General features: G+C 51.2%; 56 protein-coding genes, 2 tRNA genes and 1 other RNA gene (1 of these 59 only partly in view). 28 read left to right on the forward strand and 31 right to left on the reverse strand.

Going from position 1 to position 56064, the window contains the following annotated elements; genetic code table 11:
* The first annotated feature begins 150 nt into the window (after positions 1 to 150).
* Positions 151 to 227 (forward strand) — tRNA-Asp (locus tag CYR32_RS11270).
* Between the two features lie 164 nt (positions 228 to 391).
* Here the strand turns inward: CYR32_RS11270 and CYR32_RS11275 are convergent.
* The gene (locus tag CYR32_RS11275) at positions 392 to 1561 is read right to left on the reverse strand and encodes an oligogalacturonate lyase family protein (protein ID WP_101824498.1); all 1170 of its coding nucleotides are present in this window, start codon (positions 1559 to 1561) and stop codon (positions 392 to 394) included.
* A gap of 478 nt (positions 1562 to 2039) precedes the next feature.
* Here CYR32_RS11275 and CYR32_RS11280 point away from each other — a divergent pair, with 478 nt between their 5' ends.
* Entirely contained in the window at positions 2040 to 2825 is a 786-nt protein-coding gene (locus CYR32_RS11280) for an endonuclease/exonuclease/phosphatase family protein (RefSeq protein WP_101824611.1), read from the forward strand.
* A 106-nt stretch (positions 2826 to 2931) separates the two neighbouring features.
* Here CYR32_RS11280 and mltD read toward each other — a convergent pair whose 3' ends face one another.
* Positions 2932 to 4311 carry a murein transglycosylase D gene (gene mltD, locus CYR32_RS11285; protein WP_101824499.1) on the reverse strand — a complete coding sequence of 460 codons (1380 nt, stop codon included), beginning with the start codon at positions 4309 to 4311 and terminating at the stop codon, positions 2932 to 2934.
* A 70-nt stretch (positions 4312 to 4381) separates the two neighbouring features.
* Positions 4382 to 5137, reverse strand: coding sequence for a hydroxyacylglutathione hydrolase (gloB, locus tag CYR32_RS11290; protein WP_101824500.1), 756 nt, complete (start codon positions 5135 to 5137; stop codon positions 4382 to 4384).
* A 41-nt stretch (positions 5138 to 5178) separates the two neighbouring features.
* Here gloB and CYR32_RS11295 point away from each other — a divergent pair, with 41 nt between their 5' ends.
* Positions 5179 to 5898, forward strand: coding sequence for a methyltransferase domain-containing protein (locus CYR32_RS11295; RefSeq protein ID WP_101824501.1), 720 nt, complete (start codon positions 5179 to 5181; stop codon positions 5896 to 5898).
* Here CYR32_RS11295 and rnhA read toward each other — a convergent pair.
* Positions 5895 to 6359 carry a ribonuclease HI gene (gene rnhA, locus CYR32_RS11300; protein ID WP_101824502.1) on the reverse strand — a complete coding sequence of 155 codons (465 nt, stop codon included), beginning with the start codon at positions 6357 to 6359 and terminating at the stop codon, positions 5895 to 5897. The genes CYR32_RS11295 and rnhA overlap by 4 nt on opposite strands.
* 56 nt (positions 6360 to 6415) lie before the next feature.
* Here rnhA and dnaQ point away from each other — a divergent pair, with 56 nt between their 5' ends.
* Positions 6416 to 7147 carry a DNA polymerase III subunit epsilon gene (gene dnaQ, locus CYR32_RS11305; RefSeq protein WP_101824503.1) on the forward strand — a complete coding sequence of 244 codons (732 nt, stop codon included), beginning with the start codon at positions 6416 to 6418 and terminating at the stop codon, positions 7145 to 7147.
* Positions 7148 to 7282: 135 nt separating this feature from the next.
* Positions 7283 to 7359: transfer RNA gene (locus CYR32_RS11310), tRNA-Asp, on the forward strand.
* 62 nt (positions 7360 to 7421) lie between these two features.
* On the opposite strand, the gene CYR32_RS11315 is transcribed toward CYR32_RS11310, so the two are convergent.
* A complete protein-coding gene (locus CYR32_RS11315) occupies positions 7422 to 8936 on the reverse strand; it encodes an NCS1 family nucleobase:cation symporter-1 (protein WP_175578819.1) in 1515 nt (504 codons plus the stop codon).
* A gap of 200 nt (positions 8937 to 9136) precedes the next feature.
* Between CYR32_RS11315 and CYR32_RS11320 the strand changes: the two genes are divergently transcribed.
* The 3 genes from CYR32_RS11320 to puuE are packed head-to-tail and all read left to right on the forward strand — an operon-like array spanning position 9137 to position 11632.
* Positions 9137 to 9868: a GntR family transcriptional regulator gene (locus CYR32_RS11320; protein ID WP_101824505.1), complete on the forward strand. Its 732-nt coding sequence runs from the start codon at positions 9137 to 9139 to the stop codon at positions 9866 to 9868.
* A 4-nt stretch (positions 9869 to 9872) separates the two neighbouring features.
* Positions 9873 to 10619, forward strand: a complete 747-nt coding sequence (locus CYR32_RS11325; protein ID WP_101824506.1) for an aspartate/glutamate racemase family protein — start codon at positions 9873 to 9875, stop codon at positions 10617 to 10619.
* Positions 10620 to 10654: 35 nt separating this feature from the next.
* A complete protein-coding gene (gene puuE, locus CYR32_RS11330; protein ID WP_101824507.1) occupies positions 10655 to 11632 on the forward strand; it encodes an allantoinase PuuE in 978 nt (325 codons plus the stop codon).
* Positions 11633 to 11677: 45 nt separating this feature from the next.
* Here puuE and nrdF read toward each other — a convergent pair whose 3' ends face one another.
* From nrdF to CYR32_RS11355, 5 genes are all read right to left on the reverse strand, one after another.
* Complete coding sequence (gene nrdF, locus CYR32_RS11335; protein ID WP_101824508.1) at positions 11678 to 12658, reverse strand: class 1b ribonucleoside-diphosphate reductase subunit beta; 981 nt, start codon at positions 12656 to 12658, stop codon at positions 11678 to 11680.
* Between the two features lie 17 nt (positions 12659 to 12675).
* Positions 12676 to 14826: a class 1b ribonucleoside-diphosphate reductase subunit alpha gene (nrdE, locus tag CYR32_RS11340; RefSeq protein ID WP_101824509.1), complete on the reverse strand. Its 2151-nt coding sequence runs from the start codon at positions 14824 to 14826 to the stop codon at positions 12676 to 12678.
* Positions 14802 to 15206, reverse strand: coding sequence for a class Ib ribonucleoside-diphosphate reductase assembly flavoprotein NrdI (gene nrdI / locus CYR32_RS11345; protein WP_101824510.1), 405 nt, complete (start codon positions 15204 to 15206; stop codon positions 14802 to 14804). Before nrdI ends, nrdE begins: the two co-directional genes overlap by 25 nt.
* 10 nt (positions 15207 to 15216) lie before the next feature.
* Positions 15217 to 15447: a glutaredoxin-like protein NrdH gene (nrdH, locus tag CYR32_RS11350; RefSeq protein WP_101824511.1), complete on the reverse strand. Its 231-nt coding sequence runs from the start codon at positions 15445 to 15447 to the stop codon at positions 15217 to 15219.
* A gap of 405 nt (positions 15448 to 15852) precedes the next feature.
* Positions 15853 to 16149 (reverse strand): ElaB/YgaM/YqjD family protein, encoded by a 297-nt coding sequence (locus CYR32_RS11355; protein WP_101824512.1) that lies wholly within the window; start codon positions 16147 to 16149, stop codon positions 15853 to 15855.
* Between the two features lie 379 nt (positions 16150 to 16528).
* Between CYR32_RS11355 and asr the strand changes: the two genes are divergently transcribed.
* The 3 genes from asr to CYR32_RS11370 all read left to right on the forward strand — a co-directional run bounded on the left by asr (position 16529) and on the right by CYR32_RS11370 (position 18977).
* On the forward strand, positions 16529 to 16957 hold the full coding sequence (gene asr / locus CYR32_RS11360; protein ID WP_101824513.1) for an acid resistance repetitive basic protein Asr: 429 nt from the start codon (positions 16529 to 16531) through the stop codon (positions 16955 to 16957).
* A gap of 330 nt (positions 16958 to 17287) precedes the next feature.
* On the forward strand, positions 17288 to 18490 hold the full coding sequence (locus tag CYR32_RS11365) for an MFS transporter (RefSeq protein WP_101824514.1): 1203 nt from the start codon (positions 17288 to 17290) through the stop codon (positions 18488 to 18490).
* Between the two features lie 151 nt (positions 18491 to 18641).
* Positions 18642 to 18977 carry a DUF2002 family protein gene (locus tag CYR32_RS11370; protein ID WP_101824515.1) on the forward strand — a complete coding sequence of 112 codons (336 nt, stop codon included), beginning with the start codon at positions 18642 to 18644 and terminating at the stop codon, positions 18975 to 18977.
* Here the strand turns inward: CYR32_RS11370 and CYR32_RS11375 are convergent, their stop codons facing one another.
* Positions 18978 to 19418, reverse strand: coding sequence for a DUF1198 family protein (locus tag CYR32_RS11375; protein ID WP_101816192.1), 441 nt, complete (start codon positions 19416 to 19418; stop codon positions 18978 to 18980). It abuts the gene before it with no gap.
* Positions 19419 to 19708: 290 nt separating this feature from the next.
* Between CYR32_RS11375 and CYR32_RS11380 the strand changes: the two genes are divergently transcribed.
* Positions 19709 to 20518 carry a helix-turn-helix domain-containing protein gene (locus CYR32_RS11380; protein ID WP_165698230.1) on the forward strand — a complete coding sequence of 270 codons (810 nt, stop codon included), beginning with the start codon at positions 19709 to 19711 and terminating at the stop codon, positions 20516 to 20518.
* Here the strand turns inward: CYR32_RS11380 and CYR32_RS21700 are convergent.
* Positions 20515 to 20655, reverse strand: coding sequence for a hypothetical protein (locus CYR32_RS21700; RefSeq protein ID WP_165698231.1), 141 nt, complete (start codon positions 20653 to 20655; stop codon positions 20515 to 20517). The genes CYR32_RS11380 and CYR32_RS21700 overlap by 4 nt on opposite strands.
* A 385-nt stretch (positions 20656 to 21040) precedes the next feature.
* Between CYR32_RS21700 and amyA the strand changes: the two genes are divergently transcribed.
* Positions 21041 to 22534, forward strand: a complete 1494-nt coding sequence (gene amyA, locus CYR32_RS11385; RefSeq protein ID WP_101824517.1) for an alpha-amylase — start codon at positions 21041 to 21043, stop codon at positions 22532 to 22534.
* Between the two features lie 43 nt (positions 22535 to 22577).
* Here the strand turns inward: amyA and CYR32_RS11390 are convergent, their stop codons facing one another.
* Positions 22578 to 23219 carry a glutathione S-transferase family protein gene (locus CYR32_RS11390; RefSeq protein WP_101824518.1) on the reverse strand — a complete coding sequence of 214 codons (642 nt, stop codon included), beginning with the start codon at positions 23217 to 23219 and terminating at the stop codon, positions 22578 to 22580.
* 96 nt (positions 23220 to 23315) lie between these two features.
* The gene (locus CYR32_RS11395; RefSeq protein WP_101824519.1) at positions 23316 to 23609 is read right to left on the reverse strand and encodes a hypothetical protein; all 294 of its coding nucleotides are present in this window, start codon (positions 23607 to 23609) and stop codon (positions 23316 to 23318) included.
* Positions 23610 to 24003: 394 nt separating this feature from the next.
* Between CYR32_RS11395 and CYR32_RS11400 the strand changes: the two genes are divergently transcribed.
* Positions 24004 to 26430: a DUF3772 domain-containing protein gene (locus CYR32_RS11400; RefSeq protein WP_101824520.1), complete on the forward strand. Its 2427-nt coding sequence runs from the start codon at positions 24004 to 24006 to the stop codon at positions 26428 to 26430.
* Between the two features lie 386 nt (positions 26431 to 26816).
* Here the strand turns inward: CYR32_RS11400 and CYR32_RS11405 are convergent, their stop codons facing one another.
* The 4 genes from CYR32_RS11405 to CYR32_RS11420 all read right to left on the reverse strand — a co-directional run bounded on the left by CYR32_RS11405 (position 26817) and on the right by CYR32_RS11420 (position 28878).
* The gene (locus tag CYR32_RS11405; protein WP_101824521.1) at positions 26817 to 27146 is read right to left on the reverse strand and encodes a TA system toxin CbtA family protein; all 330 of its coding nucleotides are present in this window, start codon (positions 27144 to 27146) and stop codon (positions 26817 to 26819) included.
* 36 nt (positions 27147 to 27182) lie between these two features.
* Positions 27183 to 27506 (reverse strand): type IV toxin-antitoxin system YeeU family antitoxin, encoded by a 324-nt coding sequence (locus CYR32_RS11410; RefSeq protein ID WP_101824522.1) that lies wholly within the window; start codon positions 27504 to 27506, stop codon positions 27183 to 27185.
* A gap of 12 nt (positions 27507 to 27518) precedes the next feature.
* Positions 27519 to 27989: a RadC family protein gene (gene radC, locus CYR32_RS11415; RefSeq protein WP_101824523.1), complete on the reverse strand. Its 471-nt coding sequence runs from the start codon at positions 27987 to 27989 to the stop codon at positions 27519 to 27521.
* Positions 27990 to 28059: 70 nt separating this feature from the next.
* Complete coding sequence (locus tag CYR32_RS11420) at positions 28060 to 28878, reverse strand: DUF932 domain-containing protein (protein WP_101824524.1); 819 nt, start codon at positions 28876 to 28878, stop codon at positions 28060 to 28062.
* 404 nt (positions 28879 to 29282) lie between these two features.
* On the opposite strand from CYR32_RS11420, the gene CYR32_RS11425 reads away from it, so the two are divergent.
* The 4 genes from CYR32_RS11425 (at position 29283) to CYR32_RS11440 (ending at position 32229) form a co-directional block, all read left to right on the forward strand.
* Positions 29283 to 29954: an inovirus Gp2 family protein gene (locus CYR32_RS11425; RefSeq protein ID WP_101824525.1), complete on the forward strand. Its 672-nt coding sequence runs from the start codon at positions 29283 to 29285 to the stop codon at positions 29952 to 29954.
* Positions 29955 to 30274: 320 nt separating this feature from the next.
* Positions 30275 to 30934 carry a DUF3987 domain-containing protein gene (locus tag CYR32_RS21995; protein ID WP_101824526.1) on the forward strand — a complete coding sequence of 220 codons (660 nt, stop codon included), beginning with the start codon at positions 30275 to 30277 and terminating at the stop codon, positions 30932 to 30934.
* A complete protein-coding gene (locus tag CYR32_RS22000) occupies positions 30910 to 31686 on the forward strand; it encodes a DUF3987 domain-containing protein (protein ID WP_146000693.1) in 777 nt (258 codons plus the stop codon). The genes CYR32_RS21995 and CYR32_RS22000 overlap by 25 nt, the downstream gene beginning before the upstream one ends.
* A 264-nt stretch (positions 31687 to 31950) precedes the next feature.
* Complete coding sequence (locus CYR32_RS11440) at positions 31951 to 32229, forward strand: helix-turn-helix domain-containing protein (protein ID WP_101824528.1); 279 nt, start codon at positions 31951 to 31953, stop codon at positions 32227 to 32229.
* Positions 32230 to 32325: 96 nt separating this feature from the next.
* Here CYR32_RS11440 and CYR32_RS21430 read toward each other — a convergent pair whose 3' ends face one another.
* The 5 genes from CYR32_RS21430 to CYR32_RS11465 all read right to left on the reverse strand — a co-directional run bounded on the left by CYR32_RS21430 (position 32326) and on the right by CYR32_RS11465 (position 35896).
* Positions 32326 to 33045 carry a hypothetical protein gene (locus tag CYR32_RS21430; protein WP_146000694.1) on the reverse strand — a complete coding sequence of 240 codons (720 nt, stop codon included), beginning with the start codon at positions 33043 to 33045 and terminating at the stop codon, positions 32326 to 32328.
* 77 nt (positions 33046 to 33122) lie between these two features.
* Positions 33123 to 33593, reverse strand: a complete 471-nt coding sequence (locus CYR32_RS11450; RefSeq protein ID WP_101824530.1) for a hypothetical protein — start codon at positions 33591 to 33593, stop codon at positions 33123 to 33125.
* A 59-nt stretch (positions 33594 to 33652) separates the two neighbouring features.
* Positions 33653 to 34369, reverse strand: a complete 717-nt coding sequence (locus CYR32_RS11455) for a helix-turn-helix transcriptional regulator (RefSeq protein ID WP_101824531.1) — start codon at positions 34367 to 34369, stop codon at positions 33653 to 33655.
* Positions 34370 to 34606: 237 nt separating this feature from the next.
* Positions 34607 to 35491 carry a GTPase family protein gene (locus CYR32_RS11460; protein ID WP_101824532.1) on the reverse strand — a complete coding sequence of 295 codons (885 nt, stop codon included), beginning with the start codon at positions 35489 to 35491 and terminating at the stop codon, positions 34607 to 34609.
* Between the two features lie 165 nt (positions 35492 to 35656).
* On the reverse strand, positions 35657 to 35896 hold the full coding sequence (locus CYR32_RS11465) for a helix-turn-helix transcriptional regulator (protein ID WP_101824612.1): 240 nt from the start codon (positions 35894 to 35896) through the stop codon (positions 35657 to 35659).
* Between the two features lie 128 nt (positions 35897 to 36024).
* Here CYR32_RS11465 and CYR32_RS11470 point away from each other — a divergent pair, with 128 nt between their 5' ends.
* From CYR32_RS11470 to CYR32_RS11495, 6 genes are all read left to right on the forward strand, one after another.
* Positions 36025 to 36885, forward strand: a complete 861-nt coding sequence (locus CYR32_RS11470; RefSeq protein ID WP_241523810.1) for a hypothetical protein — start codon at positions 36025 to 36027, stop codon at positions 36883 to 36885.
* A gap of 540 nt (positions 36886 to 37425) precedes the next feature.
* Positions 37426 to 38559 carry a ComEC/Rec2 family competence protein gene (locus CYR32_RS11475; protein WP_101824534.1) on the forward strand — a complete coding sequence of 378 codons (1134 nt, stop codon included), beginning with the start codon at positions 37426 to 37428 and terminating at the stop codon, positions 38557 to 38559.
* Positions 38556 to 40004, forward strand: a complete 1449-nt coding sequence (locus CYR32_RS11480) for a Hachiman antiphage defense system protein HamA (protein WP_042844869.1) — start codon at positions 38556 to 38558, stop codon at positions 40002 to 40004. The genes CYR32_RS11475 and CYR32_RS11480 overlap by 4 nt, the downstream gene beginning before the upstream one ends.
* Positions 40001 to 42160, forward strand: coding sequence for a DEAD/DEAH box helicase (locus CYR32_RS11485; protein WP_101824535.1), 2160 nt, complete (start codon positions 40001 to 40003; stop codon positions 42158 to 42160). The genes CYR32_RS11480 and CYR32_RS11485 overlap by 4 nt, the downstream gene beginning before the upstream one ends.
* A gap of 492 nt (positions 42161 to 42652) precedes the next feature.
* Positions 42653 to 45490, forward strand: coding sequence for a tetratricopeptide repeat protein (locus CYR32_RS11490; protein ID WP_101824536.1), 2838 nt, complete (start codon positions 42653 to 42655; stop codon positions 45488 to 45490).
* Positions 45491 to 45729: 239 nt separating this feature from the next.
* A complete protein-coding gene (locus tag CYR32_RS11495; RefSeq protein WP_042844865.1) occupies positions 45730 to 46662 on the forward strand; it encodes a DUF4365 domain-containing protein in 933 nt (310 codons plus the stop codon).
* A 301-nt stretch (positions 46663 to 46963) separates the two neighbouring features.
* Here the strand turns inward: CYR32_RS11495 and CYR32_RS11500 are convergent, their stop codons facing one another.
* The 3 genes from CYR32_RS11500 to smpB form a co-directional block, all read right to left on the reverse strand.
* On the reverse strand, positions 46964 to 48205 hold the full coding sequence (locus CYR32_RS11500) for an integrase (protein WP_101824537.1): 1242 nt from the start codon (positions 48203 to 48205) through the stop codon (positions 46964 to 46966).
* Between the two features lie 203 nt (positions 48206 to 48408).
* Positions 48409 to 48772: a transfer-messenger RNA gene (gene ssrA, locus CYR32_RS11505) on the reverse strand.
* 49 nt (positions 48773 to 48821) lie between these two features.
* Entirely contained in the window at positions 48822 to 49304 is a 483-nt protein-coding gene (gene smpB, locus CYR32_RS11510) for an SsrA-binding protein SmpB (protein WP_101824538.1), read from the reverse strand.
* 160 nt (positions 49305 to 49464) lie between these two features.
* Here smpB and CYR32_RS11515 point away from each other — a divergent pair, with 160 nt between their 5' ends.
* Positions 49465 to 49899, forward strand: a complete 435-nt coding sequence (locus tag CYR32_RS11515) for a type II toxin-antitoxin system RatA family toxin (RefSeq protein WP_101824539.1) — start codon at positions 49465 to 49467, stop codon at positions 49897 to 49899.
* Positions 49892 to 50176, forward strand: a complete 285-nt coding sequence (locus tag CYR32_RS11520) for an RnfH family protein (protein ID WP_101824540.1) — start codon at positions 49892 to 49894, stop codon at positions 50174 to 50176. Before CYR32_RS11515 ends, CYR32_RS11520 begins: the two co-directional genes overlap by 8 nt.
* Before the next feature lie 66 nt (positions 50177 to 50242).
* Here the strand turns inward: CYR32_RS11520 and bamE are convergent, their stop codons facing one another.
* The 3 genes from bamE to nadK all read right to left on the reverse strand — a co-directional run bounded on the left by bamE (position 50243) and on the right by nadK (position 53329).
* Positions 50243 to 50590 carry an outer membrane protein assembly factor BamE gene (bamE, locus tag CYR32_RS11525; RefSeq protein WP_101824541.1) on the reverse strand — a complete coding sequence of 116 codons (348 nt, stop codon included), beginning with the start codon at positions 50588 to 50590 and terminating at the stop codon, positions 50243 to 50245.
* Positions 50591 to 50702: 112 nt separating this feature from the next.
* A complete protein-coding gene (gene recN, locus CYR32_RS11530; protein ID WP_165698232.1) occupies positions 50703 to 52364 on the reverse strand; it encodes a DNA repair protein RecN in 1662 nt (553 codons plus the stop codon).
* 86 nt (positions 52365 to 52450) lie between these two features.
* On the reverse strand, positions 52451 to 53329 hold the full coding sequence (gene nadK, locus CYR32_RS11535) for an NAD(+) kinase (RefSeq protein ID WP_101824543.1): 879 nt from the start codon (positions 53327 to 53329) through the stop codon (positions 52451 to 52453).
* A 123-nt stretch (positions 53330 to 53452) separates the two neighbouring features.
* On the opposite strand from nadK, the gene grpE reads away from it, so the two are divergent.
* Positions 53453 to 54040, forward strand: coding sequence for a nucleotide exchange factor GrpE (gene grpE / locus CYR32_RS11540; RefSeq protein WP_101824544.1), 588 nt, complete (start codon positions 53453 to 53455; stop codon positions 54038 to 54040).
* Between the two features lie 56 nt (positions 54041 to 54096).
* Here the strand turns inward: grpE and ung are convergent, their stop codons facing one another.
* Positions 54097 to 54786, reverse strand: a complete 690-nt coding sequence (gene ung, locus CYR32_RS11545; protein WP_101824545.1) for a uracil-DNA glycosylase — start codon at positions 54784 to 54786, stop codon at positions 54097 to 54099.
* 337 nt (positions 54787 to 55123) lie between these two features.
* Between ung and grcA the strand changes: the two genes are divergently transcribed.
* Complete coding sequence (grcA, locus tag CYR32_RS11550) at positions 55124 to 55507, forward strand: autonomous glycyl radical cofactor GrcA (protein WP_101824546.1); 384 nt, start codon at positions 55124 to 55126, stop codon at positions 55505 to 55507.
* Positions 55508 to 55573: 66 nt separating this feature from the next.
* Here grcA and srmB read toward each other — a convergent pair whose 3' ends face one another.
* Positions 55574 to 56064, reverse strand: the 3' end of a protein-coding gene (gene srmB / locus CYR32_RS11555; RefSeq protein WP_101824547.1) for an ATP-dependent RNA helicase SrmB. It continues 832 nt past the right edge of the window; 491 of the gene's 1323 nt are visible here — the last part of the coding sequence; its start codon lies beyond the right edge, outside the window — the gene reads right to left on this strand; its stop codon occupies positions 55574 to 55576.

Genomic DNA, 56064 nt, shown 5'->3' on the forward strand with positions numbered 1-56064 from the left:
CAGAAGTGAAACGCCGTAGCGCCGATGGTAGTGTGGGGTCTCCCCATGCGAGAGTAGGGAACTGCCAGGCATCAAATTAAGGCCTGTCGAAAGACAGGCAAGTGACACCGGTTAACAGAATGACCTCTCTGTTAACGTAAAAGAATCGGTGGTGCGGTAGTTCAGTCGGTTAGAATACCGGCCTGTCACGCCGGGGGTCGCGGGTTCGAGTCCCGTCCGCACCGCCACTTATTGCATAGGCCCTGAGCATTCGCTCAGGGCTTTTTGCATTTTCAACATTGCGAAATTGCTGCTATCTCTTTGCTTTCCCTTTCTCTGGCAGCCTTTTCAGCACCTGTTACTGCCGTCCGTGCTGCTGTCATTAACGTTTTAGCCCCGTATCAGCAGCGTTTTACTGACTAAAAAGCTTCTCTGGTAGTGTCGTAAGATAAATCGCAGGCTTTCCTTCGAAATCAGAACTAAAAAGAATCTGCTTATCATCCGGCGTAAAAGAGGGGTGGGGGTGAGTCACCTGACGGTCGCCATCCAGAACCCGCCATGAACTGTTATGCGCGGCAACCCGTTTATGTTGTTTCGTATTTACATCAAACACATAGAGCCAAGGGTCGTTCTCAATGGAATAACCGCTGGCATCCTGGACATCTACTGGCGTGCCTGCACCATCCCCCACCAATAATGTCCCTGTTTCATTACTCATCAAATGTGAACAGGCGGGCATAGTCATTAACACTTCGTTGAGATCGCGGTCAGGGCAATAACGCCAAATTTGCCGTTCTGTCTGATTTTTCAGGTATGAAACATAGATCAATGCGGAACCATCGGGTACCCAAAACTCATGTGTACAGCTCTCACCCTCTGCGTGTTCTTTGACTTTACGTACATGGGTACCATCCTCGTTGACTAACCACATCCGGGCATCAACCAGATCATGTGGGCCTTCATGGCAAAAAGCGATGGTGTGATCATGATAGGGCCGGTATATCGGGTGGCCCAGCCAAAGATGATTTTCATGGATGACATGTGACTTACCGCTGTTAAGATCGATCCGCAGCAGCCGGCAGTGAGGCTTCTGAGTAAAAAATGTCTGGAAGACTTTCCAGTCTGTTAAAGGCGTCCAGTCATTACGATCAATCTCAATGCCCACCAGGCTGGTACATTCACTGTTTGCGACCCAGGTACCATAACCGACCCATTGCTCAGGCACTTCATATACTGTTTCTTCATGCAGACTGGCCAGATCGACCCGCTGTAGCCGCCGCTCATTTTTTACATAATAGAGATAGCGGTCATCATGAGATAAAAAGCCTCCAAAAGTATTGTCACCCGGGCCTTCCGTTAACTGTGTAGCCTGTTGGGTAGCCAGATCCATCAGATAATAGTTCCGGTTTCCATCAAACTCGCCCGCAAATAACAGCTTATTGCCCGCTTTGGTGAAGCACTTCTGGTAAAAATAGTTGCGATGGCAAAGCACATCAGGGGGTGTCAGGCGTGTAACCTGCGCACCGGTACCGCTATCATGGTAAGTATGAAAATTAAGCGTAATAAGAGAACCTTTAGGCACGGCACATCTCCTTGTTGAACAGGCAGGGCATGACGCCACCACTCAGCGATAATATTTTGAAACAGGGTTTCAATATTAAAGAGATGATACTGCGATATCTTTGGTCTGTGAGAGGGAGAGCGTGAGTCTGTTAGCTTGCTCACAGAATTTTTGAGGTCGTTTACGCTTCGTATAAAGACAGCGATTCACCGATGAAGCAAAAAGCCGTGATGAAAATAAGCAGGTTAAAACGATCAAACTTATAAAGCAGGATCGCAGCCTGAACCGATGATCCTGGCAGATCACGTGATGCCGGAGGCCCGTCTTGTGCTGAAAGGCAATCGAAGGTCGCTGTAAATTGTCGTATTCCGTCTATCTGCACACGTAAGGCATCGTCTGAAACTGATTTTTCCTATGCGTAGTCTGCGCGTATACTCACTCTTATGCTGCCGGCGTTGTCATGCCGGCAGTCACATTACACAAGGGAGAAGGCTTCAGCGTGCCGAAGAAAACATATGCGATGAGGTATGTTGCCGGACAACCAGTTGAACGAATCTTTCCTGGTGCGGTAGCGCAATTGGGGCAGGCCTTGCCGCCTGGCGAGGCGTTGCCGAACTCACACGTTCTGCGTGTCATGGTATGGAATATTTTTAAGCAGCAGCGGGCTGAATGGCTATCGGTGCTAAAAAACTTTGGTAAAGATACGCAACTCGTACTGTTGCAAGAGGCTCAGACAACGCCTGAGTTGATCAAATTTGCCACTTCACACTATCTGGCTGCTGATCAGGTGCCGGCAATCGTGCTGCCGCAGCACCCTTCTGGGGTGATGACGCTGGCTGCGGCTCACCCTGTCTACTGCTGTCCACTTCGTGAGCGTGAGCCGCTGTTGCGGCTGTCTAAATCAGCGCTGGTTACCGTCTACCCTCTGACCAACGGCGAGCTGGTTATGGTGGTAAACATTCATGCGGTCAACTTCAGCCTGGGGGTCGATGTTTACAGTAAGCAGCTTGATCCGATTGGAGAGCAGATGGCTTCACACACGGGCCCGGTAATCATGGCCGGTGATTTTAATGCCTGGAGCCGGCAACGTATGAATGCGCTATTTAATTTTGCCCGCCGTTGCGGTCTGAAAGAAGTTAACTTCACCGATGACCACCGGCGCCGGGCCTTTGGTAAACCGCTCGATTTCGTTTTTTACCGCGGATTGACGGTTTCTGCCGCAACAGTGCTGGTGACACGGGCGTCGGATCATAACCCGCTACTGGTTGAATTTGTTCCCCGTTAAGCGCCGAGAGGGCAGGGCACAGGCAATAAAAAAGCATCCCGGAGGATGCTTTTTTTATAGAACAGAACCATTTCAGACGCTACAACAACAAATCGCTGTTTACGGCTCAGGTATCAGGGGTCAGCTTGTTGTTAACAAACAACGTCAGCTTATCGCCGGGTTGCAGGTTATTCGAAGCCGAATTCCACCGCATCACATCACTGATATTGACCCCATGACGGCGGGCAATACTGGCCAGTGAATCTCCTTTGCGAACCTGATAAGTGATGCTGTTCGCCGCCGTTATGTCATTCGTCGCGCTGTCAGCCGTTTGCAGGTTCTGGCCTACCTTGACCGTACTGGAACGACCCAGCTTGTTCCAGCGCTGTAAATCGCTGGTTTTGACATTAAGACGGGCCGCAATCGCTGACAGCGTATCACCCGGGCGCACTGTATAACTGGAACCGGAAGCCGCACTGTTTTTTGCCAGTTTCGTCTCTACGGCGGCGATATCGCTATCGGCCAGCGAGTCCTTCAACTGATCAGCATGGGCTTTCGGTACCAAAATATAGTGCGGGCCATTCGGAGCCGTTACGCCCTTCTTGTAACCCGTATTATAGGATTTCAGCTTCGTCAGCGACATGCCGGCCATCTCAGCCGCCTGCGTCAACTGCATCTGCTGACCGACTTCAACGCGCGCCAGAGCCCGGCTTTCGTTGGTTTTCGGCAAGCGAATCCCATATTGTTTGCTATGCTTAAGAATATCGCTAAGCGCCAACATCTTCGGTACATAAATCGACGTTTCATGCGGAAGCGCCAATGCCCAGAAGTTTGTCGGACGGCCTTTAGCCTTATTCGCTTTAATCGCTTGCAGGACGCGACCTTCACCGCTGTTATAGGCGGCGACAGTCAGCAGCCAGTCACCGTCAAACATCCGGTTCAGGCGTTGCATCATATCAAGCGCAGCAGTTGTCGATGCCACGACATCGCGGCGACCGTCATACCACTGGTTCTGTTTCAGACCATATGTACGACCCGTGCTCGGTACAATCTGCCAAAGCCCTGCGGCATTGGCGGCTGACGTCGCTTTGGGGTCAAAAGCGCTCTCCACTATGGGTAGCAGTACCAGTTCCATCGGCATCTTACGTTGTTTAATCTGCTCGACAATCCAGTACATGTACGGCTCTGCCCGTAATGTTACATCGTGGAGATAGCTCTTCTGTTTTAAGTAACGCTTTTTCTGTTCACGGATCCGGGAATTTTCCGGAACCTCCATCTTCAGCTCGTCGCTAATGAAGTTCCACAAGTCTTCTTGTTGCGCGATGTCGTTATTACTGCCCAACCATCGCGCTGTGGTCTCTCGACCAGCCCCTGTGTACTCTCCTGCTTCACTTTGACCTGCCGAAGACAGACTCTGTGCGTGCTGTAACGGTTGTGATGCGTCATGCCTTGACGCCTGACAACCGACCAGCAACACGGAGGCGAGGAGTATCGCTTTAGCCTTCATGTGTGTGTCAATAGTTGCTTAAAAGACGACCGATAATACTTTGCTTCGCCAAACAACACAAGAAAAAGGTTTAATAACTGTCTTTCCGCTCACGTAAACGCGCAAAAACTTGCCAAGGCTCACTAACAGGTAAGACAAATCCTAATTTCTTTTGTAAATCAGTATCATGACAACGTAAAAATAGGTTAATTATGTGCTCTTTTTCGAGGGTTGTAGGAACACTTGGTATACCCTTTTTACGCATTTCTTGCACTTGTTGCTCATATGTTTCTATATCGCGATCCTGGGGTAAAATTGAGCGGGCAAACTTAAGATTTGAGAGGGTATACTCATGGGCACAGCACACTAAGGTATTCTTTGGTAAAGCGGTTAACTGTTGAAACGACTCGTACATCTGGCGGGCGGTGCCTTCAAATAAGCGCCCGCAGCCGGCCGAAAATATCGTATCGCCGCAGAAAAGATAAGGCGCACTGTAGTAAGCAATGTGCCCGGAAGTGTGCCCTGGCACATCGAAAACCTGGTAATTTTGCTGTCCCAGCGTAAACGTATCACCCTGTTTCAGAGTTATCTGACTAAACTTCGCGGCGGTTTCCTGCGGGCCATAGAGGGTAACCTGAGGATAGTGCTGTAAAAGTTCGTTGACGCCGCCCACATGATCATGGTGATGGTGAGTCAATAAAATCGCGGTCGGCGTCAGTGCGTGTTGCTGTAACGCGGCCAGCACCGGTGCGGCCTCACCGGGATCAACGATGATAACTGTGCCCTGCTGGTCATCCAGCAACCAAATGTAATTGTCCTGCAGAGCAGGAATGCTGATAAGATTCATTGATACCTCGTTGGCAAACGCTTGAAAGAAGATAATAAACCATGCAATCCGCGCACCCGTCCAACATTCTGGGCACACCCGGCTCCTGGGGGGATATTCCCCGCGGGGCGTCGTGGCGTGCTGCGCTGGAGCAGCAGCTCCAGCCGTGGTGGCCGAAGATGTATGGCTATCATCTGTTAAAAATCGGCAATCTCAGCGCCGAGATCAACAGCGAAAAGTGCCCTATCTCCCATCAGGTCAATGTTGGGCCGCACGGCGGGAACCTTCAGGTCATCGCGGATCCTTATCTGCTGCCGTTTGCGGAGAAGTCCGTGGATGCCTGCCTGGTTGCCCATACGTTGGCCTATGCCGCAGATCCGCACCGCATTCTGCGGGAAGTGGATAGGGTGCTGATTGATGATGGCTGGCTGGTGATGACCCACTTTAACCTGTTGAGCCTGCTGGGAATAGGTAAACTGGTGCCGGTGGTGCGCCACCGCCAGCCCTTCAGGGCGCAGATGTTTACCCAGATGCGCCTGCTGGACTGGCTGGGGTTGCTTAATTATGAGGTGATGTATCAGTCGCGCGTGCAGGTGCTGCCGTGGTGCAGGCAGGGCGGGAAAATGCTGAGCACCCACCTGCCGGCGCTGGGGTGCCTGGGCGTCATGGTGGCACGTAAACGCACCCTGCCGCTGACGCCCACGGCGAAAAAGATAGGCTTGCGCAAGCCCAGCCTGAGCCGGGCGGTAGGGGCGACGAAAAGCTACCGGGACATCCCTTAAGCGGGCTGGTAGCCGATATCCTCAAACGCGGGGGCGTTGGCCGCCGCACGCGCCAGCTCGTCACAGCGTTCATTCTCCGGGTGGCCGGCGTGCCCCTTTACCCACTCCCAGGTGATACGGTGGTGTGAAATGGCCGTATCCAGCCGCTGCCAGAGATCGACATTTTTTACTGCTTTCTTGTCCGCTGTTTTCCAGCCGCGCTTTTTCCAGTTATGGATCCAGCTGGTGATCCCCTGGCGGACATACTGGCTGTCGGTGCTCAGCACCACCTCACAGGGGGCGGTCAGCGCCTCCAGCGCCACAATGGCCGCCATCAGCTCCATGCGGTTGTTGGTTGTCAGGCGGTAGCCCGCGCTGAAACATTTTTCGTGCTGTTTGTAGCGCAAAATCGCGCCATAACCACCGGGGCCGGGGTTGCCGAGGCAAGAACCGTCGGTGAAAATTTCTACCTGTTTACTCATCTCTGGTAGACTCTTCCCATCAATTTCAAACGCCAAGTCTGACATAAACGAGCGCTATGAGCACTGCAATTACACGACAGATTGTTATGGATACGGAAACCACCGGCATGAACAAGCTGGGGGTTCATTACGAAGGACACCGTATTATTGAAATCGGTGCGGTTGAAGTGATCAACCGTCGCCTGACCGGGCGCAACTTTCACGTCTATGTGAAACCTGACCGTCTGGTCGACCCGGAAGCCTACGGCGTACACGGCATCAGTGATGAATTTCTGGCCGACAAACCGACCTTTGCTGACGTAGCAGATGAATTCCTCGATTTCATCCGCGGCGGCGAGCTGGTGATCCATAACGCATCGTTCGATATCGGCTTTATGGATTATGAGTTCGGTATGCTCAAACGCGGCATCCCGAAAACTGACACCTTCTGCACCATCACCGACAGCCTGTTGATGGCACGCAAGCTGTTCCCCGGCAAGCGTAATAACCTTGATGCCCTGTGCGACCGCTACCAGATAGACAACACCAAGCGTACACTGCACGGCGCACTGCTGGACTCCGAAATCCTGGCGGAAGTCTACCTGGCGATGACCGGCGGGCAGACCTCGCTGTCGTTTTCCCAGGAAAGCGACCGGCAGCAGCAGAATCAGGAGCAGGGGATTCAGCGGATCGCCCGCCCAAGCAGCGGCCTGAAGGTGGTCTATGCCAGTGATGACGAAGTCGCGACCCATGAATCGCGGCTGGATCTGGTGATGAAGAAGGGCGGCAGTTGCCTGTGGCGCGGTTGATTTCTCCGCAGGGCGCGCAAGAAATGCGCCATGCGGAGAAAAACTGTGCAAACAAATAGTTTTAAAAGAAAAAGCATTGACGGATAGCCACCGTGCCCGTAATATCCGCCTCGTTCTCAACCGGAACAACAGCGCGGTGCGGTAGTTCAGTCGGTTAGAATACCGGCCTGTCACGCCGGGGGTCGCGGGTTCGAGTCCCGTCCGCACCGCCAACATTCAGAAGCCCTGAGTTAGCAATAACTCAGGGCTTCGTCGTTTCTGCGCGTCTTAAATCCTATCGCGATTCTTTACTCATCTCTGCCGGCGTGTACACCGCGCTTACGGCCGCCGCCCGTTCATGGCGTGCAATGATCCGGTACGCACCGCCGCCCAGCAGCACCCCGATAAACCAGCTGAAATTCGCCACCGCATGCAGGCCGGGCGTAAAGCTTATCAGCAGGCCGATGGCCACCGCCGGCAGCAGCGCCACAATCGCTTTCGGGTTAAACCCGCTGCGATACCAGTAACGGCCGGAAGAGGTGGCATTGAACAGGTCATCGGTATGCACCTGGCCGCGCTTGATCAGGTAGAAATCGACAATCAGAATGCCGAACAGCGGCCCGATAAAGGCACCCAGCACATCCAGGGTGTAGTGAATCAGCTCCGGGGACTGGAACAGATTCCACGGGGTCAACAGCACGGAGCCGACCGCCGCGATCATGCCGCCGGTGCGGAAACTGATCTTCTGCGGGGCGCAGTTGGAGAAATCAAACGCCGGTGACACGAAGTTCGCCACGATATTGATGCCGATGGTCGCCGTAATCATGGTCAGCAGGCCGATAGCCACCGCCACACTGTTACCGACCCGGCTTACCGTCTCGATAGGGTCAGTAATCATCTGGCCGAACAGGCTCTGCGTGCCGGAGACGATCACCACCGTCACGATAGAGAACAGCAGAAAGTTAAACGGCAGGCCCCAGCGGTTGCCGCGGCGGATCTCCTGCATATTTTTTCCGTAACGTGAGAAGTCCCCAAAGTTGAGCAGCGGGCCGGAGAAGTAGGAGACCACCAGCGCGGTGGCGGTAATCATCTCCCAGGTCTGCTGGCCCGGCGTCAGCACTTTGCTGGAGAGGGTAAAGGAGAGGTTATCCAGCCCGGTCTTGTAGAGGATCCACCCGGCCAGCATCAGCATCACCACGTAGACGGCCGGCCCGGCGACGTCGATAAAGCGCTTGATGGCATTCATGCCGTGCCAGAACACCATCGCCTGCAACGCCCACATAATCCCGAAGCAGATCCAGCCCAACGCCGACAGCCCGAGCCACTGGCTGTGGGTCAGCGGCTCCAGTGACGGCACAAACTTCAGCAGCACCAGCATCAGCGCATTGGCCGCCAGATAGGTCTGGATGCCGTACCAGGCAAAGGCGATAAGCCCCCGGATAACCGCCGGAATATTGGCCCCAAACACGCCAAACGCCTGGCGGCAGATCACCGCATAAGGCACGCCGGCCATCTGGCTCGGTTTTGCCACCAGGTTGGCGCAGAGCTGCACGATGCAAATCCCCACCAGCAACGAGATCAACACCTGCCAGCTCGACAGCCCCAGCGTAAAGAAGCTGGCGGCCACCACATACCCGCCCATGCTGTGTACATCAGACATCCAGAAAGAAAAGATATTGTACCAACTCCAGCTTGGGTTCTGCGTCGGGGCCAGATCCTCATTACACAATTTCGGGCTGTAATGGGGCTTGATGCAGGCGGCATTCGGCCGGTGCTGAACATTCGCGTCCGTCATTTCCTGATTTGGCATAAAACGTGCTCCTCTCTACAGGCAAACCATCACTTATTGGCGTCAGGTGCGGTGCACCGGGGTTCAGAACTGCTGTGAGAGGGCAGTGCAGGAATCAGGCCAGAAGTCTCAGGCAGAGTGGAAAAACGTAGGGTGCCTTGTATGCAATGTACGCGGCCCTTGTATACCGCCTGCCCTGATCATGTATACGGAGCGGCGTTATGACGAGTTGGGACGGGCTGAATTCAGCCTATTTTACGTTAGATAAGGACGATCACATTTTTAACGCGCTGGTGACCGCCATTGTTGAGCACCAGCTTTTGCCGGGCAGTAAATTGCCGGAAGAGGCGCTGGCAGATGCGTTCGGCGTCAGCCGCACCGGCATCCGCCGGGTGTTACAGCGCCTTGCCGCAGTGCAACTGGTCACATTAACGCCCAAACGCGGTGCACAGGTGACCAGGCCGGACGCTGACGCCTCGCGTGATCTGTTCGCCACCCGGCGGATGCTGGAGTGCGCCAACCTGCCGGCGGTGGTGGCGCACTGCCAGCCCCCGCATCTGGCGGCGATGAAAAAGATTGTCAGTGAGGAACAGCAGGCGCACACCGCCCATGACGGGGCGGCAGCAATCCGGCTCTCCGCCGCCTTTCACGTTCAGCTTCAGGCGATCTCCGGCAACGCGGTACTGACGGAGCTGGTCTCCCAGCTGACGCTGCGCTCATCGCTGGTGGTGGCCGCCTGGGGCGCGCCGTGGCAACAGGGCTGCCGCTGCCACGATCATGATGATCTGCTGGCGCTGCTGAAAGCGCGGGACACCGCCGCGCTTACGGCCCATATGCACCGCCATTTTGACTCGATTCTCGCCAGCCTGCGCTTTGAGGCGGCGGAAGACACCATGCCGGATTTCGCCCGTCTCTTCGCGCCGTACCACACGGCCCTCACCAGTAAGGAGTGATCCCATGTCCCCACGTCCGTTAATCATCCAGGTGATCAACCCCAACACCAGTGACGCCATGACGGCCACCATTGCCGCCGCCGCGCGGGTGGTGGCTGCCCCCGGCAATGAGATTCTGGCGGTTTGCCCGCAAGAGGGCGCGCCCTCGATTGAAGGCCATTTTGATGAGGCGATCGCCACCCTTGGCGTGCTCGAACAGGTGAAACTCGGCCGGGATGCCGGCGTCGACGGCCATATCATCGCCTGTTTCGGCGATCCGGGCCTGCTGGCGGCGCGTGAGCTGGCCACCGCGCCCGTAATCGGCATCGCCGAGGCGGCTATGCACCTCGCCACGCTGGTGGCGACCCGCTTCTCCATCGTCACCACCTTGCCGCGCACGCTGACCATCGCCCGCCACCTGCTGCACCAGTACGGGTTCGAGCGCCACTGTGCCGGGCTGCACGCCATCGACCTGCCGGTGCTGGCGCTGGAGGACGGCAGCGGCACCGCCCAGCAGAAAGTGCGTGAACAGTGCATCGCCGCGCGTGACCGCGACGGCAGCGGGGCGGTGGTGCTGGGCTGCGGCGGCATGGCCGACCTGGCACGGTCGCTGACGGACGAGCTCGGCATCCCGGTGATCGACGGCGTCAGTGCGGCGGTGAAAATGGTCGAGGCGCTGGCCGCGCTCGGGCTGCGCACCAGCAAACAGGGCGATCTGGCCTACCCGCTGGCGAAACCGCTCTCCGGCCGCTTCCACGGGCTCAATCAGTAATTTTCGATCGCTTTTTACTTTCACAAGGAGACGCTATGCACGACAACCGACAAGAGGGCACCGCCATTGACCGGCCCGATTATCGCTTCACGGAACACTACCCGCGTGACCTGATCGGCTATGCCGGGCGTCCGCCCCACGCCAGGTGGCCGGGCAACGCACGCATCGCGGTGCAGTTTGTGCTGAATTATGAAGAGGGCGGCGAGAATAACGTCCTGCACGGTGACGCCGGGTCGGAGCAATTTTTATCAGACATCATCGGCGCGGCCAGCTACCCGGACCGCCATATGTCGATGGACTCCCTGTATGAATATGGGTCGCGCGCCGGGTTCTGGCGGATTCACCATGAGTTTGCCCGCCGCGGCCTGCCGCTGACCATTTTTGGCGTGGCGATGGCGCTGGCGCGTAACCCGGCGATTGTCGAGGCGATTAAACAGGCCAACTACGACGTGGTTAGCCACGGCTGGCGCTGGATCCACTACCAGCAAATGGACGAAGCCACCGAGCGGCAGCATATGGAGAGGGCGGTGGCCATCCTGCGCGATCTGTTCGGGCAGGCACCGCTGGGCTGGTATACCGGCCGCGACAGCCCGAATACCCGGCGGCTGGTGGCGGAGCACGGCGGCTTCCAGTATGACAGCGACTACTACGGCGACGATCTGCCGTTCTGGTCTGAAGTGACGCTGAGCGACGGCACGCGCAAACCGCACCTGATCATCCCTTATACCCTGGAGGCGAACGACATGCGCTTCGCCTCGCCGCAGGGCTACAACACCGCCGAGCAGTTCTATACCTACCTGAAAGACAGTTTTGATGTGCTGTATGCGGAAGGGGAGAGTGCGCCGAAAATGCTGTCGATCGGTATGCACTGCCGCCTGCTGGGGCGGCCGGGCAAATTCCGCGCGCTGCAACGGTTCCTGGATTACATCCAGCAGCATGAGCGGGTCTGGATCTGCCGCAGGCAGGACATCGCTGACCACTGGCGGGCCATGCACCCTTATCCATCAGCCTGAACAGCGCCGGCCTGAAAAAAGACCGGCCATCATGGCCGGTCGTTATCAGAAATCCCAGTCCTCATCTTCCGTGTTGACCGCTTTGCCGATCACATAGGAGGAGCCGGAGCCGGAGAAGAAATCGTGGTTCTCATCGGCATTGGGTGACAGCGCCGACAATATCGCCGGGTTCACCTCCGCCATGGCGGCGGGGAACAGCGCCTCATAGCCGAGGTTCATCAGCGCCTTGTTAGCGTTGTAATGCAGAAACTTTTTCACATCCTCCGCCCAGCCGACGCCGTCATAGAGGTCTTCGGTATAGCGCAGCTCGTTCTCATAGAGATCCTGCAACAGGTCGTAGGCCTGCGCTTTCACCTGGCGGCGGCGCGCCTCATCCACCTGTTGCAGGTTCTTCTGGAATTTATAGCCGATGTAGTAACCGTGTACCGCCTCATCGCGGATGATCAGGCGGATCAGGTCAGCGGTGTTGGTCAGTTTGGCGCGGCTTGACCAGTACATCGGCAGGTAGAACCCGGAGTAGAAGAGAAACGACTCCAGGAACACGCTGGCGACCTTCTTCATCAGCGGGTCATCGCCGCGGTAGTGCGTGAGCACAATCTCCGCTTTGTTCTGTAACAGGCGGTTCTGCTCGCTCCAGCGGAAGGCGTCATCCACATCCACCGTGGCGCAGAGGGTGGAAAAGATCGAGCTGTAGGAGCGCGCGTGCACGGCTTCCATAAAGCCGATGTTGGCATACACCGCCTCCTCATGCGGGGTGATGGCGTCCGCCATCAGCGCCGGCGCACCGACCACGTTCTGCACCGTGTCCAGCAGCGTCAGCCCGGTAAAGACCCGGATCGTCAGCTGCTGCTCCTGGGACGTCAGCGTCGCCCAGGAGGGAATATCGTTGGAAAGCGGGACTTTCTCCGGCAGCCAGAAGTTGGCAGTAAGCCGGTTCCACACCTCCAGATCTTTATCGTCTTCGATCTGGTTCCAGTTAATCGCCTTGTGTATGCGGCGGGCGGCCATTTCAGGTAATGCGCTCATGGTTTTCCTTGTTCTCATCACAACGTGCAGGAGACGCAGCCCTGCACCTCGGTGCCTTCCAGCGCCATCTGCCGCAGGCGGATGTAATAGATGGTTTTGATGCCCTTTTTCCAGGCGTAAATCTGCGCTTTATTGATGTCGCGGGTAGTGGCGGTGTCGCGGAAAAACAGCGTCAGCGACAGCCCCTGATCGACATGCTGCGTCGCCTCGGCGTAGGTATCGATGATCTTCTCCGGGCCGATCTCATAGGCATCCCGGTAGTATTCCAGGTTGTCGTTGGTCATAAACGGTGCCGGGTAATAGACGCGGCCGATTTTGCCCTCTTTGCGGATCTCGATACGCGAGGCGATCGGGTGAATGCTTGAGGTCGAGTTATTGATATAGGAGATGGAGCCGGTAGGCGGCACCGCCTGCAAATTCTGGTTATACAGCCCGTGCGCCATCACCGAGGCTTTCAGCGCCGCCCAGTCATCCACATCCGGCAGGCGGATGCCGGCCTGCTCAAACAGCGCTTTCACGCGCGCGGTTTTCGGCTGCCAGCGCGGCTCCAGGTATTTGTCAAAGTAGCGGCCGCTGGCATAGGCGGAGCGTTCAAAGCCGTCAAATCGGGTCTGGCGCTCAATCGCCAGCTGGTTAGAGGCGCGCACCGCGTGGTAAGCCACGGTATAGAAGTAGAGGTTGGTGAAGTCCAGCGCCTCTTCTGACCCATAATGGATGCGCTCCCGCGCCAGGTAGCCGTGCAGGTTCATCTGGCCGAGGCCGATGGCATGGGAGCGCTGGTTGCCCTGATCTACCGACGGCACCGAGCGGATACGGCTCATGTCTGACACCGCCGTCAGCGCGCGCACGGCAGTCTCCACCGTTGCGCCGAAGTCCGGCGCATCCATCGCCAGGGCAATATTCAGCGAGCCGAGGTTGCAGGAGATGTCCTTGCCGACCTGCGCATAGGAGAGATCGTCGTGATAGGTGGTGGCTGAGTTGACCTGCAAAATCTCCGAGCAGAGGTTGCTCATGTTGATGCGGCCGTGAATCGGGTTGGCGCGGTTGACCGTGTCCTCAAACATCATGTACGGGTAGCCGGACTCAAACTGGATCTCCGCCAGGATTTTGAAGAAAGCGCGGGCGTCGATCTTCTGCTTGCGGATGCGTTTGTCCGCCACCATCTCCCGGTATTTCTCTGTGACCGACAGCTCGGACAGCGGCACGCCGTACACCTGCTGCACATCGTACGGGGAGAAGAGGTACATCGGCTCGTTATTCTTCGCCAGTTCAAAAGTGATGTCCGGGATCACCACGCCCAGCGACAGGGTTTTGATGCGGATCTTCTCATCGGCATTTTCGCGCTTGGTGTCGAGAAAACGCAGGATGTCCGGGTGGTGCGCATGCAGGTAGACCGCCCCCGCGCCCTGGCGCGCGCCGAGCTGATTGGCGTAGGAGAAGGCGTCCTCCAGCATTTTCATGATCGGGATCACACCGGACGACTGGTTTTCGATGCGCTTGATCGGCGCACCCGCCTCGCGGATGTTGGTCAGCATAAAGGCCACGCCGCCGCCGCGTTTGGAGAGTTGCAGCGCCGAGTTCACCGAACGGCCGATCGACTCCATGTTGTCCTCGATCCGCAGCAGGAAGCAGGAGACCAGCTCACCGCGCTGCTTTTTGCCGCTGTTCAGGAAGGTAGGGGTCGCCGGCTGGAAGCGCCCGCTGATCATCTCCTCCACCAGCCGCTGCGCCAGCCCGGTATCCCCGGCCGCCAGCGTCAGGGCCACCATGCAGACGCGGTCTTCATACCGCTCCAGGTAGCGTTTGCCGTCGAAGGTTTTCAGCGTGTAGCTGGTGTAATACTTGAACGCGCCGAGAAACGTCTGGAAGCGGAATTTATGCGCGTAAGCCTGCCGGAACAGCTGCTTGATAAACGCCGGGCTGTACTGCGCCAGCACTTCCGCCTCGTAATATTCCTCCTCAACCAGGTAGCGCAGCTTCTCCTCAAGGTTATGGAAAAACACCGTGTTCTGGTTCACGTGCTGAAGAAAATAGTGGCGCGCCGCCAGCCGGTCTTTCTCAAACTGGATCTGCCCCTGCTCATCAAACAGGTTAAGCATCGCGTTCAGCGCGTGGTAGTCCGGGCGTGCAAGCGCCGGCTCGGTTACTGCGAGGTCTGTTGCTGCCAAAATTCAGTCACTCCCTTCATGACATTATCGACATCGCCCGGCGTGCCGAGCAATTCAAAGCGGTAGAGCAGGGGCACCCGGCATTTCTGCGCCACGATCTGCCCGGCGATGCCGTAAGCGGCACCAAAGTTGGTATTCCCGGCCGCAATAACCCCGCGAATTAACGCACGGTTATCCGGCTGGTTAAGAAAACGGATCACCTGTGGCGGCACCGCGCCGTTCACACTGCCGCCGCCGTAGCTCGGCACCACCAGAATATAGGGCTGCGTCACCCGCAGCGGCGTGCGGTCCAGCGGGATACGCACCGCCGGCAGCCCAAGCTTGCCGATAAAGCGGTGGGTATTTTCCGAGCTGCTGGAGAAGTAGACCAGAGGGTGCATCCGCTGCGGCTCAGCAGGCAGCGGCCAGCGTACTGAGCAGATCCGGGCGGAACCCGGACCAGTGCCGATCTCCGGCCACAATCACTGGTACCTGCTGGTAACCCAGGGATTTCACATGATGCAGGGCCGCGTCATCGGCGGTGAGATCGATCACCTGATAGGCGATTCCCTGGCGGTCCAGCGCGCGGTAGGTGGCGTTACACTGGACACAGTCCGGTTTGCTGTAAATAATAATGCTCATGATTCGCATTTACCTTTGTGTGGCTGAGACGTGGGCGTTATTCTGTCTGCCGCGTGTAATGCAGGGCAGGCAGGCGGCGGTAATTTATTCAATGGCACAAGGCAGGTTCGGGCAGGAACCTTGCGCACTGCTTTGAAGAAAATACTAGATATTGATCTAAATTATTTCAACCACACAATATCTAGTGTTTGACTGAATTGTGACCTCAATGGTCTGTCAGCCCGCAGCACAAGCCGCGTCAAGCCCTGAAAATTTTTTTTGCCCTGATAAGCGGGCAGAAGAAGCCACGCAAAACGCCGGGCAAAGCCCGGCATAAAAGACGCGTGATAGTAGGGGGTATGACCTTTAAGAAATGATCGGCAGGGATAAAACAGTCAGGCCGCCGGTAGCGGCCTGTTTTGCAGGTTAACGGCGCGCCAGCAGGAAGCCGACCACCACCCCGACTGCCGCGCCGATACCGACGCCCTGCCAGGGGTTCGTTTTCACATAGCCTTTCGCTTTGCCGGCAATCTCCCGCGCGCTGGGGGCATCGTTAAGCCGGGCACGGCTGTTACGCAGTACATCTTCCGCTTTACTGCGAATTGCCTCTGCGGCGTCCTGGCTGCGGGTGCGCGAAGATTGCAGCACCTCATCAAGGGTATCTGCCAGCAGCGTGACGTCCTGGTCAATTTCGCGTTCCACTTTCTCAGATTTTTTAAACATTTGCCTCTCCCTTTTGCATTGTATCCTTTAAGCATAGACCAAAATAACGCAGGCACCGTAAATCCGCCCCCCGTTGTCACCCCATCGGGGATTTCGGCACTTTATTGAGGTATATCAGCACAGGAACCCGGTTCACGGGGGAGAGTGGCGCAACCCCGCTATGACTGAGCCATTACGATGGATAACCGGTTCTGAGGGTAACAAAGAAGGGAATGATAAAAGTGCTCCCCCATCCACAGGGTTGCCCTTTCCCCTGTTACGCCCCTTTGTACATTTCGTTACGCAGCGACACCAATCACTCACGGAGCGGTAACAGGAAACTGCGTAGACTCTCCTCACCGGCCTACTTCGGGCTGACTCCAACACGCTGAGGAATGTTATGAAAAAGATCGTCGCTATGATTGTTGCCGCTACCCTGGGTATGTCCTCTGTGGCGTTTGCTGCGGAAACGGCAACGTCCGCTCCGGCTGCACCGGCTGCAACCACCACCACCGCGCCGGCTGCTGCGGCACCTGCGGCTAAAACCGTACACCACAAAAAGCACAAGAAAGCGGTAGCCCAGAAAGCCCAGGCTGCTAAAAAACATAAAAAAGCGGCCAAGAAAAATGTAGAGCAGAAAGCTCAGGCTGCGAAAAAGACCCACAAAAAAGTGACCCATAAAGCGCCGGTTGCTCAGAAAGCCCAGGCTGCCAAAAAGGTTCACAAAAAAGTGACCCATAAAGCACCGGTTGCCCAGAAAGCGCAGGCTGCCAAAAAGACCCACAAAAAAGTGACCCACAAAAAAGCAGCCGCTAACACCGCTGCGTAAGGGCTTGCTTCAGAGGGCGGCCGCCGCTGCCCTCTGCACGACTCCATGCGACGCCCGTCTTGTACGGGCGTTTTTTTAGCGTCAGGGCGGTGGCTGTCATGTTAAAACGCTATCGGTTTGAAGTGATTTTTGCCGGGGTCACGCTCTGCGGCCTGGTGGTGGCCTGGGCACTGTTTCTGGCAGATGGGCTGTTATAAACCGGTGCCGCGGGGAACGCCTGCGGCAGCCCTGAAGTAACCCGATAAATTTTCTCACCTTTTTAACATATCCCGTTCCCCGTTCAGGCGCTATGCTGTTAACTTCCTGCATTTTTTCAGCTCAGGCCCGACCATGCCCGTTAGCCACGCACGCCATAACCTGCAACTCAATAAGCGCATCCTGTCGATCGTCGTTTTCACCTTCGTCTGTTACCTTACTATCGGGCTGCCGCTGGCGGTGCTGCCGGGGTTCGTTCACCACACTTTAGGCTATAACTCGGTCCTGGCCGGGCTGATTATCAGCGTTCAGTATTTTGCCACGCTGGTCAGCCGCCCCCACGCCGGGCGGTATGCCGATATGCTGGGGCCGAAAAAGGTTGTGCTGTTCGGGCTGGCCTGCTGCGGCATGAGCGGGCTATGTTACGCCCTGGCTTTCTGGAACACCGGCCAGCCGCTGCTGAGCCTGATTTTGCTCTGCCTTGGCCGGGTGCTGCTCGGGGTGGGGGAAAGCTTTGCCAGCACCGGCTCGACCCTGTGGGGGATCGGGGCGGTCGGGTCGATGCATACCGCCCGGGTGATCTCCTGGAACGGCGTGGCTACCTACGGGGCGATGGCCGTCGGCGCACCGCTTGGCGTCTGGCTTAACCAGCAGTGGGGGCTGGCGGGCGTTGCCTGGGTGATTGTGCTGGCGGTGGCGGCGGCGATGCTGCTGGCCAGCCGTAAAGCACCGATCTCGGTGGTGGCCGGTAACCGCATCGCCTTCAGCGCGGTAGTGGGGCGCATCTGGCTCTACGGCCTGGGGCTGGGCTTCGGCACCATCGGCTTCGGCGTCATCGCCACCTTTATCACCCTCTATTACGGCGACCGCGGCTGGCAGGGCGCGGCCTTCTCGCTGACCCTGTTCAGCCTTGGCTTTGTCGGTATCCGCCTGATATTCAGCAACAACATCAACCGCTACGGCGGGCTGAAGGTGTCGCTGGTCTCGTTCCTGTTTGAGATTGGCGGCCTGCTGCTGATCTGGGGGGCCGCCACCCCGCTGATGGTAGAGTGCGGGGCGTTCCTGACCGGGGCCGGTTTCTCGCTGGTGTTCCCGGCGCTGGGCGTGGAGGCGGTAAAACAGGTGCCGGTGCAGAACCAGGGCACGGCGCTCGGCCTCTACTCCGCCTTTCTGGATCTCGGCCTCGGGCTGACCGGCCCGGTGGCCGGGTTTATCATCAACCATGCCGGGATCGCCTCTGTCTACCTGGTGGCCGCGCTGACCGTGGGCGTCGCCTGGCTGATTACGCTGACGTTGCAACTGCGCCGCCGCCTGCCGCCGGACAGCAGCACAGGCTGAAAAAAAGCGGGCAAAAACCTGCGCAGGCGCGGGTTATTTCATCAAGCGGGTGGAGAATATTCCGAAATCATCCAGAATGCAGGATAAAGGCATTGTCTGGTCGGGCTAATACGGTAAGGTCGCTGGGCAGTTCAAGATGCGAGGAGAAACAATGTATTTACGGCCGGATGAAGTCGCACGGGTATTGGAAGGTTCAGGATTTGAGCGGGACTACGTAGATGATAAAACCTACGGCTACCGCCGCGGTGTGCACTATGTGTATGTTAACCGCGAGGCCCGGCTGGGCCGCACGGCGCTGGTGATTCACCCGTCGCTGAAAGATTACAGCCTGCGTTTTGCGCAGCCGACCTCAGAAATACGCACCAGCCAGCATTACACAGAGTTTCCGCGTGACCCATCGGGCGGCGGTGACCTCTACTACGGCATTCCCCACGGGTTCAGTTCGCGCCAGCTGCTGGCCAGCTACCTGGAGAATGTTTTCAAGTAATCACACCAGGTGGATTTGGTTATAGGTTTCGTTGTAGTGGCGGCGGAACTGTGCCAGCTCAAACGGCTCCAGGTCCAGCTCGGAAAAGTAGAACAGCGCCTGTTCGGCGTGCTCATTGGTCAGCATCGGTGAAAGGTGCGCGCGGATCAACACCTCGCGCCAGTGGGCAATGTTTTCCGGGGAGTCATCCCGCACAAAGGTCTGATAGATAAAGACGATATAGGCTGCCTTGCGCAGCTCTTCAGCATAACCGCGGCTGATGGCGCGCGTGAACATCTGGCTCTGCCGCTTTCCCATCTCCAGCAACATCGACTCAATCACCAGCGGTTTTACCTTCAGCAGCGCGGCCAGCGAGTCGTTGGCTTTGCGGGTGTCGGCGGTCATCACCAGATACCCGGCCACAAAGACCGCCACCAGCGCGGCAATGATAATCCATGTCATGGGAACGTCAGCTCTCCAGCTTGCCGGATGCCGGGTGGCACCCGCTGCACTGCCTGAGTGTATCTGCTTCTTTGGGGAATAGGCGTGCGGCGGCCGAAATGTCTGACTGATTGATGAAAAAACCGGCACGAACTGTGGGCGCGGGCGCAGATAATCCGTTGAAAAAGCGATCTCTCCAGCAAATTTTGCAGCCTGAGGTAGGGCAATGGCGGGCGGTACGCTACAACCGATTCAGAGCGGAACGTAAATGAGAAATGTTCCCGGTTCCCCTGACTGAGGTTGGCGACACTATGCCGGAAATTCTGCCCATTGCCCCACGTGAAGGTTATTTTGGCGTCAGCCGTTTTGCGCCCGGCAGCCGGCATTACCCGCGCCTCCAGCAGGGGGTGCAGATTCTGGCGCTGATCAGCGGCAGCCTGGAGATTGACGTCGCCGGGGAGACGCGGCACCTGTTGCCGGGCAATATGGCGCTGCTGTTGCCGCAACACCCGGCCTGTTTCCGCTTCGACGCCCAGCAGGAGAGCCGTCACAGCTGGTGCCAGCTCGATTTTGATGAGATCCCCCCGGTGTTGCAGCACTACCTCAACAGCCTGGCCCCGCAGCTGCCGGTAGACCTGCAGATGGAGCAGATGATGGAACTGGGTGTCAGCATCACCGGCGCGCGCCATATCAATAACCACCGGGTGCTGATTGAACTGGCGCAGACGCTGCTGCATTACTACTCGGCGCTGGGGGCGCTGGAGGAGGGGGCACGGCCGCGCGCCATGCCGCGTGGGTTACGGCAGGCCTGCCGTTATATCAGCACCCATTACCAGCAACCGCTGGTGCTGGAGGATATTGCGCAACATGCACACTGCTCGGTCAATCACCTGATAAACCTGTTTAAGCACTACCTGAATACCACCCCGGCGCGTTATTTGCGGCAGGTGAGAATTAACCAATCCGAGGTATTACTGAAGCACACGCAGCAGTCAGTGAATAAGATCGCGGAACAGTGCGGTTTTATTTCACCCTTCCATTTTTCACGGGTATTTAAAGCAGCGAATGCCCTGTCGCCGCGCCAGTTCCGCGATCGATGCCGTGCGCAGGCCGCGCGTTAGCGGTGGTGGCCGTTATGGCGGCCGTGGTCATGGTGGCCATGATGGCGGCCACCATGATAGTGGTCGTGGTAAATACAGCCGCTTAACAGCGTGCTCAGCAGCAAAGCGCTGCAAACAAGAGAAAATCGTTTAAACATAATGGCTAACTCCGGATGTCTGCCAACGGCAGAGGGAAATAATAAAAGAGTGACCTCCCTGTTGAGCAGCACCTTAATTCCATGCCGGAAATTAATCTATCGGAAATAGGCGGGACAGGCGTGAAATCGCGGGATTCAGACTATTCTGCCTGCGAATGAAACCGGCCTGCACATTTTTCTTTCCTGTTGGCGATCTATTAACCCGTAATAAGCCAGCGTATTATTTTCTTTATTTTACTTTAGGCAAAAATAATAACGCTTGCGTGCGCGCCATTACCGGGCGGCGGCGCGGCGTTGATTTTATGCAAAAAAACAGGCGGCCTGAATCTCATCGGTGCGCTTTTAGACCATACTTTTCTTACCTTGAGAAGTGGAGTCTCTCCCGATGAATAACCCGGTTATTTTGCAGTTCTTTCACTGGTATTACCCGGAGGGCGGAAAGCTCTGGGCGGAAATTGAGCAGCAGGCGCAGTATGTCGGTGAGTTGGGGATCAGCCACGCCTGGTTACCGCCGGCCTGTAAAGGGTCGGACGGCGGGCACTCTGTGGGGTATGACATCTATGATCATTTTGACCTGGGGGAGTTTGACCAGAAAAACAGTGTCGCAACCAAATATGGTGACAAGGCAGGGCTGTTGCGCGCGGTAGAGGCCCTTAACCATGCCGGGGTCGGCGTGATGATGGATGTGGTGCTCAACCATAAAATGGGGGCTGATGAAAAAGAGGCGGTGAAAGTAAACCGGGTGGATGAGAGCAACCGCACCGAGATTGATGACGAAGTGGTCGCCTGTGAGGCCTGGACCCGCTTTACCTTCCCGGGGCGGGCGGGGCGCTACTCCCGCTTCATCTGGGATTACACCTGCTTCAGCGGGGTCGACCACATCGACAACCCGGAAGAGCAGGGGGTGTTTAAAATCATCAACGACTATACCGCCGAAGGGTGGAACGTCGAGGTGGATGCGGAGTTGGGCAACTTCGACTACCTGATGGGGGCGAATATCGATTTCCGCAACCAGGCGGTGCGCGACGAGCTGGCGTACTGGGGGCGCTGGCTGCTGGAGCAGATCCCCTGCGCCGGCCTGCGGCTGGATGCCGTCAAACACATCCCGGCCTGGTTCTACCGTGACTGGCTGGCGTATGTGCAGTCACTGCGCGAAGCACCGCTGCTGGTGGTGGCGGAATACTGGTCGCCGGATCTTGAGGTGCTGAAGCACTACATTGAGCAGGTGCAGGGGCGCACCATGCTGTTTGATGTGCCGCTCTATATGAACTTTTACTGCGCATCGCAGCAGGGGGAGGACTTCGACCTCCGCACCCTGTATGACGCGACGCTGGTGGCTGACGACCCGTTCCATGCCGTGACGCTGGTCGGCAACCATGATACTCAGCCGCTGCAGGCGCTGGAGGCCCCGGTCGAGCCGTGGTTTAAGCCGCTGGCCTATGCGCTGATCCTGCTGCGTGAGCAGGGGGTGCCGACGGTGTTCTACCCGGATCTGTTCGGGGCCGGGTATGAGGATCAGGGGCAGGACGGCAACACGCACCACATCGGCCTGCCGGCCGTGGCGGAACTGCCCGCGCTGCTCCGGGCGCGCCAGCGCTTCGCCCACGGCATACAGACCGATTACCTCGACCACCCAAGCTGCATCGCGTTTACCCGCAGCGGCACTGACGACGCACCGGGGTGCGTGGTGGTGCTCTCTAACGGCGCGGAGGGGGAGAAAAGCGTCTGCCTGGGGGCGGGCTTCGCCAATAAAACGTGGTGCGACTACCTCGGCAAGCGGGAGGAGATCGTGACCACGGACGACGCGGGCAACGGTGTGTTTACCTGCCCCGGCGGCAGCGTGAGTGTCTGGGTGCTGGAGGAGCACAGGGAGAGTTAGAAAACGCGGGCCGGCAGACAGCCCGCAAAAAGAGGCCGGGCCTTTACCTGGCGCGCAGCGCCTCGTAAGAGACCATCACATGCTTCTGGTAGGCCGGGCGCGTGGTCAGGCGCTGGTAATAGGCGGCCAGCGCCGGAAGGTCCGGCCGATCGAGGTCAATGTCGTAGTAGCGGTAGAGCAGGTGGCCGAACTGAATATCCGCCAGCGTCATCTCATCACCGGCCAGCCAGGGATGGCGCGCCAGCTGCTGTTCTGCCCGCTGCAGGAAAGGCGTCAGCTTCTCCATGCCTTTGGCGATCAGTGCCTCGTCCCGGTCTCTGGCGGCGGTGCGGACTTTCTGCCAGAAAATCGGGCCGGTAAAATTCTGTGAGATATTAATCTTGGCCCACTCTGCCCACATGTCGACGTGCGCTCTGGCCGCCAGCTCCTCCGGCCAGAACGGCGCGGTGCCGTAGCGGGTCGCCAGGTAGCGCAGAATCGCCCCGCTTTCCCACAGGGGGGCGTTTTCCCCGTCCCGGATCACCGGCACGGTGCCGTTCGGGTTCATCGCCAGGAATTCCGGCGTATGGTTACCCCCATAGACATGGCCGATATCATAGCGCTGGTAGTCCAGCTTCAGCTCACCGACACACCACATCACCGCCTGAACATTTGAAGACGTTTTCCTGCCCCAGATTTGCAGCATCACTTTTCCCCTTGGTATGGATACCCGGCACAGCCTATCAGGCATGACGAGAGACCGGCGGAATTTCAGACTTTGCCGCGGGTGCGGCAAGACGCATTACAGTGACAGCGCATCCGTATCACTGAGGCGCATATCGCGGCCGGGGCGGTTTTGCAGCAGGATTTGCCAGAGGCGGGGGCGGAAAGGGGTCGCATTGACCACATCGATCACCTGATCAGGGTTGCGGTTGAGCTGATAGCCGCGCCGGGCCGGCGTCAGCCGATCGCCTGAGCGGAGTTTCAGCGGGGTGACGGTCCAGACAATCAGTTTCAAATGCTTCGGGGAGATGACACACACAAAGGTCATATTACTGCGCGGGCACACTACACTATCGATGACTCTCCACTCCATCGGGATCTCCTTATACGTCAAGCCGTGAGGGCAGCGGTAGGGCAATTTTCAGAATAAATTAAATGTAATTTAATTTTAAATAACATTATGTGTTAATCACTTGCCTTAATAGAAGTAAAAAATGGCGTAACCTCAGGATTTCATGATCCTGATCAATTTCAGGCAGCCCAGGATATGATTGTGATATTTTATTTATTTACAGAGACTTAAATAAAATCAGGTGCGTGGTTAACGGCGTTCTGCCATGAAGACTTCGTGGGGTTTCCCGAATATTCTGGCATCCGTCCACTGCATTTACCTATATGCTTCACGATGGAAAAAAGTCTGCGATGCGTTCCGGCGTATAAGAAGCCAGACACCTTCACCTGTTGATGACTAACGGAAAACACCCGCTATGCCGACCACACCCCTGCGCATAATGCGCCTGCTCCTTGCTTTATTGCTGTTTACGCCTTTACTGTTTAACCCCGCCTATGCCGCACCCGATGATACCGCCACCGGTGAGACCGCTGCGAAACCGGCACCGGTTAATGCACCGGCCACGCTGGCCCAGTTACAGAAACGGCTGGATAACATCAAACAACAGGTTTCCAACACCACCAGTGATAACAAGCTCAGCGCGCTGAATGACAGCACGCTGCAACTGGCGGGGGATGCCGACGCGCTCAATACCGCCCTGCAACCGCTGCTGGCACAGGTGCAGGCGCAACTGGGCGTTCTCGGCCCGGCCCCTGCGGATGACGCGCTGGCTGAGACGGCAGATGTGGCCAAACAGCGCACCTCGCTGAATAACCGGCAGGAGCAGTTGCAGGATCAGATTGGGCAGGCCACGGCAATCAACAGTGCGGCCACTAACTTATCCGCCCAGATCACTGCGCTGCGCCGTAATGCGCTGAAAACGCAACTGGCGCTGAACACCGGCAGCATCCTCAGCCACCGCTTCTGGTCACCTTTACTTGATGGACAGGCCAATGATGCGCGCCGTTTTTCTACCTTTGGCGAACAGCTTTCTGCCAGCCTTGCGATAGCCTGGTCGCCGGAATGGCGTTACGGCTCCCTGCTGCTGCTGGCCGCCGCGCTGGCGATTGGCCTGTTCGGCCGCCGGCTGCTGGATAAACCGCTGACCTTGCTGGTGCTGAAAGTGCTGCCGGTCGGACGCCTGCGCCGCAGCGGGCTGGCCGCGGGCACCGCGCTTTCCGTGCTGCTCTCCGCCGGGATTGCCGTGCATCTGATTTGCCAGATCGTGACCCGTGAAGAGAATGTGGCACCGCTGGTACAGGATTACGCTGAAGCGCTGATTAACCTGACGCTGTTCTCCGCCCTGATCGCCGGGTTAGGGCAGGCGCTGCTTGCGAATCAGCACCCCTCCTGGCGGCTGCCGGCCATCGCCGATGAGATTGCCCGTACCCTGAACCCGTTCCCGCTGCTGCTGGCGAGCTTTATCCTGATCTTTGGCGCGGTAGAGCAGCTCAACAACCTGATTGGTGCCAGCGTGCCTACCAGCCTGCTGGGCAATGGCCTCGCCTCGCTGCTGGTGGCGCTCACCGCCATTGTGGGGCCGATGCGGGTGAACCGCCTGCGCCGCCGCTTTATCGCCGAGGGCCAGACCCCGGAGGTGCGCTCTACGCTCGCCGGGCTGCTGCACCTGGCGACCAGCGTCACGGCGTTCGCTATTCTGATGGCGCTGCTGGTGGGGTACATTCCGCTGGCGCGCTTCCTCACCTATGAGCTGATCTGGATTGGGCTGGTTCTCGGCTGCCTCTACTTGTTGCTTAACCTGATCACCGATGTATGCGACAGCCTCTTTTCGCCCACCACCGCCAGCGGCAAGATCATCAAAAATTCCCTGAATATTGATGACCGCCACCTGACGCTGGCCGCCACGCTCTTCTCGGCGATCGGTAAAACCATCGTTATTCTGCTGGCCGCCGTCGCCATCCTGAACGGGACGTTCGGCACCACCACGCCGCTGGAACTGATCAGTAAAGTCGTCGATATCTGGGGCGGTAAAGGGCTGGAGAAGCTCAATATCGTGCCTGCCCAGCTGATCAATGCGATCATCTGCCTGGTGGTCGGTCTGGTGGTGCTGCGCACCGCACGGCGCTGGCTGGATAACGATTTCCTGCCCAAGACCATGATGGACAAAGGCATCCGCGCCTCGCTGGTGACGCTGTTCAGCAACGTGGGCTATGTGCTGGTGATTCTGATCACCTTGTCTGCGATGGGGATTCAGTGGAACAAGCTGGCCTGGATTGTGAGTGCGTTGTCAGTAGGTATCGGTTTTGGCTTGCAGGAGATTGTGAAGAACTTTATCTCCGGCCTGATCCTGCTTACCGAGCGCCCGGTAAAAGTGGGTGACCTGATTACCATCAGCGGCGTGGAGGGGGACATCCGCCGGATTAACGTGCGTGCTACGGAGATTCAACTGGCTGACCGCTCAACGGTGATTGTGCCGAACTCCCAGCTGATTTCCCAGAATGTGCGTAACGCCACCATGGGCAATGCGCAGGGGGTCGCGACCATTGCGCTGACCTTCCCGCTCGACATCGACCCGGAGCAGGTGCGTAATATTCTGCTGGAGGCCTATGAGGCTCATGAGGCGATTCTGGATACCCCGGCGCCGTCGGTGACCTTCAGCCAGCTGGCACCCACCGGCATCGTGCTCAGTGTGACCGGCTACGTAAACAGCCCGCGCATTGTCGGCGGCACCAAAAGTGCCCTGTTGTACGACATCCTCAAACGCCTGCGTGCCGCAGAGGTCTCTCTGTCAATGCCACAGAAGATGATCCTGGAAACGCCGGATCAGCAGCAAAGCGCCTGACGTTCCGCCTTCCTTCCTGCCTTTACAAGCACACCTTCGGGTGTGCTTTTTTATGGCGGGTTTGCCAAAGGCAGAGAAGGGGCCGGCCCAGCAGCTCACAGCCAATAAAAAAGCCGCAAACCCTTGCGGGCTGCGGCTTTCTTACTGTTTCCGGCCTTATCTGGTGATAACCGGAAGCTTGTTTGGTGGGCTGGCGGAGTCTGAATTGGTTGTGTAACTTGTTGTTTGATAAGTTTTAACCTTCAATTCAATTTTCAATTTGGTCCCATTGTTGGTCCTAAAAGAAAATGTCAGGTATTTTGCAGGCAGGGGAGGTTACAGCAGGAGTCTCTTCGTCTGTGAGATTAGCATTTTGCTTTCCTTTAGTCTGCTCTGTATTTAACCGTTTATTTCACGTTAGCTTTTAGCAAGCCGGTAGATCGCCTTGCTCGCAGAATATCCACTACGGAAATATACGGGGTTTGTTCTTGCCACGAAAATCCCTTCTGGTCGATACGAACCAGTTCGTACTTTTCCACCAGAAAATTCACCGCATCGGCAAGCGTTATTCCCGCGTCAATATGTTCCTCAATAGTCGCGTCGTCGTGGAATGGCGTGTCATTAAGTGTCAGGCCGTAATGGTGCTCCAGCAGATACGTTAAAAGCTGCTGCCACACCATTACGGGCGACAGACGTGACGAAACCGGCACCTTAGCCGGTACAGTTGAAATGTGCATGGATAGAATCCTGAGAAAAGAAGAAGAGAGAAGGTGTTACTGAGTTGGATAGATAGAAATGTAAACGTAGCCGCAGCTACCACAGGTATCAGCTATGCAGGTTAAACTCGCAAGTTGAATGGTCACCTGATGTTGCTGCTGTGGATTTAGTTCACCGGAACGCAACATATTTTCTAACTGCTCTATAAACAGTGGGAAAGCCTGTTCCAGGCTCTGTAGCTGCTCTGGGCTAAAGCTTCCCGTCAAACCAGCCCTGTCAGCCAGGTAATGCAGCCGGTTGCCTTCCTGAACTAATCTTGCGCCAAATCGAGGGGTGATATCACTTTGTAGCCCCCATTCATGGGGTGGTGTGAATGGCATGAAAACCTCCGTTTAAAGCAAACCCTGCTCAGCAAAAGAAACCACTTCATTCCCAATAACCAAATGATCCAGCACTCGCACTTCTACCAGTGCTAACGCCTTCACTATTCGCTGGGTGATGTGTTTATCCTGCTGACTGATTTCTGTCGTACCTGATGGATGGTTATGCGCCAGAATTACCGCAGCGGCATTGTGCTTCAGAGCCAATTTAACTACTTCGCGGGGATGAACTTCGGTATGGCTGAGTGTGCCGGTAAATAGAGTTTCGCATCCCAGTAAGCAGTGCTGATTGTCGAGATACATCACGATAAAAACTTCACGCTCCTGATGAGCCATCTGTAATTGCAGCCAGGTCTTAGTGAAGCTGGTGGAGGTAAATGGCTCACTCGGTTGACGCTGATATTTCTCCAGTAGGCGTAATGCCCGACGAATGACGCGTTGCTCGTTTGCAGGAAATACCGGGGATAAATTAAATACAGACATATTTGTTCCTTAAAACAAAAAGCCTCGCCGGTTTATTGGCAAGGCCTGAGGGAAGGGATAATAAAAAGGTTCATGAGACAAGCTGCAGCATATTCTCGGCCATCACCCACAGGGCGCGATTGAGTTTCACATCACCATCGATACCTTTTACAGCACGGGTATGTGCACGTTTGCCTTTAGTCGTTCGTCCCGACAACCCGCCTTTTATCAAGTTCTCCTGAATGCGCTGGTAAGTCGTCCACAGGTCATTGCTCTCATCCTGCCAGCGGCGCGGGGAAAGGATCTGCGATTCCGTCACCGGCTGATGCTCTTCACCAAAGCGATAGGTTAATGCCGCTTTCGCCATCGCCTGCTGTGCTGGTGGCGGTAACAAAAGCGACTGCATGGCATCGCGCTTCTCCTCCACCCGGTCAAATATCCCCAGCACTTCGTAAGCCCCTTCAATGACTTTCTCCACCACGTTGCCTTTATGCGGCACACGTACCTCACCAAAGCTCTCACCGCAAATCAGCCCGTTCTGGCAGACTGCACGAAATAGCCCCGGCAACATCTGGTATGAGCTGGAGCCGTCATGGCTGTTAAGCAGAATGATTTCCGGCACCTGCTTACCGGTTATTTGCCCTTCACGGCGCAGGCGCAGCATGTGTTTCGTGTGCTCTCGCTTGCTTTGGTCGCGCACACGAGTCTGGCAGGCAAAGAATGGCTGAAAGCCTTCACGCTGCAGGTTATCAAGCAGGGTAATGGTCGGGATGTAGGTGTACCGCTCACTACGAGATTCATGTTTTTCTTCGCTGAACACACTCGGGACATAGTGCGCTAGTTCATCTCGGGTTAATGGACGATCACGGCGAACGAGATTGACCGCACCAAATCGGCTTGCTAATCGCATGGAATAACTCCTTATTAATAAAAATAAATCCCTTGTTCATGATGGAGCAAGAGTTAGATTTTTTTAATGATAAAATAATGTTGCATTCGGTTGGGTGATATAGATGTGATTAAAGTTCTATCTGGGTTTTTATTATCTATTATATGTGATAACTCCAGACCAAAATTTAATGTGCTGGAGTTTAAGTTTGTCAAAAATAATAGATTTTTTCTTTTATTTTCATTTTTACGATTTGTAGATAGCTAATGGCGTTTGTCTATGTAGGGATCATGTGAGAGTTATTGTTAAGTGATAACAGGTTAGTTATAACAGGACTCATTCTAAGTAAATATCATGACGTAGTTACTGTATGTTAGTAATGTAAATTTAAGATTTAAATGATGTAATCAGTGGTGGAGTAGATTATGTATTGTAATATAAAAGACTTGGTTCCAAAAACTATTCAATATAAATATATCAAATCCCATGGGCCTCTAAATAAATATCAGCTAAAACGGATAGAGCAGACGATTGATAAAACACTGGATGAATACCCGAGGGTGCTGGCGGTAAGGGTGGAGCTTCATATGCCCGTACGCAGGCCGCTCTGCGATATGCTCCTTGCAGATGATTATGCCAGAACAGATGCCGCTGCAATCTCACGGTTCAATGCTTCACTCAATGCGAAGATAAAGCACTATGAACTCAAACAGAAAAAGGCAGGTAAGCGGGTACGTGATACTTCATCTCGCATTGTGTGGGCCAGGGAGTTCTGTCCTACGAATAATAAAAAACACTATCACGTTTTGCTTATGCTTAACCGGGATGCTTTTAATAGCCTTGGTTCGTATGAGGGTAATAACGGAACATTGCTTCGGCTTATTCGTGAAGCATGGATGAGTGCTGTTAATTTTATTTATCCGAAAAACAGAGAGTTAGTAAAGATGCCTGATAACCCATGCTATTACATAAATGCTAAAGACGGTAAGCAAAGTAAGGCTTACAGAGAATTGATATTTCGCTCAAGTTATCTTGCTAAAGAGAAAAGTAAATGTTTTACAGATGGAGAACGAAATTTTGGCTGTAGTATTAAGTGAATAGTCACGGTGAATCATTACGAAGGTTAGTGATACGTTTTTTAATTTATTTAGAAAATCAATTATTTTGCCAGCATTTGTCTTATGAATATCAGCTGTTATTATGTTAGGATCTTTCGGTTATGAACGTAAAGTATTGTTAAATGATTATTGAGAGTTGCGGAGTTTAATTGTTTTCAATTTCTCTGATGCTGCAGATGGATGTTTTATACTAATTCAGTCCGATGCAATCTAATTACTCTGAGGTAGCTTCACAGCATAAGTTTTAACGTTTAAGTTGCTCTCCTGCTCTTCATCCAAAGGATTCACAGGAGACAAAAATGAACACGAACCCACTTAATACAAATTTCTTTAACCTTACATTCCCAATACGTTTCGAGGAAGTAATACAGTCCATACAAGCCAAAACGCATGCACCGAAAGAGTTGATCGCAGGAGTACAGTTGTCGGTAATGTCACTCGGCGCTCAGGGTAGGGTTATGTTTGAACACAGTGATGGAAGAAGAAGCCCTGTGTCTCTTTACAGCATTGTACTGGCTGAATCAGGGGAGAGGAAAACGGCAGTGTGCAATCTCCTGCAGAAACCGATACAAGACTTTCAGAAAAAGCAACTTAAGAATTATGAGGAGAAATTAAAAGTCTATGAAGCTGATTTGCAGTCATGGGCTGTCATTAACAAAACTATTTCCCGCCAGATTAGGAAAAATATCGAGAAAGGAGGTGATAGTGTTTCTGAGCAGGATAAATTGAGAAAGCATTACATTAATAAACCTAAGCCTCCAAGGAGACCAAAGATTTTATTCAGTGATGCGACACCTGAGGCTATCATCCAGGGACTTGTTGAAAGCATAGGTACGTTAGGTTTAAGTTCCGATGAAGGCGGTGTGATTTTTAATGGGCGGGCGATGGGTAATACGCCGCTTTTTAATCAACTCTGGGATGGTGGGGGGGTGATGTGGAGCGTAAAGGGCATCGACTGAACATTGATGATGCACGGCTAATGACGCTTATTGTCACGCAGAAAAATGAGTTGATTTTATTCAGGAAAAAGCATGGTGCTCGTGTCCAGGGGAATGGTTTTTTTGCCCGCTGTCTGTGGTCTGTAACTACATCAACGCAGGGTATAAGAACTCATCAACCTGATGTCCAGATAGATGCCCGCGTTCTGGATAAATTTAACAAACGAGTCGAGGAATTACTTGAACAAACGCTTGCCGGAACTACTCCCAGTGTTCTGCGCTTTTCTGTGGAAGCGGAACATCGCTTTGCTCAATATCAGAATGAAATTGAGCAAAGAATATTAACAGAGAAAGGAGGGCATGAAGCACTGCCGGGAGTTTTATCAAAGCTTCCTGAGAATGCTGTAAGGCTGGCAACATTGATGCACTTTTTTTATGAATTTAAGGGTGATGAGATTGATGTAGCAACACTAAACTATATTTTTATGATTATGGAATATTATTACCAACAAGCCGTCAATATTTTGACTGCCAGCCTGAGTTCCGATGAGGAGGACGCTAAAAGACTCTGGGAGTGGTTAATGACAGGCCCTTTCTCAGGAGCTAACTCAGTTGCAAAGTCAGAGATAAGGCGTTATGCGCCCTACCAGCTGCGTGATGTAGTCCGCTATAACAAAGCGTTAAAATATCTTGAGGATATTGGTAGGATATATATAAAAAAGTACAAAAACGGTAACGGTACTGTCAGTCAAATTATTGATATCAATCGCTAATGTAAGATATGCATAACTACTCCTCTGCTTTTCCTGCTCCAAAGAGCAGAAATCGCAGGGGGGTATTGCCTGAAAATTTTCCTGCATGAAAAGCACACTTTGTATCCGTATAGGAAAAAACAGACGACTACAGTGTAAACCTTGCGGTTAACATTCTAACCCAGGCCTGTCGACTGTCAGTTTCGTGCTGACGCTTTTTATTTTCTGTGAAGTAAAATGCTTTACTGAATGACATTTTGATTTTCTGTATGACAGGAGTGATTGATGATTAGGTGCCACCTGAACAGACTGATGGGTGAACGCAGATTAAAAGTTGCCGATGTGGTACGCGATACCGGTCTTCCCCGTAGCACTGTCACAGCGCTCTGGAGAGATAACGCCACCCGGATTGAGCTGCCAGTGCTAAGCATTCTCTGTCATTATTTTAAATGTGATGTCAGTGAGTTATTGGAGTTTACGTCGGATGAAAATCACGTTGAATTATCTCGTCCAGTAAAGGGTTTAAATAATTTTTCAAATCGTGTCTGGTTTATGCATAAATAAGACAAAATCATTAGCAGTCTGTATTTTAATGTTAATAATTTTGTCATTATTGAATTTAGGTTCGTTGCTTTTCACTAAAGCTTTGTTTATTCATAGTTACCATTTTAAATAATTACATGCGGCTGCAATTTCTCTGTATGAACAGTTAACTTTAGCTGCTTCGTAGCTGATTAAACCTATAATGGGGTTATTGTTCTCATTGTTGTTGTAAATATCTTTTAGAAGGTTATCTCCTTGTTGGCTGGCCCAGCTCTGGGAGTCATTATTAAAATCAAAGTAATATTTTGCTGAGTGCAGTTGGACGGGGTGTTCTGTACCAGGCAAAACGCTCCAGATAATAACTTGCTTAACTTTGATGATTTCATTTTCTGCCAATTTTTTTGCAGCGCTGAAACCTTCTTTCAATTTTGAATTGTCCGGTTCTTTCTTAAAGCAATACGGATCACTTCCATTGGCGACACAGGTCTCATTGTATTGATCTATAGAGCGCTTTGCGCTTTCAATCAAACTAGCGTAGCCATTAGCAAACCGAGTCATTTCCCTTTTCCAGATATCATTAGTCGCAGATGCCGACATATCACATGTATAAGTAATGGTTTGAAGTCCATGCTCATCGGCTCCATCTTCCCATTTAAACGATTCACATCGCTGACGATGCTCTAACGCGGCCCCCAGGGTTCTGGTTGAATCGATATTTGATAATACCTGTGATTTTATAATTTCCTGATTGTCTGAAGCGGATACATTATCACAGCCAGCAAGAATAAATATTGGGCAGCTGATAAACAATCCAGTCAGTACTTTTCGTTTAGACATAAGTGATTCCTGTTGAAGTTTTGGTAAATTACGTGGCCTTAACTAAATCAGGCCTGATAAGGCGGTTTAAGCTGGTTTTAATGAATGAAGGGTATATGTTCGATGCCTGTATAAAGTAAATTGCTCCTGGCATTGATCTTATTGGTCAGACAGGCGTGACTTTTAATTTCTTTACCCATAGGGTTCATGACACTGACACGTGCGTCAGGTTTGCCTTTGTACTCTTCATAAGTGATAGCCATAGCGCCTTCTATAGCTTCTCCCGTTGCCCGCAATACAAAGACTCTGCTGCCAGTAACATCATTTACTGTGATGGACTGCTGCACTTCACCTGAATTTGTATCCAGTTTGATAACTGTGCTACCTTTATCTGAAATTTTATCCTGTGATTTGAAATTAATATATGCGGTGTCTTTTTTGTGACTCAGGGTCATAACCTCACCCGTAACAAGTGTGCATTTTAGATGCCAGTGTTCCTGACTAGCCTGCGAAGAACAGTTCAACAACATGAGCAGAAATAAAGATGCTTTCGTTTTTACAATATTCATATAACCTGCTGATTAAGTGGGGGGTATTGTTGATTGATGCGGCAGCTCCTCTTTGAATACTATTTATTTGATGAGTAATATTTTTTATATGAACGATGATTAGCCGAATTCATTACATCATGGATATAAGGGAAATGAGGTATGGATGCGATGAATCGCTCATCCGCGGTAAGATGGCAGATGTCATCCCTGCGTACAAAACTCTCTGTGGTTAACTTCACCTGGATGATGCTGGCCACTGGTATAACCCTGATTATTTCGGTCTGACAGGCAACTAAATACCAATTACCTTCCATGTGGACAAGGCGGTAAGGTTCAAAGACTGCGTGAGAATCACCGCCAGTCAGCAAATGGATACGGTTTTGCTGACAGACCGCCTGTATCAGCCGCTGAAAGCATTCTGATGACACAACCGAGTCAGAATGCGACGAAGGCCAGATTAGGCAAGGGGAATAGGATGTTTCACCGGTGAGGTAATGCATCAACCTGCGGTCAGGCGAGGGAAATAATTGAGTAATACCGGTGTTGCGCATAAACGCCAGAACATCTAACGAACTGTCTGTAAAGCGTTTCCCGTCAAGTCGCCAGCGTCCATTCTCACTGACGATATTAAGGTGGAGTAGTCGCTGGTGGAAATCTCGCTGTAGCGTTCGTTCAGATACTCCAAACTCTTCTGCCAGGATTTTAAGGTCAAGAGACTCTCCTGATAGTAACCGGCTGATAATCTGTGTCAGCCTGATGGCAAACCGGTCATAACGAGTCGATGTATTGTTCATCAGAAAAAATATCCATGGATAACTTACTGTTTTCAATGATGTTATTATGAATCATGAGCACGTCAGGATATGTCGCTATAACGGGAGGAATTGAGAAAAAACGTGAAGACAAATAATTCAGTAATATGCTGATTAACAATAACTATTTCTTTCAAAGACAAAACTGAAGCAGGGCGCGACATATCCTGTCGCTGAAATTCATAATTCTCCGGTGGCGTAACTCAGTGGGCAGGTGTATTAAAAAAACCAGTGCCATATTGCGGTAGCTGCATTCTCCAGCCCTTCTCTGAGTACTCCCAGCCCGTTGCGTATCACGCTCGGGAGTGGAATGGCCTCCAGAATCCTGCTCAATAATTCTCCCAGTAAATCCGCAAAATCCTTTCGTGCCTTCGTCTCCGATTCTTTGGTGCGGTGTTCTTCTTTGATCTGGCGAAACACACCACTGGTCGCCTCTGGTGGCAGGGCAAAAATTATGGTTTCTACCATGCGAGACATGTTGTAACCGGTTTTAGCTGAGACAGCATGCACCGGGTAAGGGGTAAAGAACTGGCGTGAAACGGCAGCACTTCTAGCTGTGAGCGTCATCAGTTGCTCTGCAGAAGGAGAGCCTTTTTCACGATCCCATTCCTGCGATGGCTCAGCTTTATCAGCCTGGTTGATAACGAAAACAATGCTGTCTGTCGATACGCCACAATCCAGTAGAAAACGGTGGAACTCTTCGTCTGTGGTACAGGCCCGGTCATCGGCTTTCATCACCCAGAGGATGAGATCCAGCTTCGGTAACTGTTCCTGATACATCTGACGATATATCTCATCATGCTTCAGCGATTCACCTGCGCCCGGCAGATCGACCAGCGTCAGGCAGCGTCCCCCTGCATTCAGGTTAAAGTGCAAAGGTTTACGTGTGCAGCCTTCCGCATGACTGACCGGGCTGAGAGGATGTTCAAAAAGGGCATTGCAAAGCGAGGATTTTCCGACCCCTGATTTCCCCATGATGCCAATCACCGGTTCGTAATGAATGCTCTGGCGTATATGTTCCAGCACCATACTGGTTATATGCCCGGGAAGAATGGATAAATGTTGCTTCAGGACATTAATGCCCCGTTCTGTGAAATCAGACATGTAGCCTCCGCAATGAAAAAAATCGATACAGCAACATCGCTGTCAGGTATTCACTGCGGTAGTACAGGTCTGTTTTTTTTTGCATTCGAATTGCGGGGGAGGAATGTGATTTTGTGGAGCAAACCGGGGGAATTGCCCCGGTTCACTGATACGGTGAAATGATATCTAACGTCGCATTACCCATTCGTTCAGTTCTGACTCCAGCCAGCCAACGGATTGTCTTCCCAGTTGTCGTTGTTTTGGAAATGTTTCATCGTAGCGTGGCGATTTTGGATTAAGCCAGTCGTATATGGTTGAGCGTGAAATTCCCATTTTTTTCATGACTTCTTTTAGCCTCAAGATCCTCGGTGAATCAGGAATGTTTGCGTAACTGGATGTATGGGAGGAGAGGTGGTTTTGTAACATCTTGGCTTCCTTAGTATACGTTTGTTCGGGTGGGGCCATATTGCCAACCACGCTGGGGCTGTCATACACTGGAAGTAACATTAAAATAAAATCACTTTAGGGGTTTACTTTTCATGAGGGATGTGGGTGTGGATTTTTTTGATGATTTCTATCTGCAAGTCTGTGCTGCTATTGAGGACAAATCTTCTGAGCTAGAACGAAAACTTGAATCAGATAAAAAAGAAAGTAACCAAAACATTCTGCGTACTTACAGGCAAAGTGCTCGCGATAAAATTGAAGACTTTAAGACTATTGAAATAGCACAAAAAAACGGGCAACCGATTTTGGATATGGATAATAGTGATAACATTCGTTATTCCAAAGAATTTATAAATGTTGGTGGGATAATGGTTGAGAGGCCTTTTCTTTATAAGAAAACCTATGCGGAAGTTCGGGCGGAAAATCGTAAGAGGATAGTTGGTGGGAAATTGACTGGGCTTGCGAGTCTATATGTTGAGAATTGTGAACATTTATCTCTCTCTATGGCTTATGAGGATTTTTACTGGGCTCAATTCCAATTTGAATCAGGTGATAAAAAAGGGAGTTGCAGTTTATTGCTCGATGCCTTTTATTATATTGATAACTATATGACACGAAGTGAGGATAGAGCATCATCAGATTATCATCGACTTATGATCTCTTTTGACCGAGCATGCAAAAAAAACAATTCAAGCATTGGTGGGAAAAATAAACTGACAGATCTGGAATATATGAAAGAGCTCCTTGTTACTATTCTTAGAGATATTACCCCTCGCGAAGGCTGGAGAACTAAACGTCAAGTTTATGAAAATCTAATACCTTACCTTTGTGAAGAAGATAAAAAAGTTAATCCAGCTAGATGGGAATATGATACTGGTAATAGAGAGGAGACTATCCGCGGAAGGCTCGTTAAATGGTTTAGTTGTGAATTTAAAGAGATGCTTGAAGAATTTATGTTCAAGAGAAAATGAGTTTCAAACTAATTAAGTTTGAATGTTTTAGCTTCCTGTGAGGTATCACAGGATTTTATTGAGTTAATCAGGTTGTGGCAAGGCTGCCTTAGAGACCCCATCCTCAGATAATACGCAAGTTATCAGGAATCCTCGCTTACGTGATGTTGTTCAAGGAAAGCATTTTGACCAAAGTCTCATACTACATGAGACATAGTTGTCTTGTAGTTTCAGTGAACTAATGTTTTTCCATCTCGATCGCTTTATAGTATCAGACGACGATTCTAATCTGAAATTCATTTCTTGGGCATTGTTCCTCGCCTGGTGCTGGCTCGCAACAGCACAATTTCTGTATGAGTGTACCTCAGGTAAGTAGCCACAGAGCTGCAGATATTGATACTCGTCCTGATGTTTTTACGTCAGAATTCATCGTGTAATAACCGCGTATCGTAACATCTACCAATGCTCTCTCGCTACATAGATTGAAGTAAGCTAATGAAGTATCATACATTTATAGAACCGTAGTGTATGGTAGATTTTTCTTCAAGAAGAGTGTAGGCGATGCTCAAAATCAGAATGCTTAAAGCTGGCAACGGGGACTGTATTTTTATACAGACAGATTGTGAGTTTATCTTGATCGATGGAGGAACCGCGCAGTCTTTCAATGACTGGAAAGAGTGCATTATTGGACATGTAGCAAAAATTGATTCAATTATCGTTACACATATTGATAATGATCATATCAATGGAATAATAAAATTGCTTGACCATCCAGATTGCCCAACTATCGGCCAGGTATATTTCAATGGTGCTGAGCAGCTGTTTGGTAAACTGAATGAGTTTTCTCAAGCAGAGCGTAATGTTGAGATGAAACTACGTGCTCTCTCTGAAGAGTGTTCTGCTATTGAAGATAAAGAGCTAATTGGATATTCTGAAGGATCATCACTTTCTTATATATTATCCAGTAAAGGCATCGAGTGTAATCCGGTTGTCTCTGGTGGTGCTGTTTATCGGGGTGTATGCGAGTTTTTCGAAATTGGTTCTGTTAAATTTACTCTGATTAGTCCAATCCAAGATTCTCTTTACGAACTTCAACAGTTTTGGCAATGCAAATTATCAGAGCGAAGGATAAAGCCTCGCGTCATTAGTAAAGATTATTATGATGCTTTCGAAAAATACATCGGAGGATTAAGAGGGGAATTGAATGATAATCATAGAGTTTCCTCTATCAACCAATGCTCTATAGAAGCGCTAGCAAATACGAAATTTGAGGATGATACTTCACCAACGAATAGGAGTAGTTTTTCATTCTTAATTGAGTTTGATGGAAAAAGAATTCTTTATTTAGGGGATTGTAATGCGACTGTTGTTACTGATTGGTTAGAGCTACAAAGTGAGAAGATTTTAAATGTTGATATTGTCAAGATCTCTCACCATGGAAGCAAAAATAATACGAGTCTAGAGCTTCTAAGGCGAATAAATAGCCCGAAATACTTCATTAGCACCAATGGTAATTCGCATGGACACCCAGACCTAGAAACTTTAGCAAGAATTGCTTTTGTTAATAGTAATAAAGAAATCGAGATATATTTTAATTATGCTCTTGATGTAATACCAGACTGGTTCGTCGCTGACATTGAAAAAAACTATCCAATGATAAAGCTTTTAATGAGTTCTTGTGAGGTGGAACTATGACAAATAGAATATTAGAAGAGTTTAATCTTGAATGTATATATATACTCAATGCCTTGTTACCCAATAATTCAACAATGCGAGGGACATGCTTTTCTATAGCAAACGATCTGTTGTTAACGGCGAATCATGTTGTAAATGGCGCTTCATCAATAAAAATATTTCTCTCAAGTGATTTATTTTCTCTTGGACAAGGGATTGATGCTGAATGCATTTATAGCAATGAAAGTTTAGATATGGCTATATTAACTGTACCTGAAGGGACGATAAATACCGCAATACCGCTTTATTCAACCGCTGTTAATCTGGATAGTGATGTTAAATCTTGCGGCTATCCTGTAGAGAAAGAGCATTACCATGCACCTATCAGGGTTAAAGTAACAAACACATTTTCACATATGAGTAGTCGTGAATATAGTTTTGAAGTTTCCCAATCTAATACAGTTACTAAATACAGTGGTATGTCCGGTTCACCGATAATGCATGAGCAATATTGCATAGGGATTTTGCTAGTTCAACAAGGGGGAAATACACTATATGCATTATCTGTAAAAGATTTTCTTATTGATGCTGGTATGCAAGATATAGTGAAAAAATACGATGTAAAGATAACAGTACAAGATGGAGTTGAATACAAATCACCTGATTACCCTTCCTCACCATTTAAGTATTGTATCAATTGCAATGCGGATCATCCAAATATCAAAGGGATTGATATAGGTTTTACAATGAAACAATGGAATATAAGCGAGTTCACTGAATCTGTATATGATTGGATCATAGATTATTCTTTGTCACATAAAGAAAAAACCAATTTTAATGGAAGTGATAGGAGTCTATTCAAATATGCTAGATCTCATTATCCTGTTGATGATTTAAATGCTTTAGGTGACCTTTGTTTACATATAGCGATCCGAGAGTCTTACTCGACAATCCCAATAATGAATAAAGTCTTCGATGTGAACAATAAAACTTTCTCATGTACTCATGCCGTGCTTAATTTTGATGGGATTGAACTTTGGATTGGCGCGTCCGCGGTTACTCAAAGTATTGAGGAAGCAACTCTGTCTGCAATTGAAAGTATTAAATATATATTGGATGTTAAGTCGATAAAAAACAGATTGATTATGCTCACGTCGGAAATAGATGATTCATGGCCTCATAGAGAAAAATTAAAACGACTAGCAGATTCTAATTTGGAATTAGAAGAAAGATTCGATAAAATAATAATTCCAGTATTCATAATGCATGATAGTGAGTTAATTAAAAATTATAACAAAGATGATTTCTTACTCCTGTTCAATGAAAAGGTTGCTAGTTGCAGAGAACTATTACAAAAAGATACAGAGGGAAGTATCATTAACTTAATTGATCTTCGGGTTTTTTATTTCCCAGTTTCGGATATTAATGAAGTTAATAGTGCTTTGCAGAAGGAACTAAACTCATGAGCCAGTGGTACCAAGAAGCTAAGACTAAATTGAATAATCCAATGTTTTCACAATGGGATGATTTTTTATTATCTTTAGTAAACGAATTCAACGGACATGTTAATGAGTCATTAGTTCAGGATATTGTTATTAGGGCCATGGAACGTAAAAGTGAAATGACCAATGGTTTCATTTTGGACCATATCCTCGGTGAATTAGGACTTTTCCCTTACATTGATAATAATAGTACATCGAAAGATGAATTTAGGAAGGCTATATTCACTACTCCGCAGGATGAAACAAAGGTTTTCCACATTCGCCAAGCTGAAGTTTTTCACAGAATCATGACTGGTGAAAATGTAATATTGAGTGCGCCAACAAGTTTTGGTAAAAGCCTCATTATTGAAGCTTTGATTGCTAGCAACGAATTCAACAATGTAGTAATAGTTGTTCCAACAATTGCTTTGATAGATGAGTTAAAGAAAAAACTCTATAAGTATAAAGATAATTACAAGATCATCACTCAAGTGTCACAACAACCGAGTGAGCGAAATGTTTTTATTCTTACACAAGAAAGAGTTTTAGAATATAGCATAAGCTCAGTCGACTTCTTTATTATCGACGAATTTTACAAGCTTGCACCATCAAGTAAAAATGACGAGCGTTGTGATCGACTCAATCTAGCATTTAAGGAGCTATATTCAAAGTGCAAGAGATTTTACATGCTAGGACCACGAATAAATGGTCTTTTTTCAGGAATCGAGCAGGAATTAAGATGTATTTTTCTAAGGTTTGATTCGTATACCACAGTAGCAACTAATGAGTTTTACCATAAGCTAAAAACCACTGGTGCTGATGCAAAGGTTGATGTTGAAAGAGATGAAATCCTAAAAGATATTTTATCAAATGTCGGTAGGAATGAACAAACAGTCATTTATTGTAAATCACCCAAAAGAGTTAGTTCGCTAATGTGCCGATTGCTTGCGGCTAATATACTTTCTCCTGATAATGCAAATAATGATCTTGCTAGTTGGCTTTCTGTAAATTTCCATGATAAGTGGTCATTGATTGACGGCTTACGGCATGGGATTGCCTACCATCATGCACAGCTCCCAAGGGCTGTAGGTTCATTAATTGTGGATTTGTTTAATGAATCAAAAATAAACATTCTAATTTGCACATCGACTTTAATAGAAGGTGTAAACACTAATGCCAAAAATATTATTATCTACGATGATTGTATCACCAGAAGAACCAAGTTGGATATGTTTACGTTCAATAACATATCTGGTCGTTCTGGACGGATGTTTGAGCATTATGTTGGGAATGTTTTTATTTTTGGTGAAAAACCACAAATTGAACTTCCATATATAGATATTCCTGTTGTAACTCAGAGTGAAAATGCGTCAGAGTCATTACTACTACATTTAGGTCAAGATGTTAATGATGAGAATAAAAATAGAGTGAGAAAGTTTTATGAGCAAGATGTGCTCCCTATGCAAATATTACTTAAACACCAAGGTATTGATCCAAACAAACTTATAAGTTTTGCGGAAAAATTAATCGAAAAATGTAATGCGTGGAATCCATTGATGCGCTGGGATAGCATTTATCCTACATCTAATGAATTGCTGCATCTCTCAAACATATTATTTGATAACTTTAATGTGTCTTCGATGGGAGGAGGTACAGTTAGAAGTGCTTCACAGCTTCATAAAAAACTTTGTGATGTTATAAATAAAGTGGACGATAAAACACTGATTCTCGAGGATTTTAATTTCTGGGGAGGAAGGGATAAAACCTATACCATAGATGATGCTGTGCAATCTGTATTCAATTTTAAGAAAAGTCTTGTTAATTATAATTTGCCTATAATAATTTACGCTGTTAGTGATATTCAGGAGGTAATATTCAAGAGGTTTGGGTATACATATGGGGATTACAAACCTTTTGCATCTACATTAGAGAATTTTTATTACCCTGCAGCAGTTAACTCTCTTGAGGAGTTCGGTGTGCCAAATCAAATCGCAAAAAAAATAATCAACAACAATCACTTTGATAATGCCGATGATATCGACTCAGTTATTAATGCTCTGATTTTAAAAGATAAAGACTCTTATACATACTTAACTGATTTTGAGATTGGTTTTATAAGAAAAGCTCTGTCTTACATGTAGGTTGTTTGTAAAATAAGCATGGCAGTAATTGCTGTCATGCTTTGGTTTTTATCTTTGCAGCAAGTTATTTAGATGTAAGTTAGTAGATTATCTTTGCTTTACCATTTTGCCGCCAATGTTTAAACGGAGGTTATGGATAAAAAATTAGTAGTTCCTCGTTAAGCACTTTTTAATTAAGTGAATATTCATAGCTGTATGAAGACATTACCAACATCGCGGTGTATTAATCAACGAGGAACAGGTCAACATTTTACGTAGTAACGTAGATTATAAATCGGCGCATGCATTCTCACACTAGGCGAATCTAAAGCGGACGCTCATGAGGGTATCGGCCAGATAATCTTTACAGTCTGGACTTCCAATAATTACAAGCAATAGCTACCATGCGGGTGAGTGGTGATTATCGTGAAGCCACCCCTCCACCCGTCGTACCCAGCTTATCAGCGTTTAGTTGGCTGATCCTAACTTGAGCGAGCGAGAGAGAGAGAGCATATGCAGTCCGACCTTATTAAAAAAAGAATCATTGGTAACCTAATCGGCGAAGTCGTCGAGCTAGATGCTTCTTCTCTCGAGATCGTTGGACATAGTCTCATTGAATTGCTCGAGGAAAATCGCCTAATCCATCACGGGATTAATAAAGAATATCGGCCTGTTGGATACACCATCGACACCTTTTCGCAAGATTTCATGATCGCCGGTGAATACAGCGCAGAGAAAGAGTACTTTCATGGCAAGGTTAGCAAAGCGTCAGCCGGGCAAGATACAGAGGGCGCTATCCCCGAAGCCCCCGTTACGACTTACGCTAAGATCGAGAACGATATTCAGCATGTCCTTGATCATTCAGCAGGTAAGTTGCCCCAAAAAATCTATCTGATATGCAGCCAAGAGGAGCCAGAATCTTTTCGCGCGAAATTCAATAGCACGGCGATCGCTCAGGAACATAGAGAGCGGCTTAACATTCTTGATGCGCGCGAGTTGGCAAGGTTAATCTTCGAGTTCTCCACGCAGAATCAGACCGCGGCTGCTTTCTATACCAGTTTTTTCCCTGGTTTTTCCCAAGACCTTGACAACTATGCCTATTATGGCAGGGCTCCTGCATCATGTGAAAATCACGTCTCCGATGCTGCTATGGTGGTCGCAATACGGGACCACTTCGGTCAGGGGAACCGTGTTTGTCTGCTAACCGGCATCAGCGGCTCTGGTAAGACGCAGGCGACTATCGACTACCTCCATCAGGAAGGTACGCGTTACGAAAACTACTTATGGATTTCTGGGGGGGACTGGAAGCCGGACTCCTCGCTAAGTTCAGTTCAACGTGTTAGAGGTGGCGTGGCTGTCAATGTGGCGGGCATCTTCAATAACTATAAGACGTTACTTGTTATCGACAGCCTTGAGCGTGAGTTAGTTGAAAACTCTCTCGATGATCTCTCCAAGGGGTTCGAGCGAGGCGGTCATGTAATAGTAACTTCACAGCTCAACCCTGCGAGCAAATCAGTGCTTCATATGCCTACAGTCTCGACGGAGGTAGCTGCCGCTATTTTGGGCGAGGACAGTAATAAGCTAAGTGTAATTGCAGCAAAATTTATCGAGGCTTGTAGATTCTCTCCCCTTATTCTCGCAACTGTTCGTAAGTTAGTTGAAGCTGAAAACGTACCGCGCGAAGAAGTCTATGAAGAAATACTCGCCGAACCACAGGTCATTTCAGATAGTAATGGCGCAGCAATTATGGGCAATATCTTGCAGAGATTGGATTCAAGATATCTCATTGGTCTGCAAAAGATTGCAAACTCTGGATCATTCTCGAATGACTCCAAGTTTCTCGGGCATTTCCTGGGACACGCCGTGAAATCTCATCTGCAACGTCTGTCGATACTGAAACCGGCAGTCGCACCAGGACTTCTGTCAGTGCACGATCTCATCTGCCAAGCGGTTCGTGACAAACTAGATGCCGAATCCATAGCTTCCGCCGTCTCGCAGTATGTTGAAAAGCACTCGGGGGAGATGATCCCTAGTGTGATTAGACAGATTCACTTATGTGCATCTCAGCTTACGGAGAGCTATAAGCGACGTCAGATCCAGCAGCCAGATTGGTTGACTTACGCTTTGTTGCAACTGGATAGCGGACGTACTTTAGTACAAGATCAGGAGCTTCATCGCCGAAGTATTCACAGCGGAGCGCCATTGCAAGAGCTGCTTTGTGTCATCGACGCGCAAGAGGCATTTGCCTATTCACTGGATCATGACGAGCGACTCAAGTACTTCAGTGTTTTGGCAGAAGAATATGGCAAGGCTCAACAAGGAGATCCAACATCTGAAGTGAATCTCGAGCTTTTGCACCATACGGGTAAGGCATTGCGCCGATGCGGCAGATTTGATGAGGCTCTGAGCTGTTTTCAAAAGCTTCTTGAGATTCGTCCCGAGTGGCATGCAACTTATCTGCAGATTGCGCATATGGGGACACATAACGGTGCCGATGAATCAATTAAAATGGCTGGAGCACATGCAATGCAAACTCTTGTCGATCGAGTTATCACAGCTCCGTGGGATGTTCCATTACGAGTCTCATTAGCGTCCGTCGCGCGACTTCGCTCCTACAGGAAGGTTGCCAACGAGGCGGTGAGCAATATTGAGCAGGTGCAGGCTCTTGCCGATGTGATTGCTCTGTCGGCTTTAGAGGGACTTGACCAATTTTATGAGGCCTATCTTTCCTTCACCTCCATTTTTGCCTATCAGCATCCGGAGATTTGCGTCGCACTGGCTGAGGGATTCCCAGAGATTCTCTCCATGCCACCTGAATTGGTTGATAAGGGCCAATGGGTCAGTGCGTGCGAGTCGCTTGGTAATACTGCAGTAGCAGCAGGCAATGCAGGAAAGACTGATTTGCGCGACAGAATCACGGCGGCGGGGGTTGCATTTGCCACGGCACTGGGAAGTAAATCTGGAGTCAGAAGCTATGACGCACGCGCAATTGCCAAAATGTTCCTTTTCGCCGGGATGTCGGCTGAGGCGTTAGATACAATCTTGAAGATCCCTCTTGAAGTCCTCAACAGGGACCATTGGCTATTGTATCGCAAGGCTGAGGCAGAATTAGGTGTTGGTAAACTGGAGGATGGATTGAACAGCGCTGAACGTGCTCTTGTGCTTGCCAGAGACGATAGGAAAGGGCTTGAGCGCATCGCTAGTTATCATGATTTGCTTAGTAAATGCCACGAAGCATTGGGCGCAACAGAAGCTGCAATCGCGCAAACGGAGGCCGCGCTGGAAGCGTGCCAGGCAGGAAAGTATAAGAATGCATTGGCGGGGAGGTTGGAAGAGTTGAAGCGGCGATAAAGCCCCCATTAACCGGAAATTTAGGATTTTATTGGATCATTCTTGAACGGATGCACTTGGTCGTTTACTGCTTGTAGCTAAAAGCAGAAAACTGTCATGTGTATGCTGTCCTAACACAGTAGTTAATTCCTATCGTCCCTGATTTGACCCTAATATTGCGTTAGACAGTCGATTAGATTCTACTGTCGCTATATTCAAAATTGCTGATAAGTTCAGCATGATAATTACACGGAAATTTGATGAACATCTTTGAATTCGACCAAGGCAATGCTGGTGAGAACTTGGCTGCAAGTGTCCTATCTCTGGTTTTCAATGGAGAGGCTCTACGTGAGACCATGCGTGGAGAAGGAATAGGGGCCCTTGATCTTCAGTTGAAGTATCCAGTCAATTTTCCCAGCCCAACCCACGCACAAGTAGCAGTTCAAGTTAAAACCGGAACAAGCTTCGGGCGGTGGACGCCGACAAAAAATCGATGGCGCTTACAGAATATTGATAAAGATCACTTGAGAAAGTGGAAAGCTACCAATCAACCCGTAATTTTAATTTGGGTACGCCTTGATCCAGAAACAAAGATTTACTGGAAGCTCATCGACAAAAAAACGCCAATTGAGACCTTATCAGTATCCGAAAATCACATTCTGACCCCAGCATCCAGATTTGAAATCGAGCGACTTATTCATAAACAGCGCGAACCTATAAGTGGAATGGGAAGGTTTACCGTTCCAGTATTCACAACTACTGCTCAAGTACGAGAATGGTCTCGCCCTAAATTTTCTAAAATCCGAGGAATTGTATCTAGCTGCCTTGGAACGATATCTATCAGCAATTATGCATGGCGACATCTAACAAGAATAACACGAGCCCAATCGCATATTCGAGATAGCTTGACAGTCTTGCCATTTGCCAAACAAATACTCGGAAAAACTCCGCACCAGATCCAAACTCTGCCTGGAACAACAGTGCGGAATGGAAACAAGATCTTAGTAAACAGAAAAGTGCTGGCGGTGTATAGAAACATGCATTTCTCAGATAAAGGCAACTGCGTAGTATATGTAAGACTAGATGAGCAAATCATCTATGAAGACAACTGGAAGGAAAGAGCTTTGATTAGGCAGAAAGTCTTTCAAGAGCTTAGGCTGGAAAGCATTTATAGGAAAACAACGAAGAATTAGGGCGCGTCCCCCCTCTTCACAATCCTGTCCTACTTGCAGACATAAATGCCTTTAAGATCAAACACATACCTGAGAAGCGCGTGTAGGTATGATCGCGCGCGAGAGCCGGGGAGCGCGCGCTAAAAATACAGGATACACCGATTTTGTCAAGAGAAGGCTCGGGCTATACTTGCAAAGCGAAGAGACCTTTTGCGTCAAAGCTGATCACTCTGATTCGATTGTAATCTACCTAATAAACCGGTCAGAGCTAAAGCTATTTTTTACAGGGAAACTAGCCAATCAAACCAGTCCAACTAGAAACTTAGCCAACGAGTTTGAACACCCTCTTCCCGGTTTCAACACTACTTCCGCTGTCGGCCTTGCTTACCAAATCAGCCCACCATTGCATCATCGGTCGCCGTTGCTCAAGATAATCACTACGGTTATAAGCGCGACGTACCTCATTTTTGTCTACATGAGCCAGTGCTGCTTCGATGACATCAGGCGGAAATCCTTCCTCATTGAGTGCCGTACTAGCGATAGAACGTAAACCGTGTGATACGAGTACGCCCCCTAAGCCAGCACGCTTAAGTGCGGCATTAACTGTTTTGCTGTTCATTGGCTGGGTTGGTTTGATGCGACTGGGAAAGATAAACTCTCGGCCACCACTGAGTGACTTCATCATTTCCAGAATAGAAAGAGCCTCATCGGATAGTGGAACCGTATGGTCCCGGTTCATCTTCATTCGAGCTGCAGGAATTTTCCATTCGCTAGCATTGAAATCGATCTCATCCCATCGAGCCTCAGCGGCTTCGGCAGGGCGGGTGATGGTGAGAAGTTGCCACATGAAAAGGCATCTTGTGGACAAGCTGATACTTGCCGTACGCATAGTCTGCATTAGCTGCGGAAGTTGATCCGGGCGGATGCTTGGCATGTTTTTCTTTTGCGGTTTCTCAAATGCTTTTCCGATATTTACACTGGGAACTGCATCAATCAGGCCTGTGTTCTGCGCATAAATCATGACTTCGTTAATACGCTGACAAAGGCGGCGAACAGTCTCTAATGCACCTCTTGCCTGAACCGGCTGAACTGCTTTAACCAAAGTATGAGCCTTAATCTCGGTGACACTGATATCACCGATTGCTGGGAAAACATCTCTCTCAAGCGAGCGCCAGATATCGTCGGCATAATCTTCGGTTACGCTGGCTTTCTTCACATTCCACCAACGCTCGGCAACTAACAGGAAAGTGTTGGTTTTGGCCTCTTGAGAATTTCTCACCTGTTCTTTCTGATGTTCCAGAGGATCAATGTCTTTCGCCAATAAAACTTTAGATTCGGCTCTGAGTTTACGAGCATCAGAAAGCGAGACGGCAGGGTAGGCACCGAAGCTCTGTTTGGTTCGCTGTTTGGTTAGAGGTCGGTAGTAACGGAACTGCCATAGCTTACTGCCGCTGGACTTGATTAATAGAGTAAGCCCGTCACCATCATACAGCTGGTAATCGGCATCTTTAGGTTTGGCGGCTTTGATTTCCGTATCAGTTAACGGCTTGGTTTTTCTTGCCATGGGGAGTCTCCATGCGTTTAGGCCCAACGAAAACCATAGAACTTTTCGTTGGGCCTATCAATGGGCCTAAAAGGTTCGGATTTAATTAGTTCTCTTCGGACTTCGCGGGACAAATTCAAGGCACAAAAAAGCCCGCAGGGCTTGCGCCGTGCGGGCTCTTAGGACTTCATCGGATGACTCTGGTAATCACCGATGGAGAATTTTGGTGGAGCTGGGGGGATTTGAACCCCCGTCCGAAATTACTACACCGTCGGTACTACATGCTTAGTCCGTCTTTACATTCGCCTGCCAGCTGCGGAAGGACACGCCACTGACAAACTAGCTTGATTAGTTTTAGCGCTTCAACCCCAAGCTAGGTCTCCACGCGATCTCTTTTGGGTTTGACCTCTCTTGATCCCCGTCCTAAGAGCGGAGGCTAGGGAGAGAGGGCTCTCAGCAGGTTATTAAGCTGCTAAAGCGTAGTTTTCGTCGTTTGCGACTATTTTTTTGCGGTTTTTTAGCGAGGCCTACCGCACCTCGGCATGCACCTTGGGTTTCGCAAATCCCGTCGAATCCAGAATCAGCCCCAAGTACTATCGGTAAGTATACCAGAACTTTACCATGCAACGCCAGTCACTTAACGGTTTGCATTTTTCATGATGCGCGCTTTGTCTACCTGCCACTCGCGTGTGCGGGTGTCTTCACGCTTATCATGCTCTTTTTTACCTTTTGCCACGCCAATTTTGACTTTCGTCCAGGCGTTTTTCCAGTAGAGCGACAGGGCCACGATGGTATAGCCATCGCGGTTGACTGCGCCGAACAGGGAGCTGAGCTCTTTGCGGTTAAGCAGCAATTTACGGGTGCGCATAGGTTCACACACCACATGTGACGAGGCAACGTTGAGCGGCGTAATGGTGGCACCAAACAGAAACGCTTCGCCATCGCGGAAAACGACGTAGCTGTCACTGAGGTTGGCTTTACCAGCACGCAGCGATTTAACTTCCCATCCTTGCAACGCAAGACCGGCCTCGATCTCTTCTTCAATGAAGTATTCGTGGCGGGCGCGCTTGTTCATCGCAATGGTCGCGGAACCGGGTTTATGTGCTTTTTTCTTAGTCATAGTGGTCGTTATTATACCGCATGGCGTGGCGAATGAAATCCCTTGAGCCAGAAGCGCTTAGCCTTTTTATGCTCATCTTAGCCTTTAAGGATAAGCAGTTTTTTGTCACAGGGCAGATAAATGTTATTATCTGTACGTTTTATGACACACAGGAAATGATATGCCTCAGATCAGCCGTTCTGCGTTGGTGCCCTTCAGCGCTGAGCAAATGTACCAGTTGGTAAACGATGTTAATTCCTATCCGGAATTTTTGCCAGGCTGCACCGGCAGCCGGGTGCTGGCCGAAGGGCCAACCGAGATGATGGCGGCCGTTGATGTCGCAAAAGCGGGCATCAGCAAAACCTTTACCACGCGCAATCTGCTCTCCAGCAATCAGAGCATCAAAATGCAGCTGGTTGACGGCCCCTTCCGCAAGTTAATGGGCGGGTGGCATTTTATCCCGTTGAGCCCGGAAGCGTGCAAAATCGAGTTTAACCTGGATTTTGAGTTCACCAACAAGTTGATTGAACTGGCGTTTGGCCGGGTCTTTAAAGAGTTGGCGGGCAGTATGGTTCAGGCATTTACGCAACGTGCAAAAGAGGTCTACAGTGCCTGAAATCCGTGTCGAGGTGGTGTATGCCCTGCCGGAACGCCAGTATCTCCGCAGTATCAAGCTGGAAGAGGGCAGCAGCGTTGAGCAGGCCATTGTCGCATCCGGCCTGCTTGAGCAACGCCCCGAGATCGATTTGACCGTTAATAAAGTCGGCATTTATAGCCGGCCGGTCAAATTGGCGGACAAAGTCAACGAAGGCGATCGGGTCGAAATTTACCGGCCGTTGATTGCTGACCCGAAAGAGCTTCGCCGCCAGCGGGCTGAACGGGCAAAAAAATAAGGTGCCGGAAGGCACCTTTTTTATCGTCTTCAACTCACCGGCTGCCGTAACATGCGGCAATCATGCTCAGTCTTTCTGGCCTGTCAGCGACGCTTTATTATCCATATTGGTCAGCACACCGCTGCTGTCAAAGGTCAGCGTCAGCGTCTGTTGTGACACATCTTCATGCCCTGGCTGCTGACGGAAAACATAGAACCAGGTGTTGTTTCCAAACGGGTCCTGCAGCATCGGCGTACCCAAAACATAAGCCACTTGCTGCTTGGTCATGCCGGTATGAACCTTGGCTACGTCAGCGGGAGACAAGTAGTTCCCCTGATTGATGTCAGGCCGGTAAACCACCTTTTCCAGTGTGGAACAGCCTGCGGTAAGCATAACAAGTACCACAGCGGCGGCAGTCAGCAATTTACAGCGCATAGTAATCACATTCCTTTAGGGCATAAGATGCCGATGATAATAAACCTTTCGGCAGTTGGGAACCTTTACGAACCCCCTGTATGACCACAGGAAAGCAAAAAAGTTAACTTTTCTATGCCGCCAGTAACTCTTTGGCATTCGCCAGCGTGTTACGGGTCACTTCACTGCCGCCCAGCAGGCGCGCCAGCTCTTGCAGACGGGCGCGTTTATCGAGCCGCACCATCGTGGTTTCGGTGGCTTCACCATCGGTCTGTTTGCTGACGAAGTAGTGCTGATGCCCACACCCCGCCACCTGCGGCAGGTGGGTCACACACATGACCTGTGCCGATTCACCCAACTGGCGCAGCAGCTTACCGACGATGGCCGCTGTCGGGCCGCTGATGCCGACGTCCACTTCATCGAAGATCAGGGCCGGGGTATCCATCTTACGGGCGGTAATCACCTGAATGGCCAGGGCGATACGGGAGAGCTCACCACCGGAGGCCACTTTCGCCAGGGCCTGCAGAGGCTGGCCGGGGTTGGTTGTCACCTGGAACTCAATATGGTCCGCTCCTTCAGCACTCAGGTGTTCCGGATTAAAAGTAATGTTAATCAGGAATTTGCCGTGCGGCATGGAGAGCGCCTGCATACTCTGGGTAATCAGGGTGGTGAGTTCATCAGCATAGGCGCGGCGTTTTTCGCTCAACTGGCCGGCAATCTCTGCCGCTTTACGGTGATGGCGGGTAACCGCTTCGCTCAGCTCTGCCTGGTCGTTCTCCTGATCTTCCAGCGCCTGCTGTTCATCCAGCAGCTGTTGGTAGAGCAGCGGCAGCTCCTCCGGGGAGACGCGGTGTTTGCGCGCCAGCGAGAGCTGGCGGGAGAGGCGCTGTTCCAGTTCATACAAGCGGTTCGGGTCAAGATCCAGGCGCTCGCTGTAATGGCGCAGCTCATCACTCGCTTCACTGATCTGGATAGAGGCCTCTTCCAGCATGGAGAGCAGCTCGCCCATTTTTTCATCGAGTTCAGCCAGCTCACTCAGCTGGTTTTTTGCCGTGTAGAGCTGGCTGAGAATGTTCTGGTCATCACCATCCGCCAGCAGGTAGAGCGTCTGCTGACTCAGGGAGAGCAACTGCCCGCTGTTGGCCAGGCGTTTGTATTCGCTGTCAATTTGCTCATATTCGCCCATGACCGGCGAGAACTCGTTCAGCTCTTTCAGCTGGTAATGCAGCAGCTGGCGGCGCGACTCACGCTCGCTCATCAGCTGTTGATGCTGGGCCAGGGCGCGGCAGCTCTGGTGCCACTCCTGATAGGCCTGGCGCATGGAGGCCATCAGCCGCGGCTCATCTGCGTAGGCATCAAGCAAGGATTTCTGATGTTCCGGGCGCAGCAGCAACTGGTGGGCGTGCTGGCCGTGGATCTGAATGAGATGCTGGCCCAGTTCACGAAGCTGTGAGAGAGGTACCGGTGTGCCGTTGATAAAGCCGCGTGAGCGGCCATCCGCACCAATGGTACGGCGCAACAGGCACTCATTGCCCTCATCCAGCTGATTTTCAGCCAGCCAGTCACGGGCGGAAGGGGTATCGGCCAGGGTAAAGCGGGCGCACAAATCTGCGCGTGCCGCACCGTTACGTACCATGCTGCCATCCGCGCGGCTTCCCAGGCAGAGGCCCAGCGCGTCAATTGCAATCGACTTACCCGCACCGGTTTCACCGGTAATCGCGGTCATTCCTGTCTGAAAATCAATGTCCAGCTCACGGACAATTGCAAAATTACTGATAGTGAGTTGAGCCAGCATAGCCACCTTCCTGTACATAACTACAGATCTGTAATTGCGTACAGTATAATCTGGAATAATATCCAGTAAAGTGGGGAATGCGCTTTTCAGAACAATTTTTTCGACCAGCCGAGCTTGGTGCTCAATGTGTTGAAATAGCTGTAATCTTTAGGATGAATTAAATTCAGGTGGAAGGCACTGCGGCGGATCATCACCTCTTCCCCCTCCTGGATCGGCAACGCAATCTGGCTGTCACAGCTGATCTCGAGATCGCTGCCGATCTGCGAAAATTTCAGGTGAATGGTGCTGCTGCTGTTGATCACCAGCGGGCGGGCGGAAAGGGTATGGGGGAACATCGGCACCAGGGCGATCGCGTCCAGCGTGGGGGTCAGGATCGGGCCGCCGCCGGAGAGGGAGTAGGCCGTGGAGCCGGTGGGCGTGGAGATGATCAGGCCATCCGAACGCTGCGAAAAGGCGAAGCGGTCATCGATATAGACCTCGAATTCGATCATGTGCGCCACTTTGCCGGGGTGCAGCACCACTTCGTTGATGGCGGTACCGATGCGGCAGTGATCGTTGCCGCGCCTGACCTGCGCTTCCAGCAGGAAACGCTGCTCATCGAGGTAGTGGCCCTCCAGCACATCGGCCAGTTGCTGCTGGGCGTTATCCGGGTCAAGATCGGTGAGAAAACCGAGGTTCCCGCGGTTTACCCCAATGACCTTGATGTCATAACGGGCCAGGACGCGCGCCGCGCCGAGCATATTGCCGTCACCGCCGACCACCACGGCCAGGTCGGCCTGCTGGCCAATCTCTGCCAGCGTACCGGTGGCGGCGTGCGGCAGTTTCAGTTCCTGCGCCACCTGGCGCTCAAGAATAACGTCATACCCCTTGCCGCGAAGCCAGTGGTACAGCATCTCATGCGTGGCCAGGGCAGAAGGGTGGCGCGGGTGACCGACGATGCCGATACGCTCAAATTTAGTACTCATTGTCTCACTGGTCCTCAGTATGGGGTTTTGTCCCACACATTGTGAACGGTTCCCTTGAAACCCGGGTTTTGATCCCCATAATAAGCGAACTAGCAAGTGTAATGCTAAAACGCGGAGAATTTCATGAGTAGTAAAGAACAGAACACAGCAAACGAGCAAGTCTCGGATGAGATGGAAAAAGATCAGGATCTGCACGCGGAAGCTGGAACCGAGACGGCAGGCGACGTCGATCCGCGTGACGCCCGTATTGCTGAGCTTGAAGCACAACTGAAAGAAGTTCAGCAACGCGAGCGTGAAAGCCTGCTGCGCGCCAAGGCTGAAGCGGAGAATATCCGTCGTCGTTCTGAACTGGACGTCGAAAAAGCGCATAAATTTGCGCTGGAAAAGTTCTCCGGTGAACTGCTGCCGGTCATCGATAACCTGGAGCGCGCGCTGGATCTGGCGGACAAGTCCAACAGTGAGCTGGCCTCTATGATCGAAGGCGTGGAGCTGACGCTGAAATCCCTGCTGGATTCCGTACGCAAGTTTGGTATCGAAGTGGTGGGTGACACCAATGTGCCGTTTAACCCGGAAGTGCATCAGGCGATGACCCTGATGGAGTCCGAGGAACACGAGCCAAACCACGTCATGATGGTGATGCAGAAAGGGTATACGCTGAATGGCCGCCTGCTGCGCCCTGCCATGGTCGCCGTCTCAAAAGCCAAAGCGTAATTGAGATGAAAAAGGCACCCCCGGGTGCCTTTTTCATGGCCGTTGCCGGGCGGGCGTCAGTCGAGCTTTTCCGGCAGCACCGGCGTCCAGTCGATGGGCTGCAGCCCTTGCTTCTCCAGCAGCGCGTTGGTCTGGGAAAAGTGGCGGCAGCCGAGGAACCCACGGTGCGCCGAGAGCGGTGACGGGTGCGGCGCTTTCAGCACATGGTGGCGCTGGGTGTCGATAAAGCTGCCTTTCTTCTGCGCATGTGACCCCCAGAGTAAAAACACCACACCTTCGCGGTGTTCGTTGATGGCGGCAATTACGCGGTCGGTGAACGTTTCCCAGCCCAGCCGCGCATGGGAGTGGGCCTGCCCGCGCTCGACCGTCAGCACCGTATTAAGCAGCATTACCCCTTGTTCAGCCCAGCTCTGCAAACAGCCGTGCTCCGGCCGGTTGAAGCCCGGGATATCACTCTGCAGCTCTTTGTAGATGTTCACCAGCGACGGCGGCACCGGTACGCCCGGCCGTACGGAGAAGGCTAAACCATGCGCCTGATTTGGCCCGTGGTACGGGTCCTGCCCCAGAATCACTACCCGCACATCATTCAGTTCGGTGAAACGGAATGCGTTGAACACCTCTTTCTGCGGAGGGTAAATGGTTTTGCCTGCGGCACGCTCCGCGGCTACAAATGCCAGCGTTTCCTGAAAATAGGGCTGCTCTTTTTCCTGGCCAATCACGTCATGCCAAGTGAGTGAGGTGGGCATTCACGCTCTCCTTTGTTTTTGCAGATAATCTGTTGACTATAGAGTACCTGCATCCGCTTACCAGTAAAACGGCTGAAACCGCGATATCTCCCTCATACCTGTTTGTTAGCCCCCACATCTTTGATCATTTACAAAAGTCTTGTGTATCCGCGCCCTGGCTATTTTGATTAAAAACAAAAAGTTGCCTTGAACTAACTTTCCCGGTCTGGAAATTATTGATTTTAATCAAAGAAGGGGGATTTTTGCGCTGGTATATAGGGGGAAGAAGGGCGGTTTTCCCCTATAAAACCGCGGGTAAATTATCCGGGCGGCGTCAGGTTGCCCTATGGAGGTAAAGATGATTACAGGTATTCAGATTACTCAGGCTGACAACGCGGCACTGGTGAACTCTTTCTGGCTGCTGGACAGCGAAAAAGAGGAGGCGCGCTGCCTGTGCGCCAAAGCGGAATACCAGGAAGACCAACGTGTTCCCCTGCGGGAGCTGGGCCAGATTGAATATCGCGAAGTACCGGTAGATGTGCAGCCGACTGTTCGCGTGGAAGGCGGCCAGCACCTGAATGTGAACGTGCTGCGCCGTGAAACCTTGCTGGATGCGGTCGAGCACCCGGAGAAATACCCGCAGCTGACGATTCGTGTGTCCGGTTATGCCGTACGCTTTAACTCCCTGACGCCGGAACAGCAGCGCGATGTGATCGCCCGGACCTTTACCGAAAGCCTGTAACGGCGATTTCACCCAGTACACACATAAAAAAGGGGAGCTTCCGCTCCCCTTCCGCTATCCCACGTATTATTCGCCCGCTGTGCCGGTTGCGGCTTTGGGCTGACGGCGTTTACCGACGTTTTTGGCATCGCGCTGGCGCACTTTGGCTTTCGGCTTGGCTTTGGCCTGCTTTTTCTCCGCTTCGCGTTTCGCCAGCACCTTCTTCGACGGCTTACCGTTGCTCTTCTCGTTCGGCACTTTGCTGGTCGGGCGCAGCTCATCAATCACGCGCGGCTTCAGCGGCTCATTAAGATAACGGCCGATTTTACCCAGCAGCAGGTGATCGTGCGCTTCCACCAGCGAGATCGCACACCCTTTGCGGCCCGCGCGGCCAGTACGGCCGATACGGTGCAGGTAGGTGTCCGCGGTGCGCGGCAAGTCGAAGTTGAACACATGGCTGACATCATTGATGTCCAGGCCACGCGCGGCGACGTCAGTGGCGACCAGCACATTCACGCGCCCGTCCGTCATGCGTTTGACGGCTTCGTTGCGCTTGGCCTGCACCATTTCCCCTTCGA

The organism is Chimaeribacter coloradensis (genome assembly GCF_002858715.1).
Lineage (GTDB): Bacteria > Pseudomonadota > Gammaproteobacteria > Enterobacterales > Enterobacteriaceae > Chimaeribacter > Chimaeribacter coloradensis.

What these genes read in the sequence shown, in the direction of transcription:
- CYR32_RS11395 (WP_101824519.1), bottom strand. Translation starts at nt 23,609, where the DNA reads ATGGAGTGGAGAGTCATCGATAGTGTAGTGTGCCCGCGCAGTAATATG.
- nadK (WP_101824543.1), bottom strand. Translation starts at nt 53,329, where the DNA reads ATGAGTACTAAATTTGAGCGTATCGGCATCGTCGGTCACCCGCGCCAC.
- CYR32_RS11500 (WP_101824537.1), bottom strand. Translation starts at nt 48,205, where the DNA reads ATGGCAAGAAAAACCAAGCCGTTAACTGATACGGAAATCAAAGCCGCC.
- CYR32_RS11315 (WP_175578819.1), bottom strand. Translation starts at nt 8,936, where the DNA reads ATGCCAAATCAGGAAATGACGGACGCGAATGTTCAGCACCGGCCGAAT.
- recN (WP_165698232.1), bottom strand. Translation starts at nt 52,364, where the DNA reads ATGCTGGCTCAACTCACTATCAGTAATTTTGCAATTGTCCGTGAGCTG.
- smpB (WP_101824538.1), bottom strand. Translation starts at nt 49,304, where the DNA reads ATGACTAAGAAAAAAGCACATAAACCCGGTTCCGCGACCATTGCGATG.
- amyA (WP_101824517.1), top strand. Translation starts at nt 21,041, where the DNA reads ATGAATAACCCGGTTATTTTGCAGTTCTTTCACTGGTATTACCCGGAG.
- CYR32_RS11405 (WP_101824521.1), bottom strand. Translation starts at nt 27,146, where the DNA reads ATGCACATTTCAACTGTACCGGCTAAGGTGCCGGTTTCGTCACGTCTG.
- dnaQ (WP_101824503.1), top strand. Translation starts at nt 6,416, where the DNA reads ATGAGCACTGCAATTACACGACAGATTGTTATGGATACGGAAACCACC.
- CYR32_RS11320 (WP_101824505.1), top strand. Translation starts at nt 9,137, where the DNA reads ATGACGAGTTGGGACGGGCTGAATTCAGCCTATTTTACGTTAGATAAG.
- CYR32_RS11365 (WP_101824514.1), top strand. Translation starts at nt 17,288, where the DNA reads ATGCCCGTTAGCCACGCACGCCATAACCTGCAACTCAATAAGCGCATC.
- CYR32_RS11450 (WP_101824530.1), bottom strand. Translation starts at nt 33,593, where the DNA reads ATGAATATTGTAAAAACGAAAGCATCTTTATTTCTGCTCATGTTGTTG.
- CYR32_RS11440 (WP_101824528.1), top strand. Translation starts at nt 31,951, where the DNA reads ATGATTAGGTGCCACCTGAACAGACTGATGGGTGAACGCAGATTAAAA.
- gloB (WP_101824500.1), bottom strand. Translation starts at nt 5,137, where the DNA reads ATGAATCTTATCAGCATTCCTGCTCTGCAGGACAATTACATTTGGTTG.
- ung (WP_101824545.1), bottom strand. Translation starts at nt 54,786, where the DNA reads ATGCCCACCTCACTCACTTGGCATGACGTGATTGGCCAGGAAAAAGAG.
- mltD (WP_101824499.1), bottom strand. Translation starts at nt 4,311, where the DNA reads ATGAAGGCTAAAGCGATACTCCTCGCCTCCGTGTTGCTGGTCGGTTGT.
- CYR32_RS11480 (WP_042844869.1), top strand. Translation starts at nt 38,556, where the DNA reads ATGACAAATAGAATATTAGAAGAGTTTAATCTTGAATGTATATATATA.
- CYR32_RS11295 (WP_101824501.1), top strand. Translation starts at nt 5,179, where the DNA reads ATGCAATCCGCGCACCCGTCCAACATTCTGGGCACACCCGGCTCCTGG.
- CYR32_RS11380 (WP_165698230.1), top strand. Translation starts at nt 19,709, where the DNA reads ATGCCGGAAATTCTGCCCATTGCCCCACGTGAAGGTTATTTTGGCGTC.
- CYR32_RS11495 (WP_042844865.1), top strand. Translation starts at nt 45,730, where the DNA reads ATGAACATCTTTGAATTCGACCAAGGCAATGCTGGTGAGAACTTGGCT.
- CYR32_RS11390 (WP_101824518.1), bottom strand. Translation starts at nt 23,219, where the DNA reads ATGCTGCAAATCTGGGGCAGGAAAACGTCTTCAAATGTTCAGGCGGTG.
- CYR32_RS11515 (WP_101824539.1), top strand. Translation starts at nt 49,465, where the DNA reads ATGCCTCAGATCAGCCGTTCTGCGTTGGTGCCCTTCAGCGCTGAGCAA.
- CYR32_RS21995 (WP_101824526.1), top strand. Translation starts at nt 30,275, where the DNA reads ATGAACACGAACCCACTTAATACAAATTTCTTTAACCTTACATTCCCA.
- grcA (WP_101824546.1), top strand. Translation starts at nt 55,124, where the DNA reads ATGATTACAGGTATTCAGATTACTCAGGCTGACAACGCGGCACTGGTG.
- CYR32_RS21430 (WP_146000694.1), bottom strand. Translation starts at nt 33,045, where the DNA reads ATGTCTAAACGAAAAGTACTGACTGGATTGTTTATCAGCTGCCCAATA.
- nrdF (WP_101824508.1), bottom strand. Translation starts at nt 12,658, where the DNA reads ATGAGCGCATTACCTGAAATGGCCGCCCGCCGCATACACAAGGCGATT.
- CYR32_RS11325 (WP_101824506.1), top strand. Translation starts at nt 9,873, where the DNA reads ATGTCCCCACGTCCGTTAATCATCCAGGTGATCAACCCCAACACCAGT.
- CYR32_RS11410 (WP_101824522.1), bottom strand. Translation starts at nt 27,506, where the DNA reads ATGCCATTCACACCACCCCATGAATGGGGGCTACAAAGTGATATCACC.
- CYR32_RS11485 (WP_101824535.1), top strand. Translation starts at nt 40,001, where the DNA reads ATGAGCCAGTGGTACCAAGAAGCTAAGACTAAATTGAATAATCCAATG.
- CYR32_RS11455 (WP_101824531.1), bottom strand. Translation starts at nt 34,369, where the DNA reads ATGAACAATACATCGACTCGTTATGACCGGTTTGCCATCAGGCTGACA.
- CYR32_RS11460 (WP_101824532.1), bottom strand. Translation starts at nt 35,491, where the DNA reads ATGTCTGATTTCACAGAACGGGGCATTAATGTCCTGAAGCAACATTTA.
- puuE (WP_101824507.1), top strand. Translation starts at nt 10,655, where the DNA reads ATGCACGACAACCGACAAGAGGGCACCGCCATTGACCGGCCCGATTAT.
- CYR32_RS11465 (WP_101824612.1), bottom strand. Translation starts at nt 35,896, where the DNA reads ATGTTACAAAACCACCTCTCCTCCCATACATCCAGTTACGCAAACATT.
- CYR32_RS11370 (WP_101824515.1), top strand. Translation starts at nt 18,642, where the DNA reads ATGTATTTACGGCCGGATGAAGTCGCACGGGTATTGGAAGGTTCAGGA.
- asr (WP_101824513.1), top strand. Translation starts at nt 16,529, where the DNA reads ATGAAAAAGATCGTCGCTATGATTGTTGCCGCTACCCTGGGTATGTCC.
- CYR32_RS11375 (WP_101816192.1), bottom strand. Translation starts at nt 19,418, where the DNA reads ATGACATGGATTATCATTGCCGCGCTGGTGGCGGTCTTTGTGGCCGGG.
- grpE (WP_101824544.1), top strand. Translation starts at nt 53,453, where the DNA reads ATGAGTAGTAAAGAACAGAACACAGCAAACGAGCAAGTCTCGGATGAG.
- CYR32_RS11400 (WP_101824520.1), top strand. Translation starts at nt 24,004, where the DNA reads ATGCCGACCACACCCCTGCGCATAATGCGCCTGCTCCTTGCTTTATTG.
- CYR32_RS21700 (WP_165698231.1), bottom strand. Translation starts at nt 20,655, where the DNA reads ATGTTTAAACGATTTTCTCTTGTTTGCAGCGCTTTGCTGCTGAGCACG.
- CYR32_RS11490 (WP_101824536.1), top strand. Translation starts at nt 42,653, where the DNA reads ATGCAGTCCGACCTTATTAAAAAAAGAATCATTGGTAACCTAATCGGC.
- CYR32_RS11425 (WP_101824525.1), top strand. Translation starts at nt 29,283, where the DNA reads ATGTATTGTAATATAAAAGACTTGGTTCCAAAAACTATTCAATATAAA.
- nrdI (WP_101824510.1), bottom strand. Translation starts at nt 15,206, where the DNA reads ATGCACCCTCTGGTCTACTTCTCCAGCAGCTCGGAAAATACCCACCGC.
- rnhA (WP_101824502.1), bottom strand. Translation starts at nt 6,359, where the DNA reads ATGAGTAAACAGGTAGAAATTTTCACCGACGGTTCTTGCCTCGGCAAC.
- radC (WP_101824523.1), bottom strand. Translation starts at nt 27,989, where the DNA reads ATGTCTGTATTTAATTTATCCCCGGTATTTCCTGCAAACGAGCAACGC.
- CYR32_RS11475 (WP_101824534.1), top strand. Translation starts at nt 37,426, where the DNA reads ATGCTCAAAATCAGAATGCTTAAAGCTGGCAACGGGGACTGTATTTTT.
- CYR32_RS11355 (WP_101824512.1), bottom strand. Translation starts at nt 16,149, where the DNA reads ATGTTTAAAAAATCTGAGAAAGTGGAACGCGAAATTGACCAGGACGTC.
- CYR32_RS11420 (WP_101824524.1), bottom strand. Translation starts at nt 28,878, where the DNA reads ATGCGATTAGCAAGCCGATTTGGTGCGGTCAATCTCGTTCGCCGTGAT.
- bamE (WP_101824541.1), bottom strand. Translation starts at nt 50,590, where the DNA reads ATGCGCTGTAAATTGCTGACTGCCGCCGCTGTGGTACTTGTTATGCTT.
- nrdH (WP_101824511.1), bottom strand. Translation starts at nt 15,447, where the DNA reads ATGAGCATTATTATTTACAGCAAACCGGACTGTGTCCAGTGTAACGCC.